Raw genomic sequence first — 57671 nt, 5'->3', positions numbered from 1 at the left:
ACCGCATCGCCCGCCACCAACGAGAGCGGCACTACCGTCTCGCCGCCTTCGATGCGATAGCTGACGGCCTCGCTTTCGCCCGTTTCCGGGTGCCACAGGCGGGGGACCTTGCCGGTCACGCGGAAATGGGCCTCGACGGTTTGGGCGCTGTCCTGCGGGTTGCTGAGATAATAGATGTCACCGGTTCTATCCCGGCGGTGGACGAAGGGGATCTTCACGCCGGCTGCGGCTCCGGTGAACGTAAAGTCCGGCGCGGTGCCGATCGTCTGGAGCGCAGCTTCCACGTCGCTGCCGGGGATGACCCGCCCCTGCCCGACCCGCGCCGCGCCCGCGCCGGGCCACAACCTGGCCACGAGAGCGGACCACTCGGCATCGCTGCCCTGCCCCCGCCCGTCCATGCCCGGCGTCGCGACCGGTGCGTTGCCGATGACGGTTGCTCCGCCCTCGACGAGCGTCGCCAGTTTGCGCAGCGCGGCGAGGCTCATGCGCTGCGAGGAGCCGCCGAGGTAGATCGCCTTGTAACGCGCACCGCTGGGCGCGACGAGGTCGGCACCGTCGTTCTTCAGCAGGGTGTCGAGCGCATCGAAGCTGAGGAAGTCGTACGCGTGGGACACTGGAGCATCCGCCACCGGCTTGTCGCCGTAAAGCCCGGTCAGCGGCGCTTCTTCGCCGTAGAAGTAGGCGATATCGGCGACGTTTCGCCCGGTCTGCAGCAGCAGCGAGGACCGCGCGATGTAGTCGACCCAGGGCTTGGCCATCTCGCCCCAACTTTCCATGCGGTTGAAGTACTGGCCGAAGATGAACAGCGAGAGGCCCGGCTTCTTGTCGTCGACCGGGACATGGACCGTGGTATGGACCACCGGCCGGTTGACGCCATTGACGAATTCCATGTCGATGAAGCGCTTCAGGTCCTTGGGCGCGAAGGCCCAGGGCGCCATCGAGGCGGTCATCGATTCCGCCGCGACAAGGTTCTGCCCATAGAGATGCGCCACCGATGCCGCGCCCTTCATGTCGGCGATCAGCGTCTGGCGCGGGCCGTCGTCCTTGCCGAAAGTCCACATCGCCGCCATCGGCACGTCGGTCGCCTTGCGCATGGTCATGTCGTCGCCCAGCATCGGGCGCTTGTCCTCCAGCGCCTCGCCGTAGACGATCAGGCCGTTCTCGTGGGCGGCCTTGGCGACGGTGCCGTAATGCTCGCTGGCGAGGAGATCGGCCAGGGTGCGGCGATAGTCGTAGAGGAACTTGTCCGACTGCGCACGCGTGCCCACCAGCGTGCCGGTGAGCGCGGGCAGCCAGGGACGCGGATCGTAGCCGCGCAGGTTCTGGAACTGCTCGATCATCCGGGGCGTCCAGTTCGCCTCGCCGACTTCGATGGAGTCCGTCAGCAGCGCCCGTACCCCGCGCTTGCCGACCATGTCGGCACCGGCGGCGTCCTTGTACATGCCGATGTAGTGGTCGAGATACCGGCGCACCGCCGCGCCGTCGAACTTGTCCACCTCCAGCCCGGTTGCTTCAGGCGGGGCGGGATGATTGGTGGTGCCGAGCAGCGAATAGCCCATGCGCAGGACGCGCCAGTGCTGCCCCTTGGGGAGCGCCGGGGCCTGCCAGTCGAGGGAGCCGTCGGGCCGCAGCCTGCCGGTAAGGTCGACGATCCTGGCAGGCGCCACGCCGCTTGCCGCGTCGGCCGGTTCACCGAGCGCGTAGTAGTCGCGGCTCATTATGAAGCCGGACTTGGTCTCGAAGCGATCGACCTTGCTCCCGGCGCCCAGTGCGAAAGTGCCGACGACGAGCGGCTTCTTCGCCATCATCGCGCCGACGCCGTCGAACAGGCCTGCCATCGCCGTGCCTGGCGCAGGCGAGCCAAGCCCGCCATCAGGCTTGCGCGGATTGAGCACCACGCGGAAATGCGCGGCGGTGACAGCCGGGAAGCTCGCCGTGGTCGGCACCGCGCCGAGCGTCAACGTGGTGATCGGGGTCCAGACGGCGCCGTCCGTGCTGGCCTCGAGCGCGGCCGTGAAGGCCGCACCGGCAAAGGGCACGACCACATCGGGGATATAGAGCGTCGCCGAACGCACTTCGGTCGGCCGGGCGTAGTCCAGCCGCAGTTCGGGCACCGTGCCCTCCTTGCGCACCAGCGTGACGCCTGTGGCGATGTCCGCATCACCAAGGACCGCAGCATCCAGCGCATTGCCGAGCCCGTCCGAGGCGCGCGCCAGCGCAGGGGCAGCCGGCGTCGCCTCCGGGAATGCGAAGACGCCGACCTCACCGTAGAACTTCGGGCCGGGAGGCGCGGGATGGCCGGAGATCATCTCCTCGATCGACAGCGGCGGGGTCAGGTTCTGGTACGGCCCGGTCGTCTGCGGCGGCGCGGCCAGCTTGCCGGTGAAGCGCTTGCCCGGCGCTACGGACGTCTCCGACCAGACCAGCTTCTTCAGGCCATCGCGCGGCTGCACCCATGGCCCGCCGGTTTCCGACCAGCCGGGCGAGGAAGCGATGGCCAGTTCCAGCCCCTGCCGGTCCGCCTCATGCGCGGCGAAGCGGAAGGCGTCCTTCCATTCGGGCGTCATGTAGACGAGGCGATGGTCCACAACTTGCGGCGTCTGCAGGTTGGCGTCGAAAGTCTGGGCGCCGCCGATGCCGACGCGCTTCATCCATGCAAGGTCCTTGGCGATGCCGTCCTTGGTGATGTTGCCGTTCATCCAGTGCCACCAGACGCGCGGCCGGGCCGAGTTCGGCGGATCGCGGAACGCTTCGAGCAGAGGATCGCCTGCCTCGACCGGCGCGGCCACCTGCACCGGCGCTTCCTCCTTCGCCACCGCATGCGGTGCGGCCAGAGCCGAAGCGAGCATCAGCATCACGCGAAAACGGCGACCCGGCATTCCATACTCCCCATCTCTATCCTGGCGGAGCCGCATCGGGCCCCAGCAGGATCTATATCTTGATTCCAATTTGTGACGGCCGCCTGCGTTACAAGGCATTTCGCCGCGCGATCGCGCCGAGCACCGAAGCACTTGGCTTGGGTGTGCGGGCAAAGGTGGCGGGATCGACGCTGCACAGGCCGAAGCGAGGCTTGTAGCCGAAGATCCACTCGAAGTTATCGAGCAGCGACCAGTGCATGTAGCCCAGCACCGGCACTCCGTCGTCGATCGCCTGCTTGAGCCCCTCCAGCGCGGCGGGGATGAAGCGCGCGCGCAAGGTGTCGTCCCCTGTGCCGACGCCGTGCTCGGACACCAGCACCGGCACCCGCGTCGCCTCATGGACGTAGCGCACCGCACCCGCGAGCGAGGGCGCCCATACCTCGGTGCCCGACCAGTTGACGTCCGCACCATCGGGATGCGGCAGCCGCCCCTTGTCGTTCCACACCGCGCGTTCGTAGTTCTGCACGCCGATGAAATCGTCGGCTTTAGCCACTTCCAGCCAGGCCCCGTAGGTTTCCGCGCGCACTTTGTCGCGGATCGAGTTGCGGCCCGCCGCCTGGTCGTCCAGCACCGAGAGAGTGAAGCCGACCGGCAGGTCCGAACGCACCGCCTTGATCGCCGCGCGCGCCGCCTTGTGTCCGGCCAGCAGCCCGGTCTGGATCGCGTCGAGGTCCTCGAGCGCGGCGACGTTGGCGCAGACGTACTTCTCCACGCCGAAGCGCTTGGCGGCGGCGGCAAGGGTCTGGCGCTGCATGTCCCATACCGGCGGGGGCAGCATGGGCTTGAGGATCAACAGCAGGTTGGGCTCGTTCAGCGTCATGGCCATGGCGATGTCGGCGCCGATCGCGCGGGCCACCTTGTCGCAGTAACGCGCGAAAAGCTGCGCCGATTCCGGGTTGGTCCAGCCCCCTTGCGCGCTGAACCAGCGCGGCGCGGTGAAGTGGTTGAAGGTCACCAGCGGCTTCAGTCCGCGTGCATGGCAGCCCGCGACGATCGCCTTGTAGTGATCGAGCATCGCCTGCGAGAACAGGCCCTTCTCCGGCTCGATCCGCGCCCACTCCACGCCGAAGCGATAGGACGTGAGGCCGAGCGACTTCACGATGTCGAGGTCGCTGGCCCACAGTTCCAGGCTGTTGCAGGCATCGCCCGAAGGCTGGGCGAAGATCGTCGGTTGCTGGTTCTCCAGCGGCCATAAATCGGAGGCGACATTGTTGCCCTCGATCTGGTGCGGCGCGGTGGCCGCCCCCCACAGGAAGCCTGCGGGGAAAGCCGGGCTCGGGCGCTTCGCGGCGGCGCGCGACACGGCGGGAGCAGCCGCGATCATGGCGGCGGCGGCGAGCATGCTGCGGCGGTCAATCTGGGTCATCAGGATTTCCTCACGAATGCGCGGAGATGAAAGTCAGGATTTCGTCGGAAAGCCGCCGGTCGGCGGTGCCGAGGTGCATGGCCATCGAGTAATGGTTGTGGCCGCTGGCATAGTGCGCGCGCGGCAGGCAGCCGTGGCGGTCCAACCGGGCCTGCAGAAGCCCGGCCCACTCGGCCTGGAAGCGCGGCGGATCGAACTCGGCACAAGCGAGCAGCAAGGGGAGCGCGGTCTCGACCACAGCCTCGCGCGGCATCCGTCCGGCGTAGGCGTCCTGCGGCCCGTAGTAGAGCATGTCGCGCTCATCGAGCGGGGTGAAGCCGTAAAGGCCCGAGAGCAGGACGGCGGCGCGTACCATCCCGGCATGGTCGCTCCGCAGCTTCAGGAACCCGGCGATGTGAACCGAACCGGCGGAGGTGCCCAGCAGCACGATCCGCTCGGGATCGCCGCCGTGCTCGGCCGCGTGCTCCTGCAGCCATGTGACGGCGGCGGCGACATCCTCGGCCCCGGCGGGCCAGGCCTCGCCGGGCGCGAGGCGGTAGTTCATCACCGCGCCCAGCATCCCGTTCGCGGCAGCCCATCGGCCCAGATGGGCGTTGGCCCAGCCGCCGTTGCCGTTCCCGTCACCGCCCTTGTCGCCGGCGAGGAAGCCTCCGCCGTGGACGAACAACAGCACCGGGCGCAGCCTCCCGCCCTCCCCCTCGCGATAGAGGTCAAGCCGGTTGCGCAGATGCGGGCCATAGGCGCAGTCGCTTGCGACAGGGGCAAGCGCGGCGGCGCGGGGCTCCTGCTCGGGCGCATAGAGCGCCCTCACCGCGCCCACAACATCGGGGCCGAGGCGGGTTCCGAGTTCGGCGATCGTATCGGTCACGCAGCCTGCTCCTTCAGCGTCCGGTCGAACAGGAAGGACACCGCCAGCCGCGTACAGGCAAGTCCCAACAGCGCGCCGTACACGACCTTGAAAGCCAGTGCCGGATGGCTGGGCACTTCGTGGAGCGGCCCGAAAAGCGCCAGCCCCGCGAGGACGAGCGCGGAGGCGACGCCGCAAGCCACGCGGCGCAGGACGATCCCCGCAACGCTTGCGGGCGTCGCCAGCCCCATCCCGCGCAGCTTCGCCCGCACCAGCAAGGTCGGCACCAGCGAAGCCATGAGTGAAACCATCACCCCTTGCGGCACGAAATCGAGCGCGAAGCGATCCGGCGCCGCCATCGTCAACGGCCTTGCGGAAAGACCGAAGACAATGGCGAAGAACACCGCGCTCAGCACCGCGTTGATGACCGCGCTGATCGCCTGTTCGCGGCGACGCAGCGCCCGAAAGTCCAGACCTGACGGCGCCGCCATCGTCAGAACTTCGCGTCCAGGCTGATGCCGACGTTGCGGAACGACTGCGGCCCGTAGATCGCGCCGATGTTGCCTTCGCTCGCCCCCGCAGTCGTCGTGCTGGTGTAGGGGAAGTCGCTCTGCATCAGCGAGGGTTCGTGCACGTTGAACAGGTTGCGCACGAACAGCGCAACCGAATAGCGCTGGTCCTGCGTGCGCAGGCCGACCCGCCCGCCGACCATCCAGTGGGCGCGGAAGGTCGTGTCCGCCACCGAGTTCGCCTCGTACCGCACGCGCGACTTCCAGACGGTGTCAACCGCCAGGAACCCGGCCAGGGTATCGCCGAAGTCCTGCTCGTACTCGCCCGAGAGCGTGAACTTGTAGCGCGGCGAATTGGCCAGCTGCGTGCCGCCGATATCAGTCCCGTCGGTGCCGACGAAACCGCCGGGATAAGTCGCCTTGGCGTAGATGAAGCCAGTGTTGAGCGAGAGGTTAGGCGTCACCTTGCCGAAGAAGTTCAGCTCGGCGCCGCGCGTCTTCACGCCGTTGATGTTGGTCTGGATGCACGAGATGATGCCGTTGTCGTCGACGGTGCACTGCTGCGCCTGGAAGTTGCGGATCTTCATGTAGAACACGCTGAGGTCGGCCACCCAGCCGCCGAACAGCGTGGCCTTGAGGCCCGCTTCGTAGGAAGTCGGGATCTCGGGCTGGACGACGGAGGGATCGCCCACCGCCGGAACCGCGATCTGACCGCCCTTGAACCCGCGCGATACGGTGGCGTAGCTCATCATCGTCGGCGTCAGATCGTACTGCGCGCCCGCACGCCAGGACCACTTGGCAACGTCGAGGAAGGTTTCGGTCTCGGACGTCGCGGTGTTCAGCGAAAGGCGATCGGTCGTGTAGCGCACGCCGCCGATCAAGCGGAAGCTGTCCGAAACGTGGCCGGTCGCCTGCCCGAAGAAGGCCAGCGATTCGTCCCGGATAGTCAGCGCGGGCGTGGTCGATGTGACGATCGGGATTACGACGCCCGGAACCGGGACCAGCGTGACCCGAACGATCTCGGGAATGCGGGTCTGCTTCTGGCTCGAATAGAACGCGCCGGCCGTATACTCGATAGGCGAGCCCGCGGCCGAGCTGACGCGGAACTCCTGCGTGAACAGGCCGAGGTCGCGGTCAACCGGGTCGTTGGCCACCTGCAGTTCCAGCGGCGAGCCGCGGAAGACGTCGGACGCCGCACCGTACCCCGTCTCGGTCGCCTTTCGCCAGGCGGTGATCGAGGTCAGCGTGAATGGATCCGCCGCATAGTCCACCTGCAGCGAACCGCCATAGCTGGTCGCCTTGCCGACCTGGTCGTTGTTGCTGCAGTAGTCACGGTTGCCCTCCCGCACGGTCACGCCGCAACTGGCGAGGCGATCGGTGATGCCCACCGCGTCAAAGCCCGCACCACCGAGGAAAGAGCCGGGGCCGCTGGTCTTGACGAAAGTGAAGAAATCGCCGCCATTCTCGTAGCGGGTCTGCGAATAGTCGCCGATGAGGTTGACGGTGAGGCGGTCGGTCGGTTCCCACAGCAGGCGGCCGCGCACGCCGTAGCGGTCGTTGTTGTTGTAATCACCGGTCGTCGCGTTGCGGTTGACGCCCTGGCGCAAGTTGGCAACGCCCGAGACGCGCATCGCGGCATTGGATGCTAGCGGCACGTTGATGACGCCTTGCACGACCTGGTTGCCGTACTTGGCGCCTGCCGTCCCGGCGTTCGACAGTTCGGTGCGCACGCGGCCGGAGAACTCGCCGAATTCGGGCGCATTGGTGGTGATGTTGATGACGCCCGCAGAGGTCGTCAGGCCGAACAGCGTGCCTTGCGGGCCCTTCAGCACCTCGACGCGGGAGATGTCGAACAGGTCCGAGATATTGGCGTTGCCCTGGCTCACCTGATCGACCACGACGCCCACCGAGGCGACTGCACCGGGAGAGAACGTCAGGGTGCCGATGCCGCGGATCGATCCGCCGCCGCCGGTGTTCTGGCCCGGCGCCGACTGGATTTCGAGGCTCGGCGCGATGCGGGCGAGGTCGTTGACGGTGTTCACCTGCTGACGCTCGAGCTGGGCCGCGCTGGCGACGGTGATCGAGATCGGCACCTCGGTCACCTTCTCCGCGCGGCGCTGGGCGGTGACGATGATGTCGTTGCCCGAGGCGTCGGCGGTCGAAGTGTCGGCGGGCGCACCTGCGTCCTGCGCAAGGGCAGGAGCGCCGATGGTGCTCAGAGCGATGCCCGAAAGCAGCGCAATCTTGCGAATGGTCATGTCTGTCTCTCCCTTGAACTTGTTATCTGGTTGGTCGAAGCGGCTCAGGCTTCATCTATGACGGGGCTGGAAAGGGTGCCGATCACGCCGACCGAGACTTCGACGGTGTCTCCAGCCTTGAGGTAGAGCGGGGGCTTGCGCTTGTCGCCGACGCCGCCCGGGGTGCCGCTGGCGATGACGTCGCCGGGGTGCAGTTCGGTGAAGGTCGAGCAATAAGCGATGACCGTGGGAATATCCCAGATCATGTCGGAGACCGGCTGGTCCTGCACCAGTTCGCCATTCACGCGGGTCTGCACGCGCTGCGCGGCAAGGTCCTCGACTTCACCCGCCGGGACCATGTGCGGACCGAAGGCACCGGTGCCGGGCCAGGTCTTGCCGGGGGTGAACTGGATGTTGTGACGCTGCCAGTCGCGGATCGAGCCATCGTTGAACGGCGCGTAACCGGCCACGTGGTCCCACGCATCATCGGGCGCGATGCGGCGGCCGCCCTTGCCGATGATCACCGCAAGCTCGCCCTCGTAGTCGAAGCGCTCGCTTTCGAGCGGACGGACCATGGCGTCGCCGTCGGCGATCAGGCTGTCGGCCCAGCGGGTGAAGATCGCGGGATGCTCCTTCTGCTCGCGACCGGTCTCGGCGACGTGGGTGGCGTAGTTGAGCCCGACGCACAGGATCTTGCCGGGGTTCGGCACCACCGGCAGCAGCCTGATGGCGGCGCGGGCAAACTCGCCAGTTACGGGAAGCGCCACTAGATCACCCGCGAGCGCGTCCTTCAGCCACGCATCACCGCCGGGTGCGCCGAGATCGAGCACCGTCTCGCCATCGAGACGGCCAAAGCTGCTGGTGCCGTCGGGGCGCTGGAAACTGATATACTGGGTCATGTCCGTTTTCTCCTGACCTGCCGGAATGGCGGCAGCGGTGTTCATTGTCCTTGCGCTTCGTCCTGCCAGTCGCGGCGGAAGCGGAAGCGTTCCTCGGCGCGGCGCAGTCCGGCGAAATCCTTGTCCGAGATGCCCCACTGGTCGATGCGGTTCTCCGGCCAGGTCCAGTCCTCCGGCGCGCCGACACGGTAGTCGTCGGGCACTTTCTCGACGGCGGTGGAGAATTCGATCACCGGCCCGAACGGCGCGATGTAGTAGGCGTAGACGTTGGCCCCTGGCCCATGCCGCCCCGGCCCCCAGGCAGGCGCCAGCGCATGGTCGCGCAGCCTCCCAATGCCGCGCATCACCGCATCGAGGTCCTCCATTTCGAAGGCGATGTGATTGAGCGAACTGATCCCCGCCCGCGCGAAAGCGGTCGAGTGGTGGCTATCGTTGCAGCGCACGAAGACCATGCCCTTTGTCCGGTCGGAAACGCGAAAGCCCAGCACCTCCTCCACCGCCAGCCCCGACGCCTCGGCATCGGCCGAGTTGAACACGACGTGGGTAAGCTTGACCGGCAGGTCGCGGCCCGCGATCGGCTCGACTTCGCCTGCATCGACGAGGAAGCGCAGCAGTTCGCCTTCGGGCAGTTCGACGAGCAGGCCGTGCCCGCCGCCGGGGTCCTCGCTGACCGTGGCGCGGTGCGGCCAACCTGCGGCGGCAGCGCGTCCCGAGATACCGTCAAGCTCCTCCGCCGAGCACAGGAAGGTCGTGGAGCGGACGAACTCGTCTTCCGATTGCTCGAAGGCGACGAGATAGGGGTAGGAACCGGAACCGCGCAGGTAATGGGTCGTGCCGATCACGTCGGCGGGCGCCATGCCCCACACATCGGTCATGAAGGCGGCAGCAGCGGCCGGATCGGGCAGCGCCAGTTCGATGCTTCGCAGTTTCATGCCTCGGTCTCCTCGACAAGTCCGGCCGCCCTGATCCCTGCGAGCGCACAGTCGGCATCGCACTCGCCCGTATCGCCGCTGACACCCACCGCGCCGATCAGGGCGCCGTTCACATCACGGATCACCACGCCCCCGGGAGAGAAGGCGATGCCTCCGCCCACGGCCGCGCTGACGCTATGGAAGAACACCGGATTGCCCTTTGCACGCTCGGCGAGGACGGCGGTGTCGGCGTCCATGCCCACGGCCCCTTCGGCCTTGGCGCGGGCGATGTCGAAGCGGTAGAGACTCGCCCCGTCCTCACGCGCGAAGGCGACCGGGTGGGCTCCGGCGTCGAGCACGATCACCGCCAAAGCCTTCGCGCCCCGCGAACGCGCTTCGGCCAGCGCGGCGGTCACGATGGTCTGCGCCTGCAAGAGCGTCAGGGTCATGCGGTCAGTTCCTTGTGATCGAAAAGCTGGGCCGCGCGGGCGGCCAGCAGGTCCTCAGCGCTGTCCGAGGCGGTTCCGAAGACGTAGTGGTCCGGGCGCACCAGCACGGCATCGACGCCGTGCTGGTCAAGCCACGACGCGATCGCCTCATTGTCCGCCAGCGCCGCCGCGACGACGCGGGTGACGCCCCCGGCCTCGCCCGGCACGGTGTCGTCGCGGACGAAAAGGCGCCAGCCGTCGCCGGTGCACTCGTCCAGCTTGCTGCCGTCGGCGAGTACCGGCTGGACGAAGCGCGCGCCTGCACCCGAAGTGCCGGAAAGCACCAGTCCTTCGCGGATCGCGGGGATCAGGTCATGCGCGGTCTCACCCTGCTTGCCGCGTGCTTCCTCACGGATGCGGGCATCGCGGGCGGCGGCAAGGTCGGGGTCGAGTTCGCAGATGTAGCGCCCGGCCGCCACCGCCGCGCCGATCACCGCGCGCACGTGCGGGTCGCGCTCCGGCTGGTAGGTATCGAGGATCGCAGGCGAGGCGCCCGCATTGATCACCGCGTCCATCTTCCAGGCCAGATTGGCGACGTCGCGCAGGCCATGGCACATGCCCTGCCCGAAGAACGGCGGCGTCTGATGCGCGGCGTCCCCCGCGAGGAAGACATTGCCGACCTGCCAGCGATGGGCGACGAGGCCGTGAAAGCGATAGGTCGCGGCGCGCACGATCTCGTGCGGTACGTCGGCCATCCACGCGCCGACCAGTTCGGCGACCTTGTCCGGCGCAGACATCGCCTTGTCGTCCTCACCCGGCAGCAGCATGAATTCCCAGCGGCGATGATCGCGGCGGCCGGGCACCACGGTCGCGGGGCGCACCGGATCGCACACCATCACCGACAGCCGCTGCAGGTCCGCCCCTTCAGGCACGCCCGCGATCGGCGGGAAGCTGACCGGCCCCTGCACTTCGGCATCGACGACCAGCCAGGGCTCCTCGAAATCGAGATCGTCGAGGTCCACGCCCAGCGCCTTGCGCACGGTGCTCCGCGCGCCGTCGCAGGCGATCACCCAGCGGGCCGAGGCGCTCTGCCGTTCACCGCCCTCGTCGTAGGACACGGTAACGCCGCCTGCGTCCTGCTCCAGACCGGTGAACGTCGCGCCCAGCTTCAGCGTGACGTTTGCCATGCCGGCGAAGCCTTCGCGCAAGTGAGCTTCCAGCTCGGGCTGGTAGAAGAAGTAGTCGTTCGCCCAGCCGAACGGGCGCGGCTTGCCCACCGTGCCCATGTAGCGGATGACGCCGTGATCCGCGCCGACATGGAGGTGCCCGTCAGTGGCGATCATGTCGCCCTCGACCCGGTCGATCACCCCGGCCGACTGGAACAGGCGCATCATCTCATGGTCGAGATGGACCGCACGCGGCAGGGGATAGTGTTCCAGTTCCCGTTCGAGAACGAGGACTTGCAGCCCTTTCAGGCCAAGAAGGTTCGCGGCCAGCGCGCCCACAGGGCCGCAGCCTACGACAACGACGTCGTACGACATGATTTTCGTCCCTGTTAAAACTCAGTTCGCGGCGGCGGCGACCCCTGCCCCGGCCCCAGCCCCAGCCAAGATGTCACTTGGAGCCTTGTGCAGCTTGCCGCCCTTCATGATCATCTTCAGGCGATCCTTGTCCTGCAGGATCGCAACGTCCTGCGTCGGGTCGCCGTCTACCAGCAGCAGATCGGCCAGCCAGCCCTCGCGGATCACGCCGGTCTCGATGCCCATAAGTTCGCCGCCATGCTGGGTCGCCGCCTGCAGCGCCTCGGCGGGAGTGAAGCCGAAGTAATCGACGAAGTGCTGCAGGTCGCGCGCGTTGCGGCCATGCGGGTTGAACGGGAAGCCATAGTCGCCGCCGACCAGCACGCGCACGCCGCGCGCCTTCAGCCGCGGGATCAGCTTAGCCTCAAGGTCCATGCGAACCTTTGCGCTCGCCTTCATGTGCGTCATGTCGACGTGCGGCGGCGGGTTCGCCTCCAGCGCGGCGACCGAGACACCGGGACCGGGGGCATAGAAGAAGCTGTCCTTCTCCGCCGCCATCCGCTCCACCGTCGCTTCATCAGCGAAGGAACAGTGGTAGAGAATCCGCGCGCCCGCATCGAGCGCGAGGCCGATCGCCTCGGGCGAATAAGTATGGCAGGCGATCCACATCCCGGCCTCGCGGGTGGCCTGCCCCGCCGCCAGCATTTCCTCGCGGGTATAGAGCACGTCCATCGCGCTGCCGGGCTTGAGCGCATCTTCGCCCGAGACCACGAGCTTGATCGACTTGACTCCCTCGTCCGCGCAATAAGCCACGAAACGGCGCATCGCATCCGAGCCACGGCCGTTGAACACGTCGCCGGTATCGTCGCCTTCGGGGCTGCGCTCCAGCGTCGAGGGAACGAGGCGCGGCCCGGGCGTATCGCCCTCCTCGATGGCGCGGGCGAGATCCGGCTCGATCATGTCGCCCAGGGCACCGGCCGAGTAGAGGCTGGTGAAACCGTGGTCTAGCAGCACCCGCGCATTGCGCCAGGCTGCGACCTTCAGCTCGTCATGCGGCAGGATGAACTGGTGGTAGACCTTCTCCAGCGAGGAAGCCCAGGTCAGGTGCGTATGCGCATCGACCATGCCGGGCATGAGGGTCAGCCCGCGCCCGTCGATCACCAGATCGGCGGCCTCATCGGCGAGTGCGTCCTCACCCGGCGCGACGCGGGCGATACGCTCGCCCTCGACCAGAACGGAGCCTGTCCGGAGCGCCGAGCCGGTGCCGTCGAAAATGGAAACCTGGCGGATCAGTGCCCGCATCCTGCTCTCCTGCGATCATCGTTATCGCTGGATTGTTAAGCTGCGCAGACCCACAAAGTAAAATAATGATTTTTTGCGATGCCATAGCAACAGACTATGGATTTTGCAGCGCCTCCATCATCGCCTGCGCCGGACGAGACAGCGGACGCCCCGCCAGCCACAGCACGCCGACGCTGCGTTCACGCACGGCTTCCTCGATCATCACGGCCCGGATGCTGTCGTCGGTGACCCCGTCGAGCGCCACGGTTCGCGGCAGTACCGTCACCCGGTCGCTCTCCCTTACGATGGCCCTCGTAGTGAGGAGGGAGTCGCAGCGGATCGTCGTGCGCGGCACCGCCACCCCCGCGGCGATGAACAGCGCATCGACCTGCCGCCGGAACGCCCCGCGCGCCTCGGGCAGCACCCAGGGGTAGCTCTCGACCTGGCGCAGCGACACGCGGCCCGGCAGCTTCTCGTGCCGGGGGCCGACGATCAGGACGAACGGATCGCTGGCGCACGTGACTTCCTTCATGTCGGCCGGGACGCTTTCGATGCCGGTCGTCACGAAAGCCAGTTCGATGGCGCCCTTGCGCACCATCTCCAGCAGTTCCTCGTCGGGCCGCTCGATGGCGCTGAGCGCGAAGTCGCCGATCGCCTCCTCCACCCGCATGATCGCGCCGGGCAGGAGAGTGAGCAGGGCGCCCGGCGTCCCGCCAATGCGCAAGGGTCCGGCGATGCCGTGGCGCGTGTGCTCGATCTCGGTCACGGCATCGCCCAGCAGCGTCGCCATGGCCTCGGCCCGGCGCTGGAGCACTTCGCCTTCCGCCGTCAGCACGATGCCGCCACGCCCGCGTTCGAACAGCACGACGCCCAGCTTGCGCTCCAGCAGCGAGATCGTGTTCGACACCGAGGGCTGCGAGAGGTTGAGCGCCCGGGCGGCGGCGCTGATCGATCCGGTATCGCAGACCGCGCGGAACGTCAGCAGGGCGCGCGGGTCGATCGCCGAACTGCGCCGATATTCGCCTGCTTCCACCATTCCGGTATGCCTTCGTCTGCCTGGGCCTACCCCTGACGGAGATCACCCGCCGACGCAATCCGCGCCGACGGGTGAGTGCCAGTCCTTCAAACGATGCCTTAGACGATGCCGGCGCCAAGTCCCACGGCGGCGCGTTCCTGCGCCTTGCGGTCGCGCCAGCGGCTTTCGCGGTAGACGCCCAGCACGTCCGCCGCGCCGCCCGCATCGATGCGGGCCTTCGCCAGGATCGGCGAGACGTCAACGTTGTAGGCCCGGCGCAGGGCCTGGAAGGCCATCATCGTGTCGTTCGCTTCCTGCGCCAGATGCAGCGCCTCGCGGTCGACCAGCAGCGCCTTGGCGTAGCACGATCCGATCGCCTCGGCCGAAGACAGCATGGATTCGATCGGGTCGGTGACGTTGTGCGATTGGTCGATCATGTAGCTGGGATTGAAGCCGTCGCGGGGGCTGAGTTCGGCCTCGACCAGTTCGTTGAACACCAGGAACAGCTGGTGCGGGTTGATCGAGCCGGAATCGAGGTCGTCGTCGCCGTACTTGCTGTCGTTGAAGTGGAAGCCGCCGAGCTTGCCGAACCGGTGCAGGCGCGCCACGATCTGCTCGATGTTGACGTTGGGCGCATGGTGCCCAAGATCGACGAGGCACTTGGCCTTGGGGCCCAGTTCCTGCGCGGCAAGGATCGAGGAACCCCAGTCGCTGATGACGGTGGAATAGAACGCGGGCTCGAACATCTTGTGCTCCAGCAACATCCGCCAGTCGTCCGGCAGCGCGGCATAGACCTCGCTCGCAGCGTCGAGATAGCGGTCGAGGCTGCGGCCGAGGTCCTGCTGGCCGGGGAAGTTGGTGCCGTCGCCCACCCAGACCGTCAGGTCGGTGGAGCCGAGCTGGCGGCCGATCTCGATGCACTCGATGTTGTGCTCCACCGCCTGCGCCCGCGTCGCCTCGATGGTCGAGGAGAGCGAGCCGGTGGCATACGTCTGCGCCTGCCCCTTCTGGTCCTGGAACGTGTTCGAGTTCACCGCATCGAAGCCCAGGCCGAGGCTCGCCGCCTCCTCGCGCAGCCCCTTGTAGTCGCTGACCTTGTCCCACGGGAAATGCGGGCTGACGCGCGGGGTCAGGCGCGAGAGCTGGTTGATGACCGCGCAGTCCTCCAGCTTCTCGTGGATATTGGTGGGCTCGCCGGGGATGGGGAACTTGGCGAAACGGGTGCCGCCGCGCCCCGCGCCCCATGTCGGCACCGCCACGGAAAAGCCCGCAACCTTGTCCCTGATCGCATCGATGGCGATGCCCGAACGCTCCAGCTTGCGGCCCAGCGAGGCGTAGTCGTCTTCCAGCGCCTCGGCGGCGCGGGCATTGGCTTCCGCGATCAGTTCGGCGGAAATCGGCAGGTTCGTCATTGTCTCTTATCCTCTTCCCGTCGTGATCAGCGCGTGAACGCCTGGGCATTGCCCGCATCGACGTTGATCATGTTGCCGGTGGACTTGGCGGACTGGTCGCCCGCCAGGAAGTACACCGCCTCGGCAATGTCGCCAGGCAGCACGTCGCGCTTGAGCATGGAGCGCTGGCGGTAATGTTCCTCCAGTTCCTTGCCGGTGTCGATACCGTGGGCGCCCGCGCGCTCCTTGCGCCAGTCGCCGTCCCAGATGCGGCTACCCTTGATGACGGCATCGGGGTTGACGACATTGACGCGGATGCCGTGCGGCGCCCCCTCCAGCGCCAGACAGCGCGCAAGGTGGTTGGCCGCCGCCTTGGCAGAGGCATAGGCGCTGGCATTGGTGGCGGCGGCGACGCCGTTCTTCGAGCCGATGAACACGACGCTGGTGCCGCCCTGTTCCTTCATCGCCTTGAGCAGCGGCCACGCGGCCCGGCTGGTCAGGAAATAGCCCTGCGCCAAAACGTCGTAGTTGCGGCTCCACAGTTCGATCGTGGTCTCCTCGATCGGCGCCGAGGAGGCGATGCCGGCATTGGCGACGAGGATGTCGAGGCCGCCGAACTCGCGCGCGGCGACGGCGAAGGCCTCGGCGACTTGCGCTTCATCCGTCACGTCGCATACCACCGAACGCACCACGTCCTTGCCGAACTGCCTGGCGAAACCGGCGCGCACGTCCTCGACGACGGCGCCGTCACGGTCGGCGAGAACCACGCAGGCGCCCTCGGCCATCAGCCGCGCCGCGCTCGCCGCGCCGATGCCGCCCGCACCGCCGGTCACCAGCGCGACGCGGCCGACCAAGGGCTTGGGCGCGGGCATGCGCTGCAGCTTGGCTTCCTCGAGCAGCCAGTACTCGATGTCGAAGGCTTCCTGTTCATCGAGCGCGATATAGTCGCCGATCGCCTCGGCCCCGCGCATCACATTGATGGCGTTGCCGTAGAACTCGCCGGCGAGGCGCGCGGTGGTCTTGTCGGTGGCGAACGTGATGCGCCCGATGCCCGGCACCAGCACCACCACCGGATTGGCATCGCGCATCGCGGGCGAGTTCGGACGCCTGCAGCGCTCGTAATAGGCAGCATAGAGGTCGCGGTAATCGGCGATCTTCTGCGCCAGGTAGGCGCCATCCTGCAACCGCGCCGGGTCGAGCGTCAATGGCGCGATCTTGGTACGCAGGAAGTGATCGGGGCACGAGGTCCCGAGGTCAGCGAGGCGCTGGAAGTCCGCCGAATTCACGAACTCGAGCGCTTCGGCATCGTCGGAATAGTGGCCGACCTTGCGCCGCGCTCCGGTCATCAGGCCGCGCAGGCGGGGCATGAGATCGGCCGCGATTGCCGCGCGGTCCCCGGCGGTTTCATAAGCCGCGCCGCCGAACGCGGGCTTCCCGGCAAGGCCCGCATTGAGGTAGGCAGCAGCGTCGGCGATCAGTTCGACGGTGTGTTCGTAGCAGGCCTTCGCGCTGTCCGCCCAGCAGATGATGCCGTGGCCCGCGAGCATTACGCCTTCGACGCCGGGGTTGGCCGCCACGAAGTCACGCAGTTGCACGCCCAGCGTATAGCCGGGGCGCTTCCACGCCAGCCAGCCGATCCGGCCGCCCCAGATCGCCTGCGTCGCCGCCTCGCCGCCAGAGCTGGCAGCCAGCGCGATGATCGCGTCCGGGTGAACGTGATCGACATGCGCGAAAGGCAGCAGCGAATGGAGCGGCGTGTCGATCGACGCCGCGCGGCCGTTCAGGTTGAAAGTGCAGTGCGGCAGGTAGCCGACCATCTTGTCGTCGTCGTCAGGGCCGCCGTAGTGCTGTTCGAGGCCAAGCAGCTTGTCCTGATAGAGCGTCGCGAATCCATCGAGCTTCATCGAGCCGATGTCGCCGCCCGAGCCCTTCACCCACAGGACTTCCACCGTCTCTCCGGTCAGCGGATCGACCTCTTCCAGCTTGGCGGAGGTGTTGCCGCCGCCGAAGTTGGTGACAGTCAGGTCGGAACCCAGCAGGTTGGAGCGGTAGAGCAGCAGTTGGGCAGGAGAAAGAGACGCCGCGACCGAGTCGTCCCACCGGCTGGTCGGCACGGCGAAAGTGAGCGCGGGGGCGGATTTCAACGGGGCGGCGGGGGCAGTGATTGTTTCCATGGACACCCTCTGACATTTCCTCTTTTCATGTTCAATCTGACTCGATAATAATCGCTCATAAGCAATCAATCAACACCATGTTCAGGCAGATCGCTGCCTGGTTGAAAATGGCGGCGGAGAGAATGGCAGGAACAGGCGCTTACATCGTCGTCGATATCGGCAAGACCCTCAGCAAGGTGTCGCTGTGGTGCCGTTATGGTACCCTTGTGTGCCGCCAGGTGCGCCCCAACCCGATCCATGAAATCGACGGGATTCGCCGCCTCGACGCCGAGGGAATCGGCGACTGGCTGCGCGCAACCTTGCGTGAATGGGCAGGCCATCCGGTCGAGGCGATCATCCCCGTGGCCCATGCCGCCGCCTTCGCCGCGATCGGAGAAGACGGGCTGCTTTTCGCCCCGCTCGACTACGAACAGCCGATCCCCGGCAACGTCATGGCCGCCTACCGGGCCGAGCGCGACGCGCTCGCCGTGACCGGCTCCCCCGCCCTGCCCGACGGCCTCAACATGGGCGCGCAGATCTGGTGGATGGCGCAGCGCCACCCCGAGGCGATGGCGCGGGCGACGCTGGTGCCCTGGGCGCAGTACTGGGCCTGGCTCCTCACCGGCCAGGCGGTCAGCGAAGTGACCAGCCTCGGCTGCCACTCGGACCTCTGGGCACCCGGCGAAGCGCGCTTCTCCCCGATGGCCGAGCGCCTCGGCTGGGCCGAGCGCTTTGCCCCCGTGGTCGGCGCAGGCGAGGTCGTGGGCACCCTGCGCCCCGAACTCGCGGCCGAGACGGGCTTGCCCGCGAGTGCGCAAGTGCTTGCCGGACTTCACGATTCGAACGCCGCGCTGCTCGCCGCGCGCGGCTTTGCGCAGATCGCGCGGCAGGAGGCGACGATCCTTTCCACCGGCACATGGTTCATCGCCATGCGCCTTGCCGCCGAGCCTTTCGCCATCGCCTCGCTGCCCGAAGGGCGCGACACGCTGGTCAACGTCGATGCCTATGGCGCGCCCGTGCCCTCGGCCCGTTTCATGGGCGGGCGCGAGGTCGAGACGGTCATCCAGCTCGACACCCGCCGCATCGACATCAAGCCCGACCAGCCCCGCCTGATGGCCGAAGTCCCGGCGCTGCTGCGCCGCCGTACGATGATGATGCCCACGCTCGCGCCCGGCTTCGGCCCCTATCCCGACGGCGAGGCGCGCTGGGTCAACGCGCCGGTCGAGTGGCAGGGAACCTGGTACGCCCGACGCGCGGCGATCTGCCTTTATGCCGCGCTGGTAGCGGATACCGCGCTCGACCTGATCGGTTCGAAGGACCGGCTGCTGATCGAGGGGCGCTTTTCCGAGGCCGAGGTCTTCGTGCGCGCGCTCGCCGCGCTGCGGCCGGACACCCGGGTCTTCCTCGCCAATGCCCATAACGACGTCTCGTTCGGCGCACTGCGCCTGATCGACCCGTCGCTGGAGGCGGGCGGCGAACTCATCCGCGTCGAACCGCTGGAAGGCGACCTCTTCGGCTACCGCGACGCCTGGCGCGAAGCCGTGGCAAAGGCCCCCGCAGGACTGACCGCATGATCACCGCCTCGATCCCCGACTTTCGCGAAGCCGCACGCCTCACGCTGCCGCGCTTCCTGTTCGAATACATCGACGGCGGCTCCTATGCCGAGGCGACGCTGCGTCGCAACGTCTCCGACCTTGCCGAACTCGCCCTGCGCCAGCGCGTGCTGCGCGACGTCTCGGCGCTGGACCTGTCGACGCAGCTGTTCGGCCAGAAGCTGGCCCTGCCCCTTGCATTGGCGCCGATCGGGCTGGCCGGCCTCTATGCCCGGCGCGGCGAGACGCAGGCGGTGCGGGCGGCGCAGAACGCCGGCGTTCCCTTCACGCTCTCCACGGTTGGTGCCTGCACCATCGGCGAAGTCGCCAGGGCTGCGGACCGCCCGTTCTGGTTCCAGCTCTACATGATCCGCGACCGCGCCTTCATGAAGGACCTGCTGGCGCAGGCGGTCGAGGCCGGCTGCTCCACCCTCGTCTTCACCGTCGACATGCCGGTCCCCGGCAGCCGCTATCGCGATTACCACACCGGCCTTGCCGGATCCGGCGGCATCAAGGGCGCGCTCTGGCGCTTTGCGCAGGCCGCCGCCCGGCCCGGCTGGGCATGGGACGTCGGCATCAACGGCCGCCCCCACACGCTCGGCAACGTCGCCCCGGTGCTGCAGGGCAGGACCGGGATCGAGGACTTCTTCGCCTGGATGCGAAACAATTTCGACCCCTCGATCAACTGGCGTGACCTCGATTTCATCCGCTCCGAATGGAAGGGGCCGCTGATCATCAAGGGCATCCTCGACCCGGACGACGCGCGCGAAGCCGCAGAGCTGGGCGCGGACGGCATCGTCGTCTCCAACCATGGCGGGCGGCAGCTCGACGGCGTGCTTTCCAGCGCCCGCGCCCTGCCCCCGATCGTCGATGCGGTGGGAGACCGCCTGACCGTACTGGCCGACGGCGGCATCCGCTCCGGCCTCGACGTGGTGCGGATGCTGGCGCTGGGCGCCAAGGGCGTGCTGCTGGGCCGCGCCTGGGCCTGGGCGCTCGCGGCCGGAGGGGAAGCAGGCGTCACGAAGATGCTCAAGCTGATCGAGGCCGAAATGCGCGTTGCCATGGCGCTCACCGGCACCACCCGCATCGACCAGATCGACCGCAACTGCCTGGCGGCCACCCGATAACATACATCAAGAGAGGATCACGAAAATCATGGGAGGCAATCCGCCGCTGGGCGTCCTGTTTCACTGGCTTGGCGGCTTCGCCTCCGCCAGCTTCTACGTCCCCTACAAGCGCATCAAGTTGTGGTCCTGGGAGATATTCTGGCTTGCGGGCGGCATCTTCTCCTGGGCCATCGCGCCCTGGCTCTTCGCCTCGCTGCGTACCGAGGACCTGCTCGGCGTATTGGCCGCCACGCCTTCGCGGACCCTGCTGTGGTGTTGGTTCTGGGGTGCGATGTGGGGCTTCGGCGGGCTGACCTTCGGGCTGACGATGCGCTATCTCGGGCTCTCGCTGGGCATGGCCGTGGCGCTGGGACTGACCACGGTGATCGGCACGATGGGACCGCCGATCTTCCACGGCACCATCGGCGAGATCGCCTCACGCCCCAGCGGGCAACTGACGCTGCTGGGCATTCTGGTGACGCTGGCGGGGATCGTCGTCGTCGCGCGGGCGGGCAGCGCCAAGGACAAGGACCTGGGCGGCAAGATTTCCGAGGGCGTGGCCGAGTTCGACCTTCGCAAAGGCCTGTTGATCGCGGTGTTCTCGGGCGTCATGTCGGGCTGTTTCGCCTGGGGCCTCGATGCCGGACAGCCGATCCGGGACCTGACGCTGGCGGCCGGGACCGATCCGTTGAGCCAAGGGCTTCCGGTGCTCTGCGTGGTGCTGGCGGGCGGCCTCACCACCAATGCGATCTGGTGCGCGATCCTCATCCGCCGCAACCGCAGTTTCGGCCAGTTCCTCGGCCGAGTGCCGACCGGGGAAAAGCCAAGGCTTCTGGTCAATTACCTGCTGGCGGCTCTGGGCGGCACCTTGTGGTACTTCCAGTTCTTCTTCTACACGATGGGCGAGAGCCAGATGGGACGCTACGGCTTCTCCTCGTGGACGCTGCACATGGCTTCCATCATCCTGTTCTCGACGCTCTGGGGCTTTGCGCTGAAGGAGTGGAAGGGCGCCAGCTTTCGTACCCGCACGCTGGTCTGGACCGGGATCGGCCTGCTCGTCGGCTCGACGGTGATCATCGGGGCGGGCAACATGATCGAGGCGGGCATGAACCCGTGAGCAGAAATGATGGATCATGATCGAAAACTCGGCCATAGGGCCGTGCAAAGACCGACATAAACCGACATAAGGTAGCCAATGCACTCCACGCAGCGTGAACGCCTGATCCTCGAAGCGGTGACCGCCACCGGTTTCGTGACGTATCGCGCGCTTGAGGCCCGGCTCGAGGCATCGCCCGCGACGATCCGGCGCGACCTGACGCGGCTGGAGGAAGAGGGCCTGATCGTCCGCGTGCACGGCGGCGCCAAGCTGGCGCAGGAACAGAAGGAAGAGCGCGAGGACGGCCTTGCCGGCACGCCCTTCGCACAGTCGATCCTGCAGCACCTTCCGGCGAAGCAGGCGATCGGCCGGGCGGCTGCCGCGCTGTGCCGTCCGGGCGAGGGGATAATGATCGACGGCGGCACCACCACCCTGCAGATGTGCCCGCATCTGGCCGGACTGGACTGTCAGGTCCTCACCAATTCGCTGCATATCGTCGATGCCCTGTTGCCGCAGCAGGGCACGCGGGTGCTGCTGCCGTCAGGCACCGTGTTCCGGGAACAGAACATCGTGCTGGCCCCGGCGGGCGAGGAATCGATGCCGCGCTTTCACGCACCCAAGCTGTTCATGGGCGCCGCCGCCGTCGGCCCGCAGGGCGTGATGCAGCAGGACGTCATCCTCGTCGCCGCCGAGCGCCGGTTCATGGAGCGCGCGGAGGAAGTCATCCTCCTCGTCGACAGCAGCAAGTTCACCTCGTCCTCGGGCGCGATCGTGTGCGGGCTGGACGAGATCGGCACGATCGTCACCGACCCCGGCATCCCCCGCGACATGGCCGCCCGGTTGAACGACCTTGGCGTCAGGGTCGTCGTCGCCTGAAGCGGACGGAAGTGCGAAACTCCACATTGAAAGGCTCTTCGTCATCCCCGCGGAGGCGGGGCCCAACTGATGTCCGTGCGACGAGAACCGGCAGGAGACGGGCTCCCGTGCCCTAAGCGCCCGCGAGCTTCCTGCGGATCAGCGCCTTGATCTTCCGGTCCTCGAGAACCCGCCCACCGACGTAGAGCGCGGCGAAGATACCGGCGAAGACATAGGCGGAAGTGGGCGAGTGCTTGTCGTCCTTCTTCTCTTCCTTCTTGTCCTTGCCTTCTTTTTTTGGGCTGTCCTTCTTGGGCTTTTCCGGAGCCGGTGCGCCGAGGAACTTGTCGATCGGGTTCATCGCCGGCGCGGCCTTGTCCTTTTTCTCGTCCTTCTTTTCCGAGGCTTCGGCCGCGGGCTTTTCCAGTTTGCCGAGGGCGATCGTCAATTGCCCGAAGGCGAGGAACAGCAGCGGCGCCAGGAAGCAGAACAGCAAGGCCCGGCTGGTCATATGCCAGCGCAGTACCGACCCGCCCGCGCCGTTCTCGATCCGGAGCGTGCCGCCGTCGAAGACCGACATCCTGTCCTGCGCGGCCTGGTCGCGCTTGGTAAAGGTCAGCGTGTCGCCGCCGCGTTCGTGGCTGGTGCCGCTCTCGAAGAACAGGGGTGTGAGGCGGTCGAAGGCATCCTCGCGCGACTGTCCGGGCGCGAGCGGCAGGCTGCCCCTGACATGCCAGATCCAGTCGATGAAACGCGCGTTCATGGTATCCCTTTCGGCACGGCCACAAGGGCCGCCCAAGTCCGTGGACTGCATTTGCATGGGAGGAGAGCCGCGCCCGATGCGGGCGGTCACTCGGCCGGAACCGCAGTGGCGCGGGTGCCGCCGAAGCGTTCCTTCAGGGTCTTCCAGCCTTCGGTGAAGGGGAAGGTCATCTGCTCACGGATGCCCATGCGGCGGCCGCCTTCCATGCCCAGAAGCTCCGCCTCGCCGTCGACGCACGTGCCGAAGATGCGGTCGATGAAGATGTAGGTGTTGGTGAAGTTGCTGCGGCTCGCCTCGAAGTCCTGCGAGTGGTGGAGGCTGTGATGCTCGGTCGTGTGGAACAGGAAGCGCCACCAGCGGGGCGAATTGAAGCGCACGTTGATGTGCTGGTAGCTGCCGACCGCCATGCCGATCGCCCCGGCCAGCAGGAACGCGCGCGGCAGGAAGTCGAAGAACCCGCCGACGCCCAGCCCGATCAGGAACAGCTCCACCGGGTTGCCGACCGCGCCCTTGTTGATGTTCAACTGGGTGATGTAGTGATGGACCGAGTGCGGCAGCCACAGCGGATACCAGTTGTGCATCCCGCGATGCATCCAGTACTGCCCGAAGTCGAAGATGAACGAGATCAGGAACGCCTGCAGCAGCAGCGGCAGTACGGTGAACCAGGCGAACTTTTCCCAGTGGAACGCGCCCTGGATCGCCTCGATCATCACGCCGTCGCCGATGTAGCCGTCGATGATGCGCAGGATCGTATAGCCGAGGCCGACGTAGAACAGGTCGGTCGCCAGTTCCTTCCACGTGAGGTTCCAGCTTTCGTAGCGCGGGAAGGCCCATTCGAGGCCGAGGAGAAACAGACGGAAACCGATGCCGATGCCGATCGCTGTCGATGCCTTGGCGATGGAATTGGGGGCGTAGTACCAGAACGCGATCAGCGCGAAGAGCACCGTTGGCTGGAACCAGGTGAAGACGAACTGCTTCACCGGACCGCCTTCGACCCTGCCGATATTCTCCCAGCCGACAGTGACTGGTGCCTGTGTTCCGATCAATCTCTTACCTACGCGAACCCCGTCCATGCGCCTGCCCTCGTAATATTTGACCACCCATGTCAGTAATACTTATTTCAAACATGGTAATACGGGATAGCGGCGTCGTCTACGCCCTTTCTGCAATGCAGCACGAAATCTGCGCTACTGTCCGAAAAAGCGTCGGCCGGACCTTCCGCATGGTCAATTACTCCGGGTCCACAATATAGCCTTGCCCTGACGGGCCATCAAAGAGATTTCTCCAAGAAACAGGCAGATCCTGTATTCCCGAAGCAATTAGGGCAATCGAATAATGACTTGGGAGATCGGCACTCGTGTAATGTTCCGGCCTCTGGAGAACATGCGATCCGCCTCATCTCGTCGTTACGAACCATGTGCGGCACCGGGAAGCAGCATGGCGCCGCCTCCGGGTGACCGGCTCTTTCGACATGCCGATTCGCTGCCGGGCAGCCACTCGAGAGAGCCCCGGACCGTCACCGCGGCGCCGAAACCCCGGGTGCGCGGCTACGTCACTGCGCGGCCAGCATGTCCTCGCCCAGATCGAAGCGGTTGCTGGGATGCTCCAGTCCGAGGTGGTCCCGGAGGGTCGTACCCGCGTACTCGCTGCGAAACAGCCCGCGCCGCTGCAGTTCCGGCACGACGCCTGAAAGGAACCGCTCCGCCCCTCCCGGCATGTAGGGCGGCATGACGACGAAGCCGTCGGCGCCCTTCTCGCGGACCCATTGCTCCATCCTGTCCGCCACCGTCGCGGGCGAGCCGACGAACTTCGCGAAGGCGAGGCCCTTGGCATAGCTTCGACCGAGATCGCCCAGCGTCATGCCCTGCTCCATCGCGCTCTTGAGCACGACTTCGAAGCGGCCCTTGCTGCCACGTATGCGATCGCGGATATCGGGCACCGGCGCATCGGCCGGGTGGACGGACAAGTCGTAGTTCATGCTCCCCGACATGAAGCTGAGCCCTGCCTCGGGATGGATCAGCGCGTCGAGTTGGGCTTCGAGTTCGAACGCGTCCTCGTCGGTATCCGCGATGATCGGAACCACCCCCGGCAGCACCTTGACCGCATCGGGAGACCGGCCGGCGGCCACGACCTGGGCCTTGAAGTCGGCGTAGAACGCCTGCGCCTTGGCCAGCGTCGACTGCACCGGGAAGATCACTTCGGCATTGCGCGCGGCCAGAGACTGGAACGCCCCGGAGACACCGGCCTGGATCAGCACCGGATGCCCCTGCGGCGGCCGCACCGCGCCGAGCGGCCCTTTGACCTGGAACCACGTGCCGCGATGATCGGCGTAGTGGATCCGCGACGGATCGGCATAGCGCGCGCTCGCCTTGTCGGCGGTGATCGCGTCTTCCTGCCATGTGTCCCACAGCAGGCGCACGACATCGATGAACTCGGCGGCGCGTTCGTAGCGCTCGGCGTGCCCCAGATGCTCCGCCCGGCTGAAGTTGCGCGCCTCGCCGTCATTGACGGAGGTGACCGCGTTCCAGGCCGCGCGCCCCTTGCTGAAGTGGTCGATCGACGCGAACATGCGCGCGGCGTGATAAGGCTCGGAATAGCTGGTCGAGATCGTCGCCCCCAGCCCGATCCGGTCCGTCGTCATGGCCAGTGCCGAAAGCAGGGTCAGCGGCTCGACGTGGATCGCGGGCCGCAGCCTGACGGCGGCCTCGAACGAACTGCCGTAGATGTCGTCGATCGACAGCTTGTCGGCCACGAACACCATGTCGAGCTTCGCCTGTTCCGCCGCCTGCGCGATCCGTGCGTAGTTGGCGACGTCGAAGGGATCGCCATGCTCGGCCAGCGGATGGCGCCAGCCGGCAAGATGTGAGCCCGACAGCGAAAGGAACAGGGCGAGATGCACGGATCGACTCCTCAGATTGCCGAGATGACCTGCGGACCGAAGCCGCACGGGACAATCGAGTTGGTCGCCGCGACCTATGAGTTGTTCTGAACGGTGGTGCCGACAGGCAGGGAGCGGGTGACCTGCCGCCGCATCGTCATGGCAAGCGCAGCGACTCAATCCTGCGCAGAGTGACGCGGCAAAGCGCCACGCTTTACCGCATGCAAAACCCGCAACGACAGTCGAAATTCAGGGAAAGACAATCCAATCAAGTAGAAGCAATACTACATGACGTTAACCAATATCAGTTGATCTACATAATAAGTCATTTCGCCGCACACCGACAAACATACTCTAACATAGATCGTCATGTGCCCCGAACTTCCCCCGGTGCTATTGAGTCGCCGCAAGCAGATCCGGTCGCCAAGTAGCTATACGTATCGATAATCATTCAAGGTCGATTTCCCATCAACATCGATCCACCATCCGCATGTGCGGACAAGGGGGAGGAGGGGCCTCATGCCTATCGTACCGACCTATCCCGGCGTCTACGTCGAGGAACTGGGCAGCGGCGTGCGTCCGCTGGCCGGCGTACCCACCGCGATCGCCGCCTTCGTCGGCTATACCGCGCGCGGGCTCGACAACCGGGCGACGACGATCTTCAGCTACGCCGACTACGAGCGCGAATTCGGCGGCCTCGCCGCCAACAGCGAGCTGAGCTATTCGGTCCAGCAGTTCTTCCAGAACGGCGGCGGCCAGGCGATCGTCGTGCGCGTACCCAAGAGCGACGGGGTCGCCGCGCAGGTCAACCTCAAGGAAGGCGTCGCCAACGCCGCCAAGGTCAGCTTCACCCTCACCGCGACCAGCAAGGGCGACTGGGGCAACGGGATCGTCGCCGACGTCGATTACGACGGGGCATCGGCCAGCAACTTCAACCTCACCCTGACCGATCTCGGCAGCGGCGCCGTCGAGCGCTGGGCCGACCTCAGCGTATCGACCGCCTCGCCCCGCTTCGTGGAGGCGGTGCTGAACGACCCGGCCAACGGTTCGCGCCTTGCCAGTGCCAAGGTCCCCGCCGCGAGCCCCGGCGCGCGCCCGGCCGAGAGCGGGATCGTCGGCACCGACTTCACCGTCACCTCCACCGGGATCACCGGCCTCGCCAACGACAAGGCGTACAAGGTCCGGGTCACCGCCAACCGGCCCAGCGGCCCCATCACCGCGCTCGAAGTCACGCTGATCAAGCAGGCCGAGACACTGCCCACCTCGGTCGTGGCGCTGGCCCGGCTGCTGGAGCGGCGCTTCAACGAGGCGCTGGCCGCCGCACTGCCCGGCGGGGCCGTCGCCGTCAGCGTCACCGGATCGGGCAAGGCCTTGCGCATCGCCCCGATGTTCGACCCGGCCTTGCTCCCCGCGGCCGTGGACACCACGCTTTCGCTGGCGGACAGCGCCCCGGCAGGCGCCCTCGCTATGCTCAAGCTGCCTGCGGCGAACTTCAACGTCGGTCGCTACCGCCTCGGCACCGGCACGGCCGAAGCCGCCCAGCGCAACCCCGTCCCCGGCGCCGACGGCACCCAGCTGCCGCAGAGCGCCGACGTGATCGGCAGTCCGTCAGCCTTCACCGGCATCCATGCGCTGGAAAAGGCGGACATCTTCAACATCCTCGTCCTGCCCGACGCCACCCGCGCCAGCCCCGGCGATCCCAATGCGCTCGATACCGGGCTGGACCCGAACGCCATCTATCAGGCCGCGCTCGACTATTGCACCAAACGCCGCGCCTTCCTGCTGATCGACCCGCCGCCGACCGTGAACACCGTGGACCGCGCGTTCGAGTGGATCTCCTCGGGCCTGACCGTCAAGGGCGCCAACGCGGCCACGTATTTCCCCCGCGTGCGGATGGCCGATCCCCTCAACGACTTCCAGCTGCGCACCTTCGGCCCGTCCGGCGCGATCGCCGGGCTCTATGCCCGCACCGACGCCGAGCGCGGCGTGTGGAAGGCCCCCGCCGGAACCGATGCACAGCTGCGCGGGGTGCGCGGGCTCGTCTACAAGCTGTCCGATTCCGAGAACGGGCTGCTCAACCCGCTGGGCCTCAACTGCATCCGCGCGCTGCCGGTCTACGGCACGCTCTCGTGGGGGACGCGCACCCGCGTCGGCTCCGACGTGGAGGCAAGCCAGTGGAAGTACGTACCCGTCCGGCGCCTTGCCCTCATGATCGAGGAAAGCCTGTTCCGGGGCACCCAGTGGGTCGTGTTCGAACCCAACGACGAACCGCTGTGGGCGCAGATCCGACTGAACCTCACCACCTACATGCACGGCCTGTTCCGGCAGGGCGCGTTCCAGGGCCAGACCCCGCGCGACGCCTACCTCGTCAAGTGCGACAAGGAGACGACCACGCAGGCCGACATCGACCGGGGCATCGTCAACATCCTGGTCGGGTTCGCGCCGCTCAAGCCCGCGGAATTCGTCATGATCCGCATCCAGCAGCTGGCCGGTCAGGCCGCTTCGTAATCGGCAAGGGAGGAGTTGCCCGATGGCCCAGTTCAACGTCAACGCCCAGCGCTTCGACCCGTACAAGAACTTCAAGTTCCGGGTGAAGTGGGACGGCCGCTATGTCGCGGGCGTCAGCAAGGTCAGCGCGCTCAAGCGCACTACCGAGGTAGTCAAACACCGCGAGGGGGGCGATCCCTCCTCCAGCCGCAAGTCGCCCGGTCGCAGCGAGTTCGAGGCCGTCACCCTCGAACGCGGCGTCACCCATGACGTCGAGTTCGAGCGGTGGGCGAACAAGGTCTGGAACTTCGGTTCCGCCCTCGGCGCCGAAGTCTCGCTCGCCGACTTCCGCAAGGACATCACCATCGAACTCTACAACGAGGCAGGGCAACCGGCGATCGTCTATCGCCTGTTCCGCTGCTGGATCAGCGAGTTCCAGTCGATGCCCGACCTCGACGCCAACGCCAACGCGGTGGCCATCCAGCACATCAAGATCGAGAACGAAGGCTGGGAGCGCGACTACGCGGTAACCGAGCCTTCCGAACCGAGCTTCGTCGAACCGCAGTAAGGCCATGTCCACGAACCCGGCCAAGGGACTGCTCGCCCTATGGGAGGCGGGCACGAGCCCGCTTGCCCTGCTCCGGGCTGCCGAGCCCAGTGGCGTGCAGGATGATGCCCTTGCGCGGCTTCCCGTCGGCGCGCGTGACGGGAAGCTGATCGCGCACCAGCGGCGGCTGTTCGGCCCGGCCATCGAGGCGACCGTGCCCTGCGCAGAGTGCGGCGAGACGGCGGAAGTCACGCTCGATGCCGACAGCCTGCTGGCGATGGCGCCGGAGGAGGTCGCGCCGATCGCGATAACGTCCGGCGCATGGCGGATCGAGGCCCGCCCCGCCGACAGCCGCGACATGGCGGCGCTGGCGATGGAGGAGCCCGAAGCGGCCGAGCGCGCCCTCCTCGCCCGCGTGGTGATGCTCTGCACCCGCGATGGTGCGCCCGCCGATCCCGCGAACCTCCCGCCCGAAGTTGTCGCCGCGATCGAGGATGCGCTGGAAGCTGCCGATCCGCTGGCGGCGATCACGCTGCTCGTCGCCTGCCCCCATTGCGGCGCGAGCATTCCGGCGCTGCACGATCCCGCGCATCACTTCGCCCGTTCGGTCGCCGCCGAGGCGCGGCGGCTGCTGGCGGAAGTCGCCGCGCTCGCCCGTGCCTACGGCTGGCGGGAGGCGGATATCCTGGCGATGACCCCGCAGCGCCGCGCGGCCTATCTGGAGCTGGCAGGGTGAGCCGCTATCTCGCCACCCTCGCCGCCCGAGCCTCGGGCCGCGTGGCGCTGCTCTCCCCGCGCCCGCGCACGCTTTACGAGGGTGGCGGCGAAGATACGGCCTTCGAGGAACCGGCGCAGCCGATCGCCGGGAGCGTGCAGCCTATACCGCGCACGGTCATGGACGCGCCCTCCGCCCCAAGGGAAAGCACGGCGCCGCGCCCGGGTACCACGGCCCCCGCCGCCGCGCCGACAATCCGGCAGGGTTCGGTGGTGCAGGTTACGCAAGTGCTTACGTCCGCTGAGAATCCGGAACCGCGCTTCCGTTCTCAGGCCGTGCCGCCAATCCAGACGGCGATACCGAGTGGCGAACGTCCTGCGATACCGCAGCCCCCTGCCGATCCCGGCCGTACGCCTGCGCTCACGCACCCCCCGGCCCAAGCGCCTGACCGCCTGGCTCCCCGCCTCGTGCCCAACTCGCCCTCCCCGAACCTCCAGACCTCCGAACGCACGGTGCTGCAGGAGATCGTGCGCCACGTCGAAGTCCACGCACGCGCCGGCACAACGCCCGGCCCGGACGTTCAGGCCCCCCCGCCGCGCCGCGCTGAACCCGCTCCTCGGCCGGTCGCGCATGCGATACCCCGGCCCACGCCCGCCGCTCCGCAACCTCGCCAACGCTCCGTTTCGACGCCCCGAGGCGAGCCGCCGGTCATCATCCGGATCGAGCGCATAGACGTCCATGCGGTGCCCCCGCCCCCCGTTCCGCCGCCCGCACGGCGCCAGCCTGCCTCGCCTGCGCCGTCGCCCGGCCCCTCGCTCGCAGAGTTCCTTTCGGGCGGGGAGCGCGCACGATGAGCACGCCTTTCGCCATCGCGGGAGTCACCGCCGTGCTGCGCCAGCTCGTGGTGGAGGGCCTTGCGCTCGACAAGGCAGGCGACGCGGTCGGCACCATCGGCGTCAGTGCCGGGCCGCCCGACCTCGTCGCCAAGCCCGGCCAGCCCGAGCCGACGCGGGTGAACCTCTATCTCCATCAGGTCACGCCCAACGCGGCCTGGCGCAATCTCGGGCTGCCTGGGCGCGACAGCGGCGGCGACCTCGTCTCCGCACCGCCGCTGGCGATCACGCTGCACTACCTCGTCACGACCTTCGCGGCGGAGATGTTCGTCGCCGAAGTCCTGCTCGGCCACACCTTGCGCATCCTCGGCGAGAACGCGGTGCTGACGCGCGAGGCGGTGCGCCGCGCACTGGTGCCCACGGCCGCGAGCCCGCTCGCCACGGCGCTGGAGAACTGCGGGCTCGCCGACCAGATCGAGCTGGTCAAGCTGACTCCCACCGCCGTCGCGCTGGAGGACATGTCGCGGATCTGGTCGGCATTCCAGGCGCATTACCGCACCACCGTCGCCTACGAAGCGAGCGTCGTGCTCATCGATCCGCGCGCGAAGGGCCGCACCGCCCTGCCCGCCACTGCCCGCGCCGTCTTCGGCGAGACGCTGGCGCTGCCCGAGATCGCGCGGGTCGGCCTCGCCGATGATCCGAGCGCGGCGGTGACCACCGAGGACACGCTGGCGATCGCCGGCCTGCGCCTGCTCGCCGCCAGCGGCGCCGTGGTCCGCATCGGCGCCACCGACCACGCGCCCGCCTCCGATTCCCGCGCCCACATCCTGAACGTGGACCTCGCCGCCGCCCCTCGCCCGCGGGCCGGAGTGCAGAGCGTCACCGTCATCCACCCGCGCCAAATGGGCGATCCGGCCACCGCGCACGAAGGCGTGTTCTCCAACGCCGCCGCGCTGATCCTGCGCCCGGTGGTGAACACCGTCTCCGCCGCCAATTCCGCGACGCGGACCATCGACGGCATCGTTTACGCCGACGGCACACTGACGGTCACCGCCGCCCGCGCCATCGGCCGTGACCAGCGGGTCGAAGTGCTGCTCAACGAGCGCGGCGCTCCCGCCTCGCGGCCTCCACGCGGCTATGCCATCGCCGCTCCCGCCGCCAATGGCCTAGCCGAAAGCGTGGACGAGGCTGCGCAGATCGCAATCCCCTATCGCGCCATCGCGCGCGGCGACTACCTCGTGCGCCTGCGCATCGACGGCGCCGAAAGCCTGCTCACCCCCGGCGGCGACGGCCGCTTCGCCACCCCGCTGGTGACGATATGAGCGCGCCGTCTCTCGCCGGCGAGATCGCCGTGATCGAAGCGCACCTCGCGCTTGCCGCCGCGCGAACAGGCGAGCAAATCGCGGCCGCCGAAGCGACATTGCACGCAGCGCAGGAGGCCGCCCAATCCGGTGGGCCGGCAAGGCGTCTCGCCGAGCGCCTTGGCCTCATCGCATTCGCCCGTGATTGCCTGCTGCTGGCCGCTCTGCCGCACTTGAGTGCACGCTCCGTAGCGCTCTGTGCCGCCGTGACCGGCGACCCGCAAGGCCGCATCACCGCCGCCCTCGCCATGGCGGTACTGCCGGAGGCGGCATGGTCGGCGCTGCGTCCCGACGCCCCGCTGCGCGCGTTGCGGTGCCTGCGCCTCGCCGATCCCGACCGACCGACCCTTTCCGAACTCCTGATCGACGAACGCATCCTCCTCGCGCTGCTGGGAGAGGACGCGCTTGACGAACGCCTCGCCCCGCTCGTCCGCCCGGTGGCGGCAGGCGCGGAAATCGGCCCCTACGGCCGCACCCAGGCGGAGCGGCTGGTCGAGCGCTGGTGGTCGATGCGCGCGGACGGAGAGGCACCCGCGATCCACCTGCATCACGGCGAGCCCGCCGACGCCCGGCTCATCGCCCAGACTGCGGCGACCCGGCTGGGGCGCCGCCTCCATGTTCTTGGCGCGGCGAACCTACCGCCCACTCCCGCCGAGCGCCACGGTTTCGCAGCCCTGTGGCGGCGAGAGGCGCTGCTGGGCGGCCTCGCGCTGCTGATCGAGCTGCCCGATGACATCGCTCCCGAACAGGCCGCGCTCGCCGCCGATCTCGTCGATCGACTGGACGATTGCATCATCATCAGCGGCGGCGCGGGGGCGCTGCCATGCCGCCGCCCCTTTGTCTCCGCGACACTGCAAGTGCCTGAAGCGTCCGAGCGCCATGCCCTCTGGACGCGGGCGCTGGGGCAGGCTCAGGCCGCCAAGCTCAACGGCGCGAGCGAAGCCCTGGCCAGCCAGTTCGCCATCGGCCCGACCGCGATCGCGCGCCTCGGCCCGCTGGCCGAAGGGCTGGACCGCGAGGCGGCGCGCGACCTGCTCCACCGCGAGGCCCGCGCCCATGCGCAGGCGCATATCGCCGCCATCGCCGAAGTCATCCACCCCGTCGCCACGTGGGATGACCTCATCGTTCCCGCGGAACTCAAGACCGCGCTGCACGCCATCGCCGCGCAAGTGCGGTACCGCCGCCACGTCCACGAGGACTGGGGCTTCGCCGCGCGCGGCGGGCGCGGCCTCGGCATCGCCGCGCTGTTCGCGGGCTCCAGCGGCACCGGCAAGACGATGGCCGCCGAAGTCATCGCCGCCGACCTCGGCACCGACGTGGTTCGCGTCGATCTGGCGGGAGTCGTCAGCAAGTACATCGGCGAGACCGAGAAGAACCTGTCCCGCGTCTTCGCCGCCGCCGAGGGCAGCGGCGCGGTGCTGCTGTTCGACGAGGCCGACGCGCTGTTCGGCAAACGCAGCGAAGTCGGCCACGCGCACGACCGCTACGCCAACATCGAAGTCAGCTACCTCCTGCAGCGCATGGAGAGCTACACCGGCCTCGCCATCCTCACCACCAACCAGCGCGAATCGCTGGATGCCGCGTTCTTCCGCCGCCTGCGCTTCGTGGTGGCCTTCCCCTTCCCCGACGAAGCGCTGCGCCGGACCGTCTGGGAACGCGCCTTCCCGCAAGCCACGCCGACCGAAGGGCTGGACTTCGACCGCCTCGCGCGCCTCAACGTCGCGCCCGGCAACATCCGCAGCATCGCCGTCAACGCCGCGTTCCTCGCCGCTGCGCAAGGGGACGCCGTGGAGATGCGCCACGTGCACGAAGCCGCCGTGCTCGAATGCCGCAAGCTGGAGCGGCCGGTCACTTCGGCCGAACTGGGAGGCTGGCTGTGAGCCGCGTGGCGATCGAGGTCGGCCAGTTGGTCTTCCACGGCCTCAACGCCGATGAGGCAGGGCGCGCCGGGGCGGCCTTCTCCTCCGAGCTTGAGCGTCTCGTCGGCCAGCGCGGCCTGTCACGCGCCGCAGCGCCGCAGCGTCTTCCCGCCCGGCCCCGCCCCGAGGACATCGGCCGCGCCGCCGCCGCCCGCGTCCATGCGGGGATCGCGGGCCAAGGCCGCGCGCCATGAGCGAACGCGCCGCCCCTTCCCCGACCGAGAGCGTGAGCGCCCCGCGCGAGGCCGCGCAAGACGCGCTCGCCTGCCTCGCCCCGGCTCTCGGCCTTGCGGCGAGCGAGGTCGATCTCCGGCTCGATCGCGAGGGCGACCGCCTGCTGGCCGATGCCGGGGCGCGGGGCGCGGCGCGGGGCAATGTGGTGTGGCTGCGCGGCTACGATCCGGCATCCGAGGCGAGCCGCCTGACGCTGGCGCACGAACTCGTCCATGTCGCGCAAGGCCGCCTGCATTCCGCGACACCGCCGTCGCCGCTTGCCGCCGAGCGCGAGGCCGAGCGCCTGGCCGCAGCCCTGCTCGGCGGAGGCATGGCGCCGCGCCCGCGTGCGGCGACCGGTGGCGCGCTGCATTTCGACGGGGCCGAGCCGCCCCCTGCACGCAGTCTGGAAGACGTTGTCGAGGCCAATTACCGGGACGAGCGCGAGGACATGGTTCGCGTGCTCGCGCAGGAAACCCCGTCCGCCGATGCCGTGACCCGCGTGCTGGACCTGCTCGCGCCGCTGCCTTTCGAGACGGCGCGGGTGCTGACGGCGCAGCTGGGCACCGGGCCGCTCGCCGCGCTCGCGAACGGCCTTGGCGATGATCATGCACGCAGCCATCGGCGCGAGGTTCTGGCCGCAGCGGAATCGTTCACCACGGACATGCTGGACCGCGCCGACAACGGCCATCGCATCTTCCGGGCGATGCGGCTCGACCCCGGCTCGCTCAGTCCGGCCGAACATCACGCCGCCGTCACCACGCTGCGCCGCGTGCCGATAGGCCAGCTCACGCGCCTCAAAGGCGGCGATAACGGCGCGGACCTACGCGCCTTGCGCACAACCGCCCTGCCCGAATACGACCGCGAGGAGGCCGGCCGCCGGGCCGCGCGCACCGAAGCGGGACGGCGTGCGGCCGCGCCCGACCTCACCCGGCGCGAAGAGGACTTGCGCCGCACCCTCTCCATCATGCTCACCGACGCCAGCCGCGAAGACGCACGTGAGGCGCTTCGGCTGCTGGCTGAAAACCCCGCACTCGCGGTGCCGGATCCGCGCTTTTCGGGCGCGCCGACACCTGCACCGGACGCCGCCCTGCCCCCCTTGCCGGAAAGCAGCCTGCAGAGCGTCATCGCCCGGCTCGACGGCGCAGGCATCGTCGATCGCTGGATTGGCGCGCTCGAACCCGTCGACCGCCGGGGGGAGACGCCCGAAGCGCGCGGCTTCGCGATGCTCGTCCGCACCCGGCGGCCGGACAGGACCATGGCCCGGATGCGTACCCTGCTGAGCCGCAGCTTCTTCGACTGGGCAGTGCGGGACTGGGAGGCCTCGCTCGCCTGGGACATGCTGCGCGCGATGCCGCCCGCCGAGCAGGCGCGCTTCCAGTCGCTCGACGAGGGCCGCCTCTACCTGCGGCTGATCGAGGAACTGCCGGACGACCTGCGCGCCGAAGCCGCCATGGCCGGGCTTATCGTGGTTCGCGGCGAAGACGGTTCCCTGTCCGACCTCACCGCAGAGGCGGGCGCGCTGCTGGAAGGACAGGCCGAACTGATCGCCGCCGCCCGCGCCTTCGACGACAGCGCCGAGGCGGCCTATCGCCTGTTCGTGCGACTGGCCGCGCTCGCCGTGCCGGCTCCTGCCCACGCGCCGCCGGAAGGAACCGCGGCCACGTCCACGCGCCCGGCGCCCGGCTTGTCCGTCCTGCCGGCCGTCGTGCGAAGGCTTGACGTCCTGGGCCTGATGCGCCGCCTGTTCTCCGCCCTCTCCGACGGGGTAAAACAGGACCGACGCTACTGGAACGATCTCGCCACTGTCCTCGGCGCCCGCGATCCGGCGTTCAATCGCGAGGACCTGCGGCGGCTGCTCCACGTCAGCACCTTCCTGTGGATCATTACCATCGATGAGGTGACGTTCGAGGAGGCGCTGTTCGCCTTCCACATCCTGCGCGCCCTGCCCGAGGACCAGCGCCGCGCCTTCGAGCTCGAGGATCGCGGCGCCTATGCCGCCCGGATCGCCGGGGCACTGTCGCAGTCGATGCTCCACGAGGCAGGGCTGTCGTTCGCCTTCACCCGCCCTGACGAGCGCGGGGAAACCCCGCTGCGCCGCCAACTGGCCGACCCGGCGGCATGGGACGGGACGAACCCGGCCGATCTGGCGCTGCTGGTCCAGATGGGCATCACGGCGGGCGACTTCGACTGGATCTTCGAGCAGTCGCACCGCCAACGGGCCTGGACCCGCGAGCCGCTTGGGCCGCTGGTCGAACGTTTCGCGCTCTACGACCCGCGCGTGGGGCGCACGTTCCCGCGCCCGCACACGGTCAGCGCCGCGCGGAGCAGCCGCCACCTGCTGGCGATGCTGTTCGGCACCGGCGCCTACGAACTGGAGGAGTACACCCGCCCCGTCCACGGCACCGACCCCTTCACCGGGGAATCCGCGACGTATGCCGAGACCACCGGGCTCAGGGTGACCGTCGACCTCGAACAGCTGGAGGGCAACGCCGGGGCTCCGCTCTACACCGGCGCGGTGCTGGCGCGTTCGCCGGGCGAGCGGATTTCCATCGGCTCGGACAACCGCGAGGCGGCGCTCGCCCAGCCCAACGTCGTCGATATCGAGATCAACGGGCCCGCCGGTTTCATGCGCGTGCGGGCCAGCCGGATCGCGCTCACCCGGTTCGCCTCCGTCTCGACCGGATCGACGCTGCGCGCGGGCGCCGTCTCGCTCACCGACCTCGATTTCGCGCTCACCTTTGCGCCAGAGGACTTGCGGGCGCCGCGTGCCGGGCGCTTCCATGTGGACGATGTCTCGCTCGACGAGATCGTCCACACCCGCGCGGGGGACGCCGAACCGACCGGCCTGCGCCACCTCGGCATCGCCGGAGTCGATGCCAGCGCCAGCTTCCAGACCGCACCGCTGCCCGATTCCCCGGTCCTGGGCCATGTGCTCGGCCTGGTGTGGGACCTCGCGCTCAACCGCGACGCGCTGACCGAGCGGGCGGCGGCGAACACCTCGCTGGGCACCGCGACCATCTCGGTCGGGCGCATCGACGCGCAGGGCCTTCACATGGGCGACCTGCGCGTCGCCAGCCTCTCGGTCGAGGGCTTCACGGCGGCGGCAGGCGGCAACCGCGCGGCGGCGCTGCGCGCGCAGATCTTCGTCCTCGACGCGCGGATCGAACGGGCGCGCGCCGCCGCGCCCGAACAAGTCGCTGGGCTGGTCGCCGATCGCGAGGAGTTGCGGCCCCGGCTCGCCGCACTGGAGCCGCTGGAGGCGGAAATGCTGGGGCTCATGGCGCGGCTGCAGGCAGGGCATCGCCTGAGCGCCGCCGAGCAGGCACGGCTCGACACCTTGCAGGCCGAGACGGGCGTGGGCGGTGTCGGCGGCCTCTCCATCGCCATTGCGCGGGTCAGCGTCGACGGCGTGGACGGCCCGGTCCGCCTTGGCCATGCGGAACTGACCGGCATACGCGGCGGCGGCGACACTGCCGCGCTGGCCTTCCGCCAGATGACCAGCGAGGAGGCGATCCGCCGCTTCGTCAGCGCCGGTCCCCCTTCGCCCGCACGCCTCGGCACAGCGGCGAGCGGGCCGAGCGTGACCGCCGACGAATTCACCCTGCGCGACCTTGCCCTGCCCGCGACGATCCCCACGCTCGCCGCGATCGAGGCGCAGTTGCGCGCCGATCCGCCTCCTCTGCCCGCCGAGCGCGAGCACCTGCTGCACCTGCGCCCGCTGGTCGGTCGCTACGAGGAACTGCGGAGCCGTTCGCTCGGCATCGGCGTGCCGGAAGGATTGGCCCGCTCGCCGCAGGACCAACGCGAACTGCTGGAAGTGTCGCGCCAGCTGGGCGAACTGCTCGACATCCGCGTGCGCGAAGTCACCGTGACCGGACCGACCATCTCGGCAGGCGGCGGCGAGGCGTTTTCCGCGCGGATCGGGGCCAGTTCCGTGGCGGTGCGCGGCATCCACGGCGCGGGCATCACCGAGCGCGAGGGACAGGCCCTCGCCCTCTCGGGTGTCAGCGCCGGGTTGCGGGTGGCTACCGACGGGCTGCATGTCGAGGGGCTCGTGGTGCGCCAGCTCGACTTGCAGGCCCTCGACTACAACAACGGCACCCATCACATCTGGGCGGATGGCCTGAGCACCGCGCGCGACATCACCGCCGACATCCTGCTGCGCCGCCGCACCGGAGAGAACGGCGGCATCGATTTCCGCAACATCCACATCGAGACCTTCCGCATCGGCCGGATCGAAGGCAGCGGCCTCGGCTACGAGAAACTGGTTGCTGGCAGCAGTTCGTACCGGATCGAGATCACCTCCGGCGCCCTGCTCGGGCTGGCGCTGCGAGGGTTCGACATCGACCTCGGCGGCGAGGAGACGCGGATGTCCGGCGCCATCGAGGTCGCCGGATTCGACCAGATGCGCTTCCGTTTCGCGATGGGCCGGATGCTGGAGGCCGGTGGCCAGCTCGATCGGCCGGAAGGGGCCGAGCGCGCGCCTCGCGCGGTCAGTGTCGACATGGCCAGCGACGGCACGATGACCGTCGCCCTCGATGCCCTCGTCGCCTCCGACACCGACGTCACCTATCGCGGCGCGGACGGACGCAGCGGCGGGGGCATGCATATCACGCGCGGCGACGTGTCCGGGCAGGTCGTCCTGGCGGGCGGCGACACGCGGATCAATGCGCTGTGGCTCGACAGCCTGACCTTCAGCCGCATCCGCTGGCACACCGCCGACGGCACCACGATCCGCGCCGACGGCCCGACGGTGGCCACCGGCGTGCGCTTCTCCGGCCGCTATTCCTCGCTGGCGGACGAGCGCAGCGAATTCGCGATCGACAGCCTCCATGTCGACCGCATCAGCGCCGCGCGGATCGTCGTCGATGCCGGTTCGCTGCACCTGGAACTGCCCGAGGCCGCACCGGGCGGGCGCTTCGTGCCGGGAGAGGCGGCGACGCTGTCCGACATCAACGTCCACAACCTGCTGATCGGCCTCGGCGGCGCGGCGACCACCATCGGGCCGACCGCCGGTGCAGCAAGGGCGCGCGGCTCGATCGGCTCGGTGGAGACCGACTTCCTCGTGCGCTACGGCGAGCAACTGCGCGCGAGCGGCATGCTGAACGCCGGAAGGATCGACTTTGCCTTCGATCCCGGCGGTGCGATCGAGGGACGGGCTACGGGAATCTCCGGCGCGGGCACGGTCCACTACGGAGACGGCACCGGGCCGGGTGTCGATCTCGGCTATGGGTTCCGCAACTTCGACACGGGGCTGATCCGCTATTCCGGCAATGTCGTCTCGATCGGCGCGAACGGCAGCGCGCCGCTGCATCTGGACAGCCTGAACCTCTCCCAGCTGGAGCTTTCGGGACCGTCGATGCAGATCCTCGCCCCCGACACCAGCGAGATCACGGTCAACGACATCACCGCGCGGCTCTCGGTGCACCTGCATCCCACGCCCGCGGCAGCGGCGGCTGCAGGCACGCCCTACGAACGCATCGTCATCGACGAACTGCGCCTTGGCCAGGTGGCCGCCTCGGGGATGCGTATCCACCTTGCGAGCCTCGACCTCTGGCTGGACCTGCCGGAGAGCGAGCCCTTCACGGTCGGCCCTGTCCTTGTCGGCCGCCCTGCCGATCCCGCCACCAACGAGCCGCTGGAGATCGTGCCCTCCGCCGGAGGCACCGCGATCACCGGGATCGTACGCGCCGAAGCACTTCACACCGAGCGGCTGCAGGCGCAGCTGGTCGGCTCGCTCAATGCCCGCATGGCCTTCGATGCCGACGTGCTTCAGGCGAACCTCGCGGGCGACGGGCCGATGAGCATCGACCTCCTCAACTGGTCCGCCACCCAGATCGTCGGCTACGTGATGGGCGATCCCGACCAGCGCATCCGCGTACGCCGGGGAGCGGGCGGCACCCGGCACGACATGTTCGGCGAAGGCACCGGCATCGGAGGCGATCGGCTATCCTACAACGCGGCGGAAGGCGGCCACGTCACCCTCGCCGGCCTCAACGCACGCGGCCTGCGCTACGACGACGAGGGTGCGGGCATCCACCTCGACATCCGCCGCATCGAGTCCCCGCAAGTCGCGGTGGATCTCGGCGGCAACAACCAGGGCCGCCGGGTCATCGAGATTCCCTCGGCGACGATCACCGACGCGTGGTTCCGCATCGATCCGATCCCGTCAGGCGGCGGCAGCGGCGGCGGGGCAACAGCCTCGCGCTATCTGGCGGGAGATGCGGGCGCGGCATGGCTCGCCGCGAACCACGAGCTGTTCAGCCACGTCAACGGCAGCTTCACGCTCGCCGGCGCCTACGGGATCGACGGGGCGCTGGGCATCCCTTCGCTGGACTACACCTTCGGGGTGAACGTTCCGATCACCAACGGTTCGATCAATTACGCCGACCTCGAGGGCCAGATCCCCAACCTCGCCGATGCCCTGGTGGACTTCCACCTCGAAGGATCGACGCTTTTCATCGGGGCCGGCTTCCACTTCTACCCGCCGGGCGATCCCGAAGGCATGGGGCCCACGCCGGAGCCGATCCCGATCTATCACGACTTCTTCGAATGGAACCTCGAAGGCAATCACCTGCGCGAGGCGGAGGCGGGCCGGATCGACCTGGAAACCCTGCTGCGCGCACGCTCTCCCCGCGCACCGTCGGCATCCTCGGACTCCGGCGGCACGGACTACGCCGCGCCGCTCAGGATCGACCGGCTGGCGCTCGCGCTGGGGCTGGACAACGGTTCGGATCTCACCGTCTCGCTGGGATCGATGGGGACGGCGACACTCGCGCCGCACGCGCTCGGGGGCCTCACGGTCACGGGGGCGCTGCAACCGCTCGATCCGATCTTCAACGCCTACCCGAGCCTCCGCCGTCAGGGCATCACCAATCCCGAGCGCCCCGGCGCACTGGCGGTACGGCTCGATCATTTCGATCTCAGCGCGCTCGACTTGCGCTTCCCGACGCGCGGACGCGGATCGCGTGACGTTCGCACGGGCGCGGTGCACATCGGCCGTATCGCCGATGCCGAGATCGGCTTTGCCGGGCTGACCCCGCGTACGGCCGAAGGAACTTTGTCCGAGGCGAGCGTCACCAACCTGATCGTCACGCTCAATCCGGATCAGGTCTGCCCGGTGCCAGGGACACCCGCCCCGCGCCGCGCAGGGGCTCCCGCACTCGACACCGCCGGGGAATTCCGGAGCCTCGACGCGAACGGCAGGCCCCGGGAGGACCGTCCATGAATGCGCCCTCCCCCCGCGCTTCTCCCGAAGCGGCACGCCCCACGCTGGAGAACCGCGCGCGCGATACCGCCGTGCGCGGGCTGGCCGCACCGGGGCTGCTCGGCGGGCTGCCCGCATCCCGCCGGGCAGCCCGGGACGAGGCCGGACTGCTCCCCCGCAGCGGCGGCTCCCTGCTGCCGGGCACGGTGCGGCGACAGGCCGAAGCACAGCTGGGCATCGACCTGGCCGGAGTACGCCTCCACACCGGGGCCGAGGCACGGGAGCGCACGCACGTGCTGGGCGCCAATGCCTTCGCTCTGGGGGACGAGGTCGTGCTGGGCGCCGGAGCGGGCGCGCCGGTACTGCTTCACGAACTCGCCCACGTCGCGCAGGCCCGTACCGGAGCCGCGCCGCCGATCGCGCTCCACGACGATCCGCCCCGCCCGCGCGGCATCGGCTCGGCGCCCCCGCGCGATGCGTTCGAGCGCGGCGAAGGCGTGATGCCGGAGACCGGCCACGTCCTGTTCGAGCGCGACAGCGCCGACCTCGACCCCGGCGACGTCGCCACGATCGAGGGCCTGATGCGCGGGCGCAGCCGCAGGTTGTGGGTGGACGTCTACGGCTACGCTTCACTGGAGGGCGACGACGCCTACAACGCCAACTTGTCCGCCCATCGCGGCGTCGCCGTGCGCAGGGCGATCGAACCGCTGCTACCGCCCGGTTCGCTGCTCGACGTCCACGCGCAGGGCGAAGTGCAGGACTTCGGCCCCGTGGAAGAGAACCGGCGCGTCGGCATCCGCCTGCGCGATGCGCCGGAGCTTTCCAGCATCGGCCTGCTCGGCGATTTTCGCCTGCAGCTCGATCCGAGCCCGCTGGTCGGGGGGCGTCCGGATGTCGCATCGCCGCCTGCCGGAAGCGAGCCGGAGGCGTCCGCCCCCCTCCTCGATCCCCGCTTCGCGCCGCACTTCGGAGCGAGCCTGCTACCCTCGGATTACGCGCCACGCTTCGATGCCACGCTGGTGCCGCCACTGAGTGGCGAGAGCCTCTTCCCATGGCGCGGCGAGGGTGTGGACTGGACCGCCCTTGCACGTTCCGCGGCGCTGCGCGGGCAGTCGGTGGACTTGCGGGACGCCGCCGCGGCAGAGTCTCTCTATCGCGGATTGCTACCGTTCTGGAGCGGCGTGTTCGGCGCGGACATCGGCGACTGGCTGGCCCGCCGCTCAATCTCCAGTGCTTACGAATCCTACCAGTACCGACAAAACCCGAACCAGTGGGACCGCTGGCAGCAGGAAGACGAGATCCGGGGCACCTCGGTGCGCGGGCTCTCGATCGACCTGCTCGATCCCCCCTGGGCCGAGAAGAAAAAAAAGAAACCCTGAAGCAAAAGGCGCGACGATGGCCAGTTCCCCCCTCACCCCCCGTCTGCTCAAGGCCGGTCTCGTGCGCGTCGAGGCGCAGACCGGCGTGCTGATCGAGGTCGTGCCGCTGCAGTACAACCCCGACACCCTCTCCCGCACCCTGCAGCCGCGCGGCGCGACCGATGGCGCCCCGGCGGAGGAGGCGACCCGCCTCACCGGCCCGCCGACCGAGACGATCTCGCTGGAAGCCGAACTCGACGCCACCGATGCGCTGGAAAATGCCGAGCCGACCGACGATGCCGCCACGCTCGGCCTCTGGCCGCAGCTCGCGATCCTCGAACGGATGCTCTACCCCGGCCTCGCGGCGATGCGCGCGGCCCACGCACAGGCGGCGCGCGGTGCGATCGAGGTGCTGCCCGCGCCGGAACCGCTGACCGTCTTCGTCTGGGGCCGTTCGCGGGTGATGCCGGTGCGCCTGACCGACATGAGCGTGACCGAGGACGCCTTCGACACCGCGCTCAATCCGATCCGCGCGAAAGTGAAGCTGTCGCTGCGGGTGCTCAATGCCAACGACCTCGGCTTCACCAGCTGGCCTGCCTCGCTCTACCTTGCTTATCAGGGGCGCAAGGAGAGCCTCGCCGGGCGCTTCGGCGGACGGGCCTTGTCCGATCTGGGGCTGGAGGCGCTGCAATGAGCACGTCGCAGCTTCCCGTCCTGCCCGGCCTTACCCCCGGCGCCGAGCCCGCATTCGGCGCGACCAGCCGCTATCAAGGCCTGCCGCTCGCCACCGTCACGCTGCCAGACGGCAGTGACGCGGCCTACGTCACCCGGCGGCTGATCCCGCCGCCCGAGGCGTTCTCCCCCGCCGGGGTCGCCGAAATCGGAGTGAGCGACCGCGCCGACCTCGTAGCGGCGCGGGCCTACGGCCGGGCGGAACTGGACTGGCGCCTCGCCGACGCGGCCGGGCTGTCCGACATCGACGCGCTCGCCGCGACGCCCGGCTCGCGGGTCATGGTGCCCTTGCCCGGCCCCACGCATCAGGCGCAGGGCGATGCTTAGGGGCGCGCAGCTCTCGATCCGGACCGGGTTCATCACCCATGACCCGGTGCCGCCCGCGCTGATCGACGCGATCACCGAACTGCAGGTGACCCGCCAGTCCCCGCGCGGCGGTTTCCAGATGAAGCTGAACCTCGCCAAAGGCGGCGCGGTGGAGACCGAGATGCTCCCCGGTGGCATGTTCACGCCGGGCAAGCGGTTCATCTTCTCGCTGACCATCGACGGCCTGCGCACGGTGCTGCTCGACGGGTTCGTGGCCCGCTACGACGTCGCGCAGTCGAACGAGAGCGGCAAGGCCACCCTCAGCGTCACCGGCGGCGACGTGACGCAACTGATGGACCAGTACGACGTCACCGGCCTGCCGATGCCGGGCATGCCGCCAATGGGCCAGGTCGCTTTCATCCTGGCCCGGTGGACGCCGCTGGGGGTGATCGCCGCGATCCTTCCTCCGCCGAGCTGGACGATCCCCAATCCGGTAAACGGCTGGCACGTCCAGCAAGGCACCGACTACGGCCACGTCAACCGTCTCGCCCGCGATTGCGGCTACGTCTTCATGGTCGAGCCAACCGAGGAGGAAGGCGTGACGACCGCCTACTGGGGGCCGGACCTCGGCGGCCTGACGCCGGGCGGCAACTTCAACAGCCAGGGCTTCTCGATGCAGCCCGCGCTGACGGTGAACATGGATCAGGCATCCAACGTGCAGTCGCTGAACTTCACCTTCGACGGTACCCAGAAGCTGCTGCCCTACCTGCTCAGCCAGGAAGTGCGCGGCACCGGCCTCACCATCCCGATCCCCATTCCCGGAGAGGTCCTGAGCCCGCCGATGGGGCCGGGCTGGATACCTTATGCCCGTTTCTCCAAGCTCGCCGACCTCGGCCGCAATTCGGACCGGGAGACGCAGGCACGGCTCGACGTCCCCGAACTGGTCATGCGCGGGCTGGGAGAAGCCGCGCAGGGCAGCCGCGTGGTCGGTGCCTCGGGCACGCTCGACGTCGCGCGCTACGGCCGGGTGCTGGTGCCCGGGCGGCTGGTGCCGGTGCGCGGGGCCGGGCCGCATCACGACGGCGTCTACCTCGTCAAGTCGGTGACGACCTCGATCAAGCGTGGGGAACTCCGCCAGAACTTCCAGCTGACACGCAATGCGCACGGCTCATGGACGCAGGAGGTGGCCGCATGACCGAGACCCGCCGCTATTACGGAAAGTACCGAGGCACGGTGATCAACAACATCGACCCGATGCAGACTGGCCGCCTGATGGTGCAGGTTCCCGACGGTCCCGGCCTCGCCCCCTCGACATGGGCGGAACCGTGCTTTCCCGCCACCGGCAAGCAGATGGGCATGCACTGGCTGCCGCAGATCGGCGCGGGCGTGTGGGTGGAGTTCGAACAGGGCAACCTGAATTACCCGATCTGGACCGGGTGCTACTACCACAGCACCAGCGAAGTCCCGCCGCTGGCGATGGCGGGCACGCCCGGCCTGTCGAACTTCGTGATCCAGACCGCCGGGCAGAACACGCTGATGATCAGCGACACCCCCGGGCCGACCGGGGGCTTCCTGCTCAAAACCATGACCGGCGCGATGATCGCGATCAACGACGTCGGCATCACCATCACCAACGGCAAGGGCGCGACGATCATGCTCACGGGGCCAACCGTGACCGTGAACCAGGGCGCGCTGGTGGTGACCTGATGCCCGGCCCGATCCTCCACGTCGGCGCGCTCGGCATGTGCCCCCACTCCGGGCAGATGAGCATCGCCCCCGGGTCGCCGCGCGTCATGCTGGGCGGGATGCCCGCCGCGACCACGGCCGACATGGCGACGATCGCCGCCTGCCCGTTCCAGGTCCCGGTAGGCGCGGGCACCAAGCCCCAGCCCTGCGTCACCGTGCAGTGGCTGGTGCCCGCCACCCGCGTCACCGCCGGAGGGCAGCCGCTGATCCTCTCCACCTCGCCGGGCCTGTGCAAGAGCGCCGAGCAGATCCCGCAAGGCCCGCCCACTGTCACCACCGTGCAGACGAGAGTGATCGCGCAATGACCCAGCCAGCCACCTCGCAGGCGCCGCACATCGCCTTCCCCCTCGCCTTCGATTCCGGTGGTCGCACCGCCGCCATGGACGCCGAGGGCTATGTGCGGATGCTGATCGGCCAGCTCCTGCTGACCTCTCCCGGAGAGCGGGTGATGCGGCCCGACTTCGGCAGCGGCCTGCGGCAGATCCTGTTCGGCGGCAACGATCCCTCGATCGCCGTGGCCGTCGAACTCGGCCTGCAGGGCGCGCTCGGCCAGTGGCTCGGCGATCTGATCGAGGTCGGGCAGGTGGAAGTGACCATCGAGGAGGCCACCTTGCGCATCCGCGTCGCCTACGTCCTGCGCGCCAGCGGCGAAACGAAGCTGGCGACGATCGAAAGGCCGCTGCCATGACCGCCCGCTACCTCTGCCGCGAGGCGCGCCGCGTGGCGGCGGTGCGCGATACCCTGGGCGACCCGCAGCCCGACGCCATCAACGGCTTCGACTATCTGGAGATCGCCTCCCCGGATCAGACCCTGATCGACGTGTTCTTCGTCCATGCGCTGCCCGGCGAGACCGATGGCGTTCCCGCTTCGCCGCCGCTGGTCGCGGCCAACTTCAGCGTGACCGGCGGCGACCGCGTGACCGGGATCGGCGTGGAGGAACTGATCGAAACCGACGGCAACCGGATACGCCTGCGCGTCAATGCCGCCGGGGATTTCTCCACTTACGTCCTGCACCTCGTCAGCGCGAGCGGGGAGGAGGAACCACCGCAGCGTTTCGACCCGCGCCTTGCCGCCATCGACTTCCTGTTCAAGGCCGGTTGCCCCAGCGAATTCGACTGCGCCCCCGTGCACCGCTGCCCCCCGGTCGTGGCCGAGGAACCGCGCATCGACTATCTCGCGAAGGACTACGCCAGCTTCCGCCGCGTCATGCTCGACAGGCTGGCGGTGCTGATGCCCGGCTGGCGCGACCGGGGCGCGGCCGATCCCTACCTCGCACTGGTGGAGACGCTGGCGTACCACGCAGACCGGCTCAGCTACGCGCAGGACGCGGCGGGCACCGAGGCCTACCTCGGCACCGCGCGCAGCCGCATATCCCTGCGCCGCCACGCGCGGCTGGTCGACTACCGCGTGGACGAAGGCGCCAATGCCCGCACGCTCGTCCACTTCGGCGTCGCGGCGGGATCGGCGATGGACGGCCGGGTGCTGCCCGCCGGTCAGCTCGTCGCCGGGATGCAGCCCGGGCGCGAGGCGGTGCTGAAGACCGCCGCGCAGCGCGACGCGGCGCTACGCTCGGGCGCGGCGATCTTCGAGACGATGGCCGACGTGACCTTGTGGTCCGCCCACGACGCGATCCCCATCCACACCTGGTCCGATGCGGCCTGCTGCCTGCCGCCCGGCGCGCTCGGCGTCACTCTGGTGGACGAGCCCCGGCTGAACCTTGCCCCCGGCGACCTGTTGATGCTGCTCCAGAGCGCCGATCCAGAGACCGGCGCGGCCACTGACGCCGACCCGCGCCTGCGCCATGCGGTGCGGCTGACCGCCGTGCGCCACGCCGTCGATCCGGTGGACGGCACCCCGGTCTGCGACGTCGCGTGGGACGAGGAGGACGCCCTGCCCTTCGCGCTGCCTCTCGACAGCCTGAGCCTTGCCGGTGAAGTGCGTCCCTGCGCCCTCGCCATGGCGAACCTCGCCCCTGCCGATGCCGGGCATTGGGAACCGCAGGCCACGCTCCTGCCCGACACCGCCCGGGACACGGACCGGCCCTATCGTCCGCAACTGGCGCATGCCGGCGTCGTCTTCGCACCGGACTTCGCCGCATCGGGGCCGGTCTCCGGCTTCCTTGCCCCGCCCGCCCAAGCGCCCACCCATGCCGCGATCCGGCTGACCGACGGAGCGCAGGCGTGGGACATCCTGCCCGACCTGCTCGGCGCCGACCGCTTCGCCCGCGCCGCCGTCGCCGAAGTCGAGCACGGCGGCACCGTGAGCTTGCGCTTCGGCGACGACCGGCTGGGCGTGCGGCCTGCCTTGGGCACACGCTTCTCCGTCGCCTACCGTCTGGGCGGCGGCGCGGCCGTAAACGTCGGGCGCGACGTGCTGCGCCACGTCGCCCTGCCGCCGCACGAAGGTATCGTCGCCGTCACCAACCCGCTCCCGGCGCAGGGCGGCCGCGACCGGGAGGATGCCGCGCACATCCGCCGCTTCGCCCCCGCCCGCGTCGCCCGGCAGGACCGCGCGGTGACCGAGGCCGACTATGCAGCCGCACTGGAGGAACTGCCCGGCGTCCAGCGCGCACAGGCGCGCATTCGCTGGACGGGAAGCTGGTACACCGTGTTCCTCATCGTCGACCGCATCGGCGGCTTGTCCGCGACGGACGACCCGGACTTCGCCGCAGACCTCTTCGCCCATCTGGAAGCGAAGCGCATGGCCGGTTTCGACCTCGAAGTCGCCGACCCGGTCCACGTGCCGCTCGACATCGTGATGCACGTCTGCGTCGATCCCGACGCGATCCTCGCCGATGTGCGGCAGCGGCTGGAGCGCACTTTCAGCGCGGCCACCGCGCCGGACGGGACGCCGGGGTTCTTCCATCCCGACCGCCGCAGCTTCGGCGACCCGGTGCACGCCAGCGCGATCCTCGCCGCTGCCGTAGGCGTGGAAGGCGTGCGATCGGCGATGCTGACGCGCTTCGGCCGCGCCGGGGCGCCGCCGATAGACCCGGTCGCCGACGGCGTGATCGCACCGACTGGCCCGGAACTGCTGCGGCTCGACAACGACCCCGACCATCCCGACCGGGGCCGCATCCGCTTCGACATGGAGGGCGGACGATGACCACTGACCCCGAATGCGCCTGCTTCGGTGGCGCAGACACGCAGCCGGACACGCCCGCTGCGAACCTCGCCATGATCCCGTGGCGACTGGCCACGCACGCAAGCTTCAACGGCGCGATGCTGGACCGGCTGCACAAGGCCCCGGCGCTCGCCCGGCTGACCACGCGCGACCCCGCCGACCCGGCCATCGCCCTGCTCGACGGCTGGGCCACTGCGCTCGACATCCTCGCATTCTACAACGAGCGCATCGGCAACGAAGGTTTCCTGCGCCCCGCCACCGAGCGGCGTTCGGTGCTCGAACTGGCGCGGCTGATCGGCTATGCGCCCGCACCCGGCGTCTCCGCCTCGGCCTGGCTGGCGGTGACCTGCGACACCATTCCCGGTTCGCCGGAGGTCGTCTCGCTGCCCGCTGGATCAGGGGTAATGAGCATCCCCGGTCCCGACGAGAAGCCCCAGATCTTCGAAACCGACGCCGCCATGGACGCCCGCCCGGACTGGCAGGACCTGCGCGCCGAAAGCGTCCGCTACGTCGCCCCGAAGGCGGGGGACGACAGGCTCATGCTGCAGCCGCCCACGCAGCTGCGCACCGGCGACATGGTGCTAATCGTCGGCTCCGAGCGGGACACCGCGACCACCAGCCCCCGCTGGCAGGCCCGCCGCGTCGCAGGCGTGACCGATGTGCCTCCCGACACCGCCGACCAGATCCCGGCGCGCAGCGAAGTCGTCCTCGAAGCACCGCTCGGCACCGCCGCTGCCATTCCGCAGCTGGCGCCCCGCGTCTTCGCTCTGCGCCAGCGCGCCAGCCTGTTCGGGCACAATGCGCCCGCGTGGGAGTCGTTGCCCCTCGCCCTGCGCGTCGGCGAATTCCTGCCGATCGCCACAGCCGCGCTGGAGGCTAAGGCGATCAAGCGGGCCATCGTGGGCGGCATCGGCGACACCGCCGTAAGCGCGATCGGCTACGGCGGCATCCTGGACGACATCAGCGAGATCATCGAGTTCGACACCACCCGCAAGCTCGCGCCCGGCCTTTATGCGCGCAGGCGTTCCAGCTGGGCCGATGCGCCGTTCCCCGCCACCCGCGACTATGTCGATCTCGACCAGGTCTACGAACGCTTCGTGGCGGGAAGCTGGGTCGTGCTGCGCGCCGGGACGACTATGGAGACCTACAAGGTCACCGAAGCCAGCGAGATCAGCGTCAGCGATTTCGGCATGTCCGGCAAGGTCACCCGCCTGAAGCTGAGCGGCCCTGCGATGACGGCCTTCTCGCCGCGCTCGACCACCGTGCACGGCGTCAGCGAATTGCTCGGCTGGGCGATGACGCCGGTGACCGAAACCGTCAGCGGCAAGAGCGTGACGCTAAGCCGCCACGTTACCGGGCTTTCGGTCGGCCAGCGCGTCGCCCTGACCGGCTCCGAGGCCGCGAGCGGCGCGGCGGCCGCGCGCATCCTCACCATCGCCCAGATCGGCACGGTCGCGGCGGGCGGCGACGCGCCGCAACTCGCTCCCCCGGCGCGGGACGCCACCCGCCTGACCTTTACCGCCGAGATCGACCCGCCGCTCACGCCGCGCAGCCTGCGGATCAACGCCAACGTCGTCGCCGCCAGCCACGGCGAAACGCGCGAGGACGCCATCGGCAACGGCGATGCAACGCTCGCTTTCCAGGCCGTGGCGCTGCCCGGCAAGCCGCTGACCTGGGTATCGGCCCCCACGCCGCTCGGCCGCGCGAGCACGCTGGAACTGCGCATCGGACCCGCCCGCTGGCGCGAAGTCGCGGACTTCGTCGGCAAGGGCCCGCGCGACCGGGTGTTCACCACCCGCACCGCCGACGACGGCACCGTCACCATCCAGTTCGGCGACGGCGTGACCGGCGCGCGCCCGCCGAGCGGCAAGGGCAACCTGATCGCCCGCTACCGCATCGGCACCGGCCTTGTCGGGATGCTCAGGGCCGGGCAGCTGAGCCAGCCGCTGCAGCGGCCCGCCGGACTCTCGGGCGTGATCAACCCGCTCCCTGCATCGGGCGCCGAAGACCCCGAGACCCTCGCCACCGCACGCGCCAATGCGCCGAGCACCGTGCGCACGATGGCCCGCATAGTCAGCCTCGCCGACGCGGCGGACTATGCGCGCACGTTCGCCGGGATCGGCAAGGCCGACGCCACCCTTGTACGCGACCGGACGCTGCGCGCCGTCGTCCTGACAATCGCCGACACGCGCGGCGGCGCCCCCCTGCCCGGCGACGCCCTGTTCGACAACCTGGAGCAGTCGATCGCCGCCGTGCGCAGCGGCGGGGACTATGCCGGGCAACGCCACGGCCTGCCGATCGCGCTCGCCCCCTATCGATCGCGCCGATTTGTCCTGCACGCCGGGCTGGTACTTGCCGCCGACGCGGTCGCCGCCGTGGTCATGGCCGCCGCGCGCGAGGCGCTGCTGACCGCCTTCGGGTTTGCGGCGCGCGCCTTCGCCCATCCCGCCAGCCTCGCCGAAGTCTCCGCCGTGCTGCACGCGGTCGACGGCGTGGCCGCCGCGCGGTTCACCCGCTTCCACCGGCAGGACCAGTCCGCCTCGGTTGCCCCCGTCCTTCCCGCGGCCATCGCCGCGCGCCTCGGCAACGGGTGGCAGGGCGCGGAACTGCTGACGATCGATCCCGCCGCCCTCCAGCTGACGCAGGTGCAATGATGCGCATGGATGCAGATCGCCTATACGCCGCCTTGCCCGCCTATCTGCGCGAGGCCGACCTCAATGCCGGGGGAGCAGTCACCGCGCTGTTCGACATCATGGGCGGGGAGGCCGACCGCGTCGCCCGCGCCATCGAGGAACTGAGCGAGAGCTGGTTCATCGAGACCTGCCCCGAATGGGCGGTGCCCTACATCGCCGACCTCCTCGCCGTGCGGGCGCTGACCCCGACCGAGAACTTCTCCGAGCGTGCATGGGTGGCGCAGACCGTCGGCCTGCGGCGGCGCAAGGGCACGCTGGGGATCATCGGCACCCTGACCCGCGCGACGACGGGCTGGCCCGCCGTGCCGGCCGAGATGTTCCGCCGCCTCGCCACCACGCAGGCGCTGCGCCACTTGCGCCTCGACGCGCCCGCTACCGCCGCAGTGCGCGAACCGGAGCGGATGCGCCGCCACGACACCGCCTTCGACGCGCTGCCGCACACGCTCGACATCCGCCCCATCGCGCGCGGGCGGGGCCGCTACAACGTGCCGAACATCGGCATCTTCGCGTGGCGCCAGCAGGTCTACCCGCTTGCCGCCGTGGAAGCCGCGCCTGCCGGACCGGGGCGCTTCCTTTGCGATCCTGCGGGGCGGGAACTGCCCTTGTGGAACCCGCCAAGCCCGCTTGCTGCCGACGTTCCGGCGGGCGAGGCCGACCTGCCCACTCTACTCGACCGGCGCAGGCTGTATCTCGAACTGGAAGCCATGCGCGCCGACATGGCGGCTGGACGCACGCCCACGCCGCTGTGGTTCGACGATCGCCCACCGGTCCAACTCTGGGTGCAAGCCAGCATGGGCGATGCCTTCGTCGCGGTGCCCTCCGCCGAACTGGCCAGCGCGGACCTGCATGACGTGGCCGACGCGCGCGGATGGCGACGACCTCCTGCGACGCTCGACTACCTTGATGCCACGGGAAGCACCGTGACCCGGGCCATCACTGCCGCCTTCGACCCGGTGCGCGGCCGCATCGCCTTTCCCGAGGGCGTGGAGCCTGCGGGCGTCCACGTCAGCCACGCCCTCGCGGCGCCGGGCGACCTCGGCGGCGGCCCCTACGATCGCAGCACCGCAATCGCCACGCTGCTCGGCGGGCGCGAGATCACCTGGCAGGTCGGCGTCAGCCGTCGCCGCGCTCCGCTTCCGGGAATCATGCTCGCCAGCGTGGCCGACGCCGTGGCCTTGTGGAACGCCCAGCCTGCCGGGACAGTGGGCGCCATCGTCCTGCTCGACAACGACCGCTTCGACGAGGACCTGACCGGCCCCCGCACGATCGCCCTGCCCCGCGGCAGCCTGCTGCTCCTCGCTAGCGCCGACTGGCCGGAAACCCCGCGCGAGGGCGGCGGCAGCGACCTTCGCCCCGGCTCCCTCACCGCCCGCGACCGGCGCGCCTGCGTGACCGGCGACATTGCCGTCACCGGGACCGCTCCGGCCGATGCGCTCGATCCCGGCGCGCTGGTGATCGACGGCCTGCTGGTCGGCGGCGCGCTCAGGGTGGCGGCGGACGGGTCCGCGAACCTCGGCGAACTGGTCGTGTCCAACAGCACCGTGCTCGGCGCGGACGGCCTCACCATCGCCGGGGACCATGACCGGTTGAACGTGACCCTGCGCCGCAGCGTCCTGCCCGCTCTTTCCGCGCCCGCGACGGTGCCGGGGCTGGACGTGACGGAAAGCGTGGTGCTCGGCGCTCTAACGATGCCCGGAGCGCGCGCGGCACTCGCAGGAGCGACCGTTCTCGGCCAGACACAGGTGCGTTCGATCACCGCCAGCGACTGCATCTTCGCCCGCACGCTCGCGGCGACGCGGCGGCAGGTGGGATGCCTGCGCTACTCGCTGGTGCCTCCCGGCTCCACTGGCCCGCGCCAGTTCCGCTGCCAGCCCGACCTCGCCATTCGCGAAGCCGGCGCGGCCGCAGATCAGGCCGCCATCGCCGCGCGTCTGGGCCTCGCCTTCGAGACGCTGGAGCCGGGCGCTGCAGGTTTCGCGCGCCTCTCGTGGGGCAGCGATCCCGCGCTGACGCAAGGCGCGGCGAACGGCGGTCCGATGGGCGTCTGGCGCTTCCTCGAGGAGCCGCAGCGCCGCGCCAACCTTGCCATCGCGCTCGACGAATACCTGGGCCTCGGCCTCGAAGCCGGACTGCTGCCGGCCAGCTGATCATGCAGGAGAAGGACGAATGAAAGGCGATTTTTCCCGGCTGCGGTTCGATCCCGCCCGCCAGTACGAGGCCGTCCTGCTGCAACAGGGCCGCGTCGCGCTCGACGTCGACAGTAACGAGGCCAGCGCGATCCAGCTCCACCGCGACAGGCGCACCGCCGCAGACCTGATCGGCCCATCCGGCGCGCCGCAGGGCGATGCCGGGTTCGCGATCACCGTCGAGGCGGCAGGCAAGCTGGGGGTCGGCGCGGGCACGCTCTACGTCGATGGCGTGCGCTGCGTGAACCCCGGCAAGTTCCTTCACGACGCGCAGCCCTTCCTGCCTGCAGGAGCCCCGGTCTTCATCGCGGCCGATGGCAGCCGCTCGGCCAGCCCGGCGGACGGGCGCTACATCGCCTTCGTCGACGTCTGGCACCGCCACGTCACCGCGATCGAGGACGATGAACTCGTCGAGGAAGCGCTGGGCGTGGATACCACGACGCGGCTGCAGGTGGTCGAGCAGGTCGGTTTCCTTCGAGCAGGCGATGCGGGCGACGGCGCGGTGACCTGCGACGCGGCAGTGCCGGGGTGGACCTCCTTCATCCAGCGCCCGAACGGCACGATCGCCGCGCGCGGCAAGCCCGCCGACGCCGAGACCAACCCTTGCGCCTTTCCCGAGACCGCAGGCTATCAGCGGCTCGAAAACCACCTCTACCGCGTCGAGATCCACAAGCCCGGCACGGCAGGCGGAGGGGCGACCTTCAAGTGGTCGCGCGACAATGCTGCCTTCGCCACGCGCTGGCTGGAAAGCAATGGCGATACCCTGACCCTCGCCGAGACCGGCCGCGACGCGGTAAGCGGCCTGAGCCCCGGCCAGTGGATCGAACTGATCGACGACGACGCCGAACTTGCCGGCCGCCCCGGAACGCTGGTGCGCATCGTCAGCCTGACCGGCAACCGCGTCCGGCTCGACGCGCCGACTGCCGACGGGCCGATCGCGATCAACTCCTTCGGTCGCAATCCCAAGGTCCGCGCGTGGGATTCGCCCGGTGCCGTTGCCATCACCGTGCCCGGCACCAACGACGGTTTCCTGCCGCTGGAAAGCGGGCTGGAGGTCGCCTTCCTCGCGGGGGGCGCCTATCGCTCGGGCGACTGGTGGGTGATCCCTGCCCGCAGCGGCAGCGGGATTGACTGGCCCGAGAGCGGCGGTGCCCCCGCACAGCAGTCACCGCAAGGCATCGAACATGCCTATGCCCGCCTCGCCGTGCTCGACTGCACCGGCGGCGCGTGGACTATCGTGGGCGACTGCCGCCCTCTGTTCCCGCCGCTCACCCGGATGCGCCAGTTGGCGCTACTCGGCGGCGACGGGCAAGAGGCGCTGCCCGATCCGACCCAGCCGACGCGCCTGTGTCCCCTCGCCGACCTGCTGCGTGTCGGCGTGTTTCGCGGGACCATGCCGGTCCAGAATGCCCGCGTGCGCTTCACGGTGCTGTCGGGCAGCGGGGGGCTCAACCTCATCCCGCCCGCGAGCGGCTTCTCCAGCGTCATCGCCCTCACCGACGACAAGGGCGAGGCGACCGTCGCCTGGGCACTCGACGCCGCTACCGCGACCCAGCAGGTCCGCGCCGAACTCATCGATTCCACCGATGCGCGGGTGGGCCTTGCCGTCACCTTCGGGGCCAGCCTCTCCACCGCCGCGCGCGTGTCCTACGACCCGGCGGCCACGCCCAGCCTCGCCGGGATCGTCACCGTCCAGCGCGCAATCGAGGAACTGGCCAATCGGGTCGGCGGCGGCTGCGTGGAAGTCACGCTCTCGCCCGGCACCGACTGGGTGAAGACCCTGAGCGAACTGCCCAAGGGCGAGGACGTCACCATCTGCTTCCGGCAGGGCCGGTTCGAGACCAGGGAGCCGGTGATCCTGACCGGCCTCGGCCACGTCGTCATCCACGGCGGCGGAGCGGCCAGCCAGGTGCTGTGCAGCGAGGGGGAGAGCGCACTGGAGTTCATCGACTGCGCCAGCCTCTCGATGCGCGAGCTGACCATCGCCGCGATCGCCGATCTCCTCGACCACAAGCCCCGCCGCCGGGGCGCGATCACCGCCATCGGGGTCGATACCGTGACGCTCGAGGACCTGACCGTCACGTGCGGCACCGCGCGCGGAAACGAGCGGACCTGCGTGACCGTGTCCGGCACGCAGCGCGACGGCAAGCCCGTTCCGGTCAGCTTCGTGCGGATCGTGGATTGCGCCTTCACCTGCGGCTTCGGGCAGGACGGCGTGCTGGTCACCGACGCCATCGACTCCGTTATCGAGGGCAACCGCCTGCGCGTCTCTCCCTTGCCCGAGCGGTTCACGCTGGAGGAACTCGCCGCCGATCCGCGTCGCCACGGGATGCTGGCAAGGCACCTTGCCCGCGACTTCGCCCCGGCCGAGACGCGCACGCCGGTGCCGGGCAATGCAGTCCTCGTCGGACCATACGCGGTGAGCATGGCCTCGATGGTCGAGGCGCCCGAATGGCGCAAGCTGGTCGCCGCCGAACCGCCCGCCGTCGCCGACACCGCCAGCACCGACGCGGTGCAGGCCTATATGCGCCGCCTGACCGACAAGGCTCTGGCGGACACGTCCGCCACGTCCGCCTTCCGCGCGCCTGCCGACCGGGTGCGCAAGGTCATGGGGCGACAGACCGGCATCCAGCTATCGCCCGAACTGCTCGGCGACCTCATCCGCGGCGGCGAGATGACCGTGGCCGAGGCCCCGAAACCCGCTGCCACGGATGGCAAGGGCCTGATCACCATTCCTGCCGGGCAATGGCGCGTCGCCTTCGAATCCGAGATCGATCAGGAAACCTGGATCCGCATCGCCCGCGAATTCGCGCAGGAGATCACGGCCGAAACCGAGGAGCGCACCTGGGACGCTATCGCTGACCTGACCCGCCGCTTCGTCGCCGATCCCGACCTGCGCGCCAAGTTCCCCGCCGTCGCGGCGTGGTTCGAGCGACTGCGCAAAGGTCTCGGCGTGGTCGGCGGACAGGCGATCGTCGTCGCCGGTGGTCAAGGCCGGACAACCCGCATCGCCCGCAACGACATCGCCGCCTTCCTCGAAGGCGTCCACGTCGCGCTGGCCCGCGAGGGCGACGGCCCCGGGGACCACCGGGACTTCGCCAGCGTCGCCGTCATCGCCAATCGCATGGCGCTGCGCCTGCCGGTCGAGTACTTGTGGGGCGGTCACGGCATCTACGTGGGCAATGCCGCGCAGGTGCGGGTGAACGAGAACGAACTGGACTTCGCCCCCGGCAACGACCGCCGCTTCCACGAAGGCATCCGTATCTGGGGCTGGCTCGGGCGGTTCCTGCACGCCAATGCCAACGCCATCACGCTGGCGCGCATCGGCATCCGCGTGGTCTCCGAAGGCAAGCCTCAGGACGAGACAGTGCAGTGGCTCGCGGCGGACAACCTCGCCGTCGGCGCGGGGGTCTGTGTCGAGGCGCCGGGCTGGATGCGGCTGCGGGACAACGTGCCGTGATGATCGTCGTCCCGGACTTGCTCCGGGACGACGAGTGCGGCTTACTTCACCGTAGCGATGGCCTCTATCTCGATCAGGAACTCGGGCATCGCCAGCGCCGAGACACCGACCACGGTGTTCGAGGCGGGCACTACATCACCGTAGAACGCACCCAATTCCGGCCCGATCGCGGCCAGCATCGAGACGTCGTAGTTCACGATAAAGGTACGCAGGCGCAGCACCGCTTCAGGGCCGACGCCCTGCGAAGCCAGCACGTCCTTGATGTTCGCCAGCGCCTGACGCGCCTGAAGGCCCACGTCCGATCCGCCAACCACGTTGTAGTCCTTGTCCCAGGCCACCTGGCCCGAGAGGTGCAGGGTGCCGGTCGCCTCGTCGAGCGTGGCGTGCGAGAAACCGTACTGGACGCTGGGATAGAGCGTCTCGGGATTGATGCGGGTGCTGGTCATGGCAGGCTCCTGTCAGGAAAGGTCAGTCGACGATCTCGAGCTGGTGGCCCCAGGGGTCGAGGATATAGAGGTTCTTCTTGCCCGCCAGCGGCCCCTCGGTGATGTCGATGGTTTCCATCGGCGTGCAGCCGTGGGCGGCGAGGTAAGCCTTGGCCTTCTCCACATCGTCCACCTTGATGCCGAGGTGGTGGCCGCCCGCATCGCAATTGCGCGGCAGGGTCGCGGAGCGATCGGCGGGCTTGTCGTACTGGACGAGCTGGAAGTTGAGGTTCGCCGTCAGCTTGAGCATGATGAGCGTCAGGCAGGCGCCCGGCACATTGACGTGGCTTTCCATCCAGTCGCGGCCGTCCTCGCCGACCGGGATATCGGCGGCGTCGAGCGGGCCCATGCGGAACAGTTCGGTGGCGCCGAAGACATCCTTGTACCACTGCGCGACGGCGTCGGCATCGGCCACGGTCCAGGATACGTGGTCGGCCTCGATGAAGATGGGGCGGTCGGACGCGGCGTCGGTCATGGGAATCTCCGGCTGGGAAGCGGCCAGCCTACGCCGCATGGGTGTTCCGGCAATGGC

The 57671-nt window shown here is 69.1% G+C and carries 41 protein-coding genes (1 of these 41 running past the window's edge); 23 read left to right on the top strand and 18 right to left on the bottom strand.

What is annotated here, in order from left to right:
* The 13 genes from ACYPYD_RS15530 to ACYPYD_RS15470 all read right to left on the bottom strand — a co-directional run.
* Window positions 1-2879: the 5' portion of a glycosyl hydrolase gene (locus ACYPYD_RS15530; protein ID WP_459664075.1), read on the bottom strand. 541 nt of this gene lie to the left of the window's left edge; the window shows 2879 of its 3420 coding nt (coding positions 1-2879); its start codon is at window positions 2877-2879; the stop codon falls past the left edge of the window.
* Between the two features lie 88 nt (window positions 2880-2967).
* A complete protein-coding gene (locus ACYPYD_RS15525) occupies window positions 2968-4284 on the bottom strand; it encodes a family 1 glycosylhydrolase (RefSeq protein WP_036529825.1) in 1317 nt (438 codons plus the stop codon).
* A 10-nt stretch (window positions 4285-4294) separates the two neighbouring features.
* Window positions 4295-5152, bottom strand: coding sequence for an alpha/beta hydrolase (locus ACYPYD_RS15520; RefSeq protein WP_459664073.1), 858 nt, complete (start codon window positions 5150-5152; stop codon window positions 4295-4297).
* Window positions 5149-5622: a hypothetical protein gene (locus ACYPYD_RS15515; RefSeq protein WP_459664071.1), complete on the bottom strand. Its 474-nt coding sequence runs from the start codon at window positions 5620-5622 to the stop codon at window positions 5149-5151. The genes ACYPYD_RS15520 and ACYPYD_RS15515 overlap by 4 nt, the downstream gene beginning before the upstream one ends.
* A gap of 2 nt (window positions 5623-5624) precedes the next feature.
* Complete coding sequence (locus ACYPYD_RS15510) at window positions 5625-7898, bottom strand: TonB-dependent receptor (protein ID WP_459664068.1); 2274 nt, start codon at window positions 7896-7898, stop codon at window positions 5625-5627.
* A gap of 44 nt (window positions 7899-7942) precedes the next feature.
* Window positions 7943-8776, bottom strand: a complete 834-nt coding sequence (locus tag ACYPYD_RS15505) for a fumarylacetoacetate hydrolase family protein (RefSeq protein ID WP_459664066.1) — start codon at window positions 8774-8776, stop codon at window positions 7943-7945.
* 41 nt (window positions 8777-8817) lie between these two features.
* Window positions 8818-9708, bottom strand: coding sequence for a VOC family protein (locus ACYPYD_RS15500; protein ID WP_459664064.1), 891 nt, complete (start codon window positions 9706-9708; stop codon window positions 8818-8820).
* Window positions 9705-10136 carry a GlcG/HbpS family heme-binding protein gene (locus ACYPYD_RS15495; protein ID WP_008832075.1) on the bottom strand — a complete coding sequence of 144 codons (432 nt, stop codon included), beginning with the start codon at window positions 10134-10136 and terminating at the stop codon, window positions 9705-9707. Before ACYPYD_RS15495 ends, ACYPYD_RS15500 begins: the two co-directional genes overlap by 4 nt.
* Window positions 10133-11656: a bifunctional 3-(3-hydroxy-phenyl)propionate/3-hydroxycinnamic acid hydroxylase gene (locus tag ACYPYD_RS15490; protein WP_459664062.1), complete on the bottom strand. Its 1524-nt coding sequence runs from the start codon at window positions 11654-11656 to the stop codon at window positions 10133-10135. The genes ACYPYD_RS15495 and ACYPYD_RS15490 overlap by 4 nt, the downstream gene beginning before the upstream one ends.
* Window positions 11657-11677: 21 nt before the next feature.
* Entirely contained in the window at window positions 11678-12937 is a 1260-nt protein-coding gene (locus ACYPYD_RS15485; protein WP_459664059.1) for an amidohydrolase family protein, read from the bottom strand.
* A gap of 94 nt (window positions 12938-13031) precedes the next feature.
* The gene (locus ACYPYD_RS15480) at window positions 13032-13952 is read right to left on the bottom strand and encodes a LysR family transcriptional regulator (protein WP_459664057.1); all 921 of its coding nucleotides are present in this window, start codon (window positions 13950-13952) and stop codon (window positions 13032-13034) included.
* Between the two features lie 98 nt (window positions 13953-14050).
* Window positions 14051-15343: a sugar isomerase gene (locus tag ACYPYD_RS15475; protein WP_459664055.1), complete on the bottom strand. Its 1293-nt coding sequence runs from the start codon at window positions 15341-15343 to the stop codon at window positions 14051-14053.
* Window positions 15344-15369: 26 nt separating this feature from the next.
* Window positions 15370-17496, bottom strand: coding sequence for a bifunctional rhamnulose-1-phosphate aldolase/short-chain dehydrogenase (locus tag ACYPYD_RS15470; RefSeq protein ID WP_459664053.1), 2127 nt, complete (start codon window positions 17494-17496; stop codon window positions 15370-15372).
* Window positions 17497-17618: 122 nt separating this feature from the next.
* Here ACYPYD_RS15470 and ACYPYD_RS15465 point away from each other — a divergent pair, with 122 nt between their 5' ends.
* From ACYPYD_RS15465 to ACYPYD_RS15450, 4 genes are all read left to right on the top strand, one after another.
* A complete protein-coding gene (locus ACYPYD_RS15465) occupies window positions 17619-19049 on the top strand; it encodes an FGGY-family carbohydrate kinase (protein WP_459664052.1) in 1431 nt (476 codons plus the stop codon).
* Window positions 19046-20194, top strand: coding sequence for an FMN-dependent L-lactate dehydrogenase LldD (gene lldD / locus ACYPYD_RS15460; RefSeq protein ID WP_459664050.1), 1149 nt, complete (start codon window positions 19046-19048; stop codon window positions 20192-20194). The genes ACYPYD_RS15465 and lldD overlap by 4 nt, the downstream gene beginning before the upstream one ends.
* Before the next feature lie 28 nt (window positions 20195-20222).
* Window positions 20223-21290: an L-rhamnose/proton symporter RhaT gene (gene rhaT, locus ACYPYD_RS15455; RefSeq protein WP_459664049.1), complete on the top strand. Its 1068-nt coding sequence runs from the start codon at window positions 20223-20225 to the stop codon at window positions 21288-21290.
* A gap of 78 nt (window positions 21291-21368) precedes the next feature.
* Window positions 21369-22145 carry a DeoR/GlpR family DNA-binding transcription regulator gene (locus ACYPYD_RS15450; protein ID WP_459664048.1) on the top strand — a complete coding sequence of 259 codons (777 nt, stop codon included), beginning with the start codon at window positions 21369-21371 and terminating at the stop codon, window positions 22143-22145.
* A gap of 112 nt (window positions 22146-22257) precedes the next feature.
* Here ACYPYD_RS15450 and ACYPYD_RS15445 read toward each other — a convergent pair whose 3' ends face one another.
* From ACYPYD_RS15445 to ACYPYD_RS15435, 3 genes are all read right to left on the bottom strand, one after another.
* Window positions 22258-22887, bottom strand: coding sequence for a hypothetical protein (locus ACYPYD_RS15445; RefSeq protein ID WP_211150812.1), 630 nt, complete (start codon window positions 22885-22887; stop codon window positions 22258-22260).
* An 86-nt stretch (window positions 22888-22973) separates the two neighbouring features.
* Window positions 22974-23960, bottom strand: coding sequence for a sterol desaturase family protein (locus ACYPYD_RS15440; protein WP_459664046.1), 987 nt, complete (start codon window positions 23958-23960; stop codon window positions 22974-22976).
* 479 nt (window positions 23961-24439) lie between these two features.
* Complete coding sequence (locus ACYPYD_RS15435) at window positions 24440-25786, bottom strand: LLM class flavin-dependent oxidoreductase (protein ID WP_459664044.1); 1347 nt, start codon at window positions 25784-25786, stop codon at window positions 24440-24442.
* 498 nt (window positions 25787-26284) lie between these two features.
* Between ACYPYD_RS15435 and ACYPYD_RS15430 the strand changes: the two genes are divergently transcribed.
* From ACYPYD_RS15430 to ACYPYD_RS15340, 19 genes are read left to right on the top strand one after another with little or no spacing between them, the layout of a single operon-like run.
* Window positions 26285-28273 carry a phage tail sheath family protein gene (locus tag ACYPYD_RS15430; RefSeq protein ID WP_459664041.1) on the top strand — a complete coding sequence of 663 codons (1989 nt, stop codon included), beginning with the start codon at window positions 26285-26287 and terminating at the stop codon, window positions 28271-28273.
* A 22-nt stretch (window positions 28274-28295) separates the two neighbouring features.
* Window positions 28296-28820, top strand: coding sequence for a phage tail protein (locus ACYPYD_RS15425; protein ID WP_008831688.1), 525 nt, complete (start codon window positions 28296-28298; stop codon window positions 28818-28820).
* Window positions 28821-28824: 4 nt separating this feature from the next.
* A complete protein-coding gene (locus tag ACYPYD_RS15420; protein ID WP_459664040.1) occupies window positions 28825-29535 on the top strand; it encodes a hypothetical protein in 711 nt (236 codons plus the stop codon).
* Entirely contained in the window at window positions 29532-30368 is an 837-nt protein-coding gene (locus ACYPYD_RS15415; protein WP_459664039.1) for a hypothetical protein, read from the top strand. The genes ACYPYD_RS15420 and ACYPYD_RS15415 overlap by 4 nt, the downstream gene beginning before the upstream one ends.
* Window positions 30365-31669: a DUF4255 domain-containing protein gene (locus ACYPYD_RS15410; protein ID WP_459664038.1), complete on the top strand. Its 1305-nt coding sequence runs from the start codon at window positions 30365-30367 to the stop codon at window positions 31667-31669. The genes ACYPYD_RS15415 and ACYPYD_RS15410 overlap by 4 nt, the downstream gene beginning before the upstream one ends.
* Complete coding sequence (locus ACYPYD_RS15405; protein ID WP_459664037.1) at window positions 31666-33588, top strand: ATP-binding protein; 1923 nt, start codon at window positions 31666-31668, stop codon at window positions 33586-33588. Before ACYPYD_RS15410 ends, ACYPYD_RS15405 begins: the two co-directional genes overlap by 4 nt.
* Window positions 33585-33821 carry a hypothetical protein gene (locus ACYPYD_RS15400; RefSeq protein ID WP_008831692.1) on the top strand — a complete coding sequence of 79 codons (237 nt, stop codon included), beginning with the start codon at window positions 33585-33587 and terminating at the stop codon, window positions 33819-33821. Before ACYPYD_RS15405 ends, ACYPYD_RS15400 begins: the two co-directional genes overlap by 4 nt.
* On the top strand, window positions 33818-41071 hold the full coding sequence (locus ACYPYD_RS15395; protein ID WP_459664035.1) for an eCIS core domain-containing protein: 7254 nt from the start codon (window positions 33818-33820) through the stop codon (window positions 41069-41071). The genes ACYPYD_RS15400 and ACYPYD_RS15395 overlap by 4 nt, the downstream gene beginning before the upstream one ends.
* A complete protein-coding gene (locus tag ACYPYD_RS15390; protein WP_211150822.1) occupies window positions 41068-42429 on the top strand; it encodes an eCIS core domain-containing protein in 1362 nt (453 codons plus the stop codon). The genes ACYPYD_RS15395 and ACYPYD_RS15390 overlap by 4 nt, the downstream gene beginning before the upstream one ends.
* Window positions 42430-42445: 16 nt before the next feature.
* Complete coding sequence (locus ACYPYD_RS15385; RefSeq protein WP_008831695.1) at window positions 42446-43102, top strand: hypothetical protein; 657 nt, start codon at window positions 42446-42448, stop codon at window positions 43100-43102.
* Window positions 43099-43467 (top strand): hypothetical protein, encoded by a 369-nt coding sequence (locus ACYPYD_RS15380; protein WP_211150823.1) that lies wholly within the window; start codon window positions 43099-43101, stop codon window positions 43465-43467. Before ACYPYD_RS15385 ends, ACYPYD_RS15380 begins: the two co-directional genes overlap by 4 nt.
* A complete protein-coding gene (locus ACYPYD_RS15375) occupies window positions 43460-44641 on the top strand; it encodes a hypothetical protein (protein WP_459664034.1) in 1182 nt (393 codons plus the stop codon). The genes ACYPYD_RS15380 and ACYPYD_RS15375 overlap by 8 nt, the downstream gene beginning before the upstream one ends.
* Window positions 44638-45153: a phage baseplate assembly protein V gene (locus ACYPYD_RS15370; RefSeq protein WP_008831698.1), complete on the top strand. Its 516-nt coding sequence runs from the start codon at window positions 44638-44640 to the stop codon at window positions 45151-45153. Before ACYPYD_RS15375 ends, ACYPYD_RS15370 begins: the two co-directional genes overlap by 4 nt.
* Entirely contained in the window at window positions 45153-45497 is a 345-nt protein-coding gene (locus tag ACYPYD_RS15365) for a PAAR domain-containing protein (RefSeq protein ID WP_459664032.1), read from the top strand. Before ACYPYD_RS15370 ends, ACYPYD_RS15365 begins: the two co-directional genes overlap by 1 nt.
* Window positions 45494-45880: a GPW/gp25 family protein gene (locus tag ACYPYD_RS15360; RefSeq protein ID WP_008831700.1), complete on the top strand. Its 387-nt coding sequence runs from the start codon at window positions 45494-45496 to the stop codon at window positions 45878-45880. Before ACYPYD_RS15365 ends, ACYPYD_RS15360 begins: the two co-directional genes overlap by 4 nt.
* Complete coding sequence (locus ACYPYD_RS15355; protein WP_211150826.1) at window positions 45877-48297, top strand: baseplate J/gp47 family protein; 2421 nt, start codon at window positions 45877-45879, stop codon at window positions 48295-48297. Before ACYPYD_RS15360 ends, ACYPYD_RS15355 begins: the two co-directional genes overlap by 4 nt.
* Window positions 48294-50969 (top strand): baseplate J/gp47 family protein, encoded by a 2676-nt coding sequence (locus tag ACYPYD_RS15350; protein WP_459664031.1) that lies wholly within the window; start codon window positions 48294-48296, stop codon window positions 50967-50969. The genes ACYPYD_RS15355 and ACYPYD_RS15350 overlap by 4 nt, the downstream gene beginning before the upstream one ends.
* Window positions 50970-50974: 5 nt before the next feature.
* Window positions 50975-53155 (top strand): hypothetical protein, encoded by a 2181-nt coding sequence (locus tag ACYPYD_RS15345; protein ID WP_459664029.1) that lies wholly within the window; start codon window positions 50975-50977, stop codon window positions 53153-53155.
* A gap of 19 nt (window positions 53156-53174) precedes the next feature.
* On the top strand, window positions 53175-56654 hold the full coding sequence (locus tag ACYPYD_RS15340; RefSeq protein WP_459664026.1) for a DUF6519 domain-containing protein: 3480 nt from the start codon (window positions 53175-53177) through the stop codon (window positions 56652-56654).
* 41 nt (window positions 56655-56695) lie between these two features.
* Here the strand turns inward: ACYPYD_RS15340 and ACYPYD_RS15335 are convergent, their stop codons facing one another.
* Together ACYPYD_RS15335 and ACYPYD_RS15330 are read right to left on the bottom strand one after the other, a co-directional pair.
* On the bottom strand, window positions 56696-57100 hold the full coding sequence (locus ACYPYD_RS15335) for a RidA family protein (protein WP_008831705.1): 405 nt from the start codon (window positions 57098-57100) through the stop codon (window positions 56696-56698).
* A 22-nt stretch (window positions 57101-57122) separates the two neighbouring features.
* Window positions 57123-57671 (bottom strand): VOC family protein (locus ACYPYD_RS15330; RefSeq protein ID WP_459664024.1); only part of this gene is annotated, 549 nt, incomplete at its 5' end.

This window comes from Novosphingobium sp. 11B (assembly GCF_054589055.1).
Note: the sequence above shows the minus strand (reverse complement) of the source record. Positions and strands in the feature narration are given on the sequence as shown.

What these genes read in the sequence shown, in the direction of transcription:
- ACYPYD_RS15380 (WP_211150823.1), top strand. Translation starts at nt 43,099, where the DNA reads ATGAGCACGTCGCAGCTTCCCGTCCTGCCCGGCCTTACCCCCGGCGCC.
- ACYPYD_RS15445 (WP_211150812.1), bottom strand. Translation starts at nt 22,887, where the DNA reads ATGAACGCGCGTTTCATCGACTGGATCTGGCATGTCAGGGGCAGCCTG.
- ACYPYD_RS15355 (WP_211150826.1), top strand. Translation starts at nt 45,877, where the DNA reads ATGACCGCCCGCTACCTCTGCCGCGAGGCGCGCCGCGTGGCGGCGGTG.
- ACYPYD_RS15480 (WP_459664057.1), bottom strand. Translation starts at nt 13,952, where the DNA reads ATGGTGGAAGCAGGCGAATATCGGCGCAGTTCGGCGATCGACCCGCGC.
- ACYPYD_RS15345 (WP_459664029.1), top strand. Translation starts at nt 50,975, where the DNA reads ATGGATGCAGATCGCCTATACGCCGCCTTGCCCGCCTATCTGCGCGAG.
- rhaT (WP_459664049.1), top strand. Translation starts at nt 20,223, where the DNA reads ATGGGAGGCAATCCGCCGCTGGGCGTCCTGTTTCACTGGCTTGGCGGC.
- ACYPYD_RS15485 (WP_459664059.1), bottom strand. Translation starts at nt 12,937, where the DNA reads ATGCGGGCACTGATCCGCCAGGTTTCCATTTTCGACGGCACCGGCTCG.
- ACYPYD_RS15495 (WP_008832075.1), bottom strand. Translation starts at nt 10,136, where the DNA reads ATGACCCTGACGCTCTTGCAGGCGCAGACCATCGTGACCGCCGCGCTG.
- ACYPYD_RS15365 (WP_459664032.1), top strand. Translation starts at nt 45,153, where the DNA reads ATGCCCGGCCCGATCCTCCACGTCGGCGCGCTCGGCATGTGCCCCCAC.
- ACYPYD_RS15525 (WP_036529825.1), bottom strand. Translation starts at nt 4,284, where the DNA reads ATGACCCAGATTGACCGCCGCAGCATGCTCGCCGCCGCCGCCATGATC.
- ACYPYD_RS15395 (WP_459664035.1), top strand. Translation starts at nt 33,818, where the DNA reads ATGAGCGAACGCGCCGCCCCTTCCCCGACCGAGAGCGTGAGCGCCCCG.
- ACYPYD_RS15360 (WP_008831700.1), top strand. Translation starts at nt 45,494, where the DNA reads ATGACCCAGCCAGCCACCTCGCAGGCGCCGCACATCGCCTTCCCCCTC.
- ACYPYD_RS15335 (WP_008831705.1), bottom strand. Translation starts at nt 57,100, where the DNA reads ATGACCAGCACCCGCATCAATCCCGAGACGCTCTATCCCAGCGTCCAG.
- ACYPYD_RS15515 (WP_459664071.1), bottom strand. Translation starts at nt 5,622, where the DNA reads ATGGCGGCGCCGTCAGGTCTGGACTTTCGGGCGCTGCGTCGCCGCGAA.
- ACYPYD_RS15370 (WP_008831698.1), top strand. Translation starts at nt 44,638, where the DNA reads ATGACCGAGACCCGCCGCTATTACGGAAAGTACCGAGGCACGGTGATC.
- ACYPYD_RS15420 (WP_459664040.1), top strand. Translation starts at nt 28,825, where the DNA reads ATGTCCACGAACCCGGCCAAGGGACTGCTCGCCCTATGGGAGGCGGGC.
- ACYPYD_RS15505 (WP_459664066.1), bottom strand. Translation starts at nt 8,776, where the DNA reads ATGACCCAGTATATCAGTTTCCAGCGCCCCGACGGCACCAGCAGCTTT.
- ACYPYD_RS15430 (WP_459664041.1), top strand. Translation starts at nt 26,285, where the DNA reads ATGCCTATCGTACCGACCTATCCCGGCGTCTACGTCGAGGAACTGGGC.
- ACYPYD_RS15475 (WP_459664055.1), bottom strand. Translation starts at nt 15,343, where the DNA reads ATGACGAACCTGCCGATTTCCGCCGAACTGATCGCGGAAGCCAATGCC.
- ACYPYD_RS15465 (WP_459664052.1), top strand. Translation starts at nt 17,619, where the DNA reads ATGGCAGGAACAGGCGCTTACATCGTCGTCGATATCGGCAAGACCCTC.
- ACYPYD_RS15410 (WP_459664038.1), top strand. Translation starts at nt 30,365, where the DNA reads ATGAGCACGCCTTTCGCCATCGCGGGAGTCACCGCCGTGCTGCGCCAG.
- ACYPYD_RS15385 (WP_008831695.1), top strand. Translation starts at nt 42,446, where the DNA reads ATGGCCAGTTCCCCCCTCACCCCCCGTCTGCTCAAGGCCGGTCTCGTG.
- ACYPYD_RS15490 (WP_459664062.1), bottom strand. Translation starts at nt 11,656, where the DNA reads ATGTCGTACGACGTCGTTGTCGTAGGCTGCGGCCCTGTGGGCGCGCTG.
- ACYPYD_RS15350 (WP_459664031.1), top strand. Translation starts at nt 48,294, where the DNA reads ATGACCACTGACCCCGAATGCGCCTGCTTCGGTGGCGCAGACACGCAG.
- ACYPYD_RS15340 (WP_459664026.1), top strand. Translation starts at nt 53,175, where the DNA reads ATGAAAGGCGATTTTTCCCGGCTGCGGTTCGATCCCGCCCGCCAGTAC.
- ACYPYD_RS15375 (WP_459664034.1), top strand. Translation starts at nt 43,460, where the DNA reads ATGCTTAGGGGCGCGCAGCTCTCGATCCGGACCGGGTTCATCACCCAT.
- ACYPYD_RS15390 (WP_211150822.1), top strand. Translation starts at nt 41,068, where the DNA reads ATGAATGCGCCCTCCCCCCGCGCTTCTCCCGAAGCGGCACGCCCCACG.
- ACYPYD_RS15425 (WP_008831688.1), top strand. Translation starts at nt 28,296, where the DNA reads ATGGCCCAGTTCAACGTCAACGCCCAGCGCTTCGACCCGTACAAGAAC.
- ACYPYD_RS15405 (WP_459664037.1), top strand. Translation starts at nt 31,666, where the DNA reads ATGAGCGCGCCGTCTCTCGCCGGCGAGATCGCCGTGATCGAAGCGCAC.
- ACYPYD_RS15450 (WP_459664048.1), top strand. Translation starts at nt 21,369, where the DNA reads ATGCACTCCACGCAGCGTGAACGCCTGATCCTCGAAGCGGTGACCGCC.
- ACYPYD_RS15510 (WP_459664068.1), bottom strand. Translation starts at nt 7,898, where the DNA reads ATGACCATTCGCAAGATTGCGCTGCTTTCGGGCATCGCTCTGAGCACC.
- ACYPYD_RS15470 (WP_459664053.1), bottom strand. Translation starts at nt 17,496, where the DNA reads ATGGAAACAATCACTGCCCCCGCCGCCCCGTTGAAATCCGCCCCCGCG.
- ACYPYD_RS15500 (WP_459664064.1), bottom strand. Translation starts at nt 9,708, where the DNA reads ATGAAACTGCGAAGCATCGAACTGGCGCTGCCCGATCCGGCCGCTGCT.
- ACYPYD_RS15440 (WP_459664046.1), bottom strand. Translation starts at nt 23,960, where the DNA reads ATGGACGGGGTTCGCGTAGGTAAGAGATTGATCGGAACACAGGCACCA.
- lldD (WP_459664050.1), top strand. Translation starts at nt 19,046, where the DNA reads ATGATCACCGCCTCGATCCCCGACTTTCGCGAAGCCGCACGCCTCACG.